This window comes from Thiomicrorhabdus immobilis, from assembly GCF_021654855.1.
Taxonomy (GTDB): Bacteria; Pseudomonadota; Gammaproteobacteria; order Thiomicrospirales; family Thiomicrospiraceae; genus Thiomicrorhabdus; species Thiomicrorhabdus immobilis.
In genome coordinates, this window is record NZ_AP024202.1 from 2,306,853 (window position 1) to 2,364,523 (window position 57,671).

At 42.8% G+C, this 57,671-nt stretch carries 47 protein-coding genes (2 of these 47 cut by a window edge); 23 read left to right on the forward strand and 24 right to left on the reverse strand.

Annotated features, from left to right (window positions below; translation table 11 throughout):
- On the reverse strand, positions 1–556 hold the 5' end (the start) of the coding sequence (locus tag L6421_RS10410) for a TonB-dependent receptor (protein WP_237261726.1). The gene continues 1,631 nt to the left of window position 1, outside the view; 556 of the gene's 2,187 nt are visible here — the first part of the coding sequence; it begins with the start codon at positions 554–556; the stop codon falls past the left edge of the window.
- An 86-nt stretch (positions 557–642) separates the two neighbouring features.
- The gene (locus tag L6421_RS10415) at positions 643–954 is read right to left on the reverse strand and encodes a hypothetical protein (protein WP_237261727.1); all 312 of its coding nucleotides are present in this window, start codon (positions 952–954) and stop codon (positions 643–645) included.
- Positions 955–1,256: 302 nt separating this feature from the next.
- On the opposite strand from L6421_RS10415, the gene pgm reads away from it, so the two are divergent.
- From pgm to L6421_RS10440, 5 genes are all read left to right on the forward strand, one after another.
- Positions 1,257–2,897: a phosphoglucomutase (alpha-D-glucose-1,6-bisphosphate-dependent) gene (gene pgm / locus L6421_RS10420; protein ID WP_237261728.1), complete on the forward strand. Its 1,641-nt coding sequence runs from the start codon at positions 1,257–1,259 to the stop codon at positions 2,895–2,897.
- 27 nt (positions 2,898–2,924) lie between these two features.
- On the forward strand, positions 2,925–3,836 hold the full coding sequence (locus tag L6421_RS10425) for a patatin-like phospholipase family protein (RefSeq protein WP_237261729.1): 912 nt from the start codon (positions 2,925–2,927) through the stop codon (positions 3,834–3,836).
- A 131-nt stretch (positions 3,837–3,967) separates the two neighbouring features.
- Positions 3,968–4,531 (forward strand): elongation factor P-like protein EfpL, encoded by a 564-nt coding sequence (gene efpL / locus L6421_RS10430; RefSeq protein WP_237261730.1) that lies wholly within the window; start codon positions 3,968–3,970, stop codon positions 4,529–4,531.
- Positions 4,532–4,753: 222 nt separating this feature from the next.
- Entirely contained in the window at positions 4,754–8,032 is a 3,279-nt protein-coding gene (locus tag L6421_RS10435) for a sensor domain-containing protein (RefSeq protein WP_237261731.1), read from the forward strand.
- A gap of 219 nt (positions 8,033–8,251) precedes the next feature.
- Positions 8,252–9,604 (forward strand): cation:proton antiporter domain-containing protein, encoded by a 1,353-nt coding sequence (locus L6421_RS10440; protein ID WP_237261732.1) that lies wholly within the window; start codon positions 8,252–8,254, stop codon positions 9,602–9,604.
- Positions 9,605–9,708: 104 nt separating this feature from the next.
- On the opposite strand, the gene L6421_RS10445 is transcribed toward L6421_RS10440, so the two are convergent.
- Positions 9,709–11,175, reverse strand: a complete 1,467-nt coding sequence (locus tag L6421_RS10445) for a RimK family ATP-grasp domain-containing protein (protein WP_237261733.1) — start codon at positions 11,173–11,175, stop codon at positions 9,709–9,711.
- A gap of 143 nt (positions 11,176–11,318) precedes the next feature.
- Between L6421_RS10445 and L6421_RS10450 the strand changes: the two genes are divergently transcribed.
- The 3 genes from L6421_RS10450 (at position 11,319) to L6421_RS10460 (ending at position 14,971) form a co-directional block, all read left to right on the forward strand.
- Positions 11,319–12,431, forward strand: a complete 1,113-nt coding sequence (locus L6421_RS10450; protein WP_237261734.1) for a DUF2817 domain-containing protein — start codon at positions 11,319–11,321, stop codon at positions 12,429–12,431.
- A complete protein-coding gene (locus L6421_RS10455; protein ID WP_237261735.1) occupies positions 12,428–13,561 on the forward strand; it encodes a GNAT family N-acetyltransferase/peptidase C39 family protein in 1,134 nt (377 codons plus the stop codon). Before L6421_RS10450 ends, L6421_RS10455 begins: the two co-directional genes overlap by 4 nt.
- Before the next feature lie 108 nt (positions 13,562–13,669).
- Positions 13,670–14,971, forward strand: coding sequence for a diguanylate cyclase domain-containing protein (locus tag L6421_RS10460; RefSeq protein WP_237261736.1), 1,302 nt, complete (start codon positions 13,670–13,672; stop codon positions 14,969–14,971).
- Between the two features lie 60 nt (positions 14,972–15,031).
- Here the strand turns inward: L6421_RS10460 and L6421_RS10465 are convergent, their stop codons facing one another.
- Entirely contained in the window at positions 15,032–16,303 is a 1,272-nt protein-coding gene (locus L6421_RS10465) for a TlpA disulfide reductase family protein (protein WP_237261737.1), read from the reverse strand.
- Positions 16,304–16,430: 127 nt separating this feature from the next.
- Positions 16,431–17,537 (reverse strand): cache domain-containing protein, encoded by a 1,107-nt coding sequence (locus tag L6421_RS10470; protein ID WP_237261738.1) that lies wholly within the window; start codon positions 17,535–17,537, stop codon positions 16,431–16,433.
- Between the two features lie 351 nt (positions 17,538–17,888).
- Here L6421_RS10470 and olsF point away from each other — a divergent pair, with 351 nt between their 5' ends.
- Positions 17,889–19,625: a bifunctional ornithine lipid synthase OlsF gene (gene olsF / locus L6421_RS10475; RefSeq protein ID WP_237261739.1), complete on the forward strand. Its 1,737-nt coding sequence runs from the start codon at positions 17,889–17,891 to the stop codon at positions 19,623–19,625.
- Positions 19,626–19,662: 37 nt separating this feature from the next.
- Here the strand turns inward: olsF and L6421_RS10480 are convergent, their stop codons facing one another.
- The 6 genes from L6421_RS10480 to uvrD all read right to left on the reverse strand — a co-directional run bounded on the left by L6421_RS10480 (position 19,663) and on the right by uvrD (position 26,774).
- A complete protein-coding gene (locus L6421_RS10480) occupies positions 19,663–20,547 on the reverse strand; it encodes a hypothetical protein (RefSeq protein WP_237261740.1) in 885 nt (294 codons plus the stop codon).
- A 334-nt stretch (positions 20,548–20,881) separates the two neighbouring features.
- Complete coding sequence (locus tag L6421_RS10485) at positions 20,882–21,877, reverse strand: J domain-containing protein (protein WP_237261741.1); 996 nt, start codon at positions 21,875–21,877, stop codon at positions 20,882–20,884.
- A gap of 637 nt (positions 21,878–22,514) precedes the next feature.
- Positions 22,515–22,967 carry a rhodanese-like domain-containing protein gene (locus tag L6421_RS10490; protein ID WP_237261742.1) on the reverse strand — a complete coding sequence of 151 codons (453 nt, stop codon included), beginning with the start codon at positions 22,965–22,967 and terminating at the stop codon, positions 22,515–22,517.
- 74 nt (positions 22,968–23,041) lie between these two features.
- On the reverse strand, positions 23,042–23,836 hold the full coding sequence (locus L6421_RS10495) for an ABC transporter permease (protein ID WP_237261743.1): 795 nt from the start codon (positions 23,834–23,836) through the stop codon (positions 23,042–23,044).
- A complete protein-coding gene (locus L6421_RS10500; protein ID WP_237261744.1) occupies positions 23,833–24,483 on the reverse strand; it encodes an ABC transporter ATP-binding protein in 651 nt (216 codons plus the stop codon). The genes L6421_RS10495 and L6421_RS10500 overlap by 4 nt, the downstream gene beginning before the upstream one ends.
- A gap of 17 nt (positions 24,484–24,500) precedes the next feature.
- Positions 24,501–26,774, reverse strand: a complete 2,274-nt coding sequence (uvrD, locus tag L6421_RS10505) for a DNA helicase II (protein ID WP_237261745.1) — start codon at positions 26,772–26,774, stop codon at positions 24,501–24,503.
- A gap of 479 nt (positions 26,775–27,253) precedes the next feature.
- On the opposite strand from uvrD, the gene trxA reads away from it, so the two are divergent.
- The 5 genes from trxA to hemE all read left to right on the forward strand — a co-directional run bounded on the left by trxA (position 27,254) and on the right by hemE (position 31,597).
- A complete protein-coding gene (gene trxA, locus L6421_RS10510) occupies positions 27,254–27,568 on the forward strand; it encodes a thioredoxin TrxA (RefSeq protein ID WP_237261746.1) in 315 nt (104 codons plus the stop codon).
- Between the two features lie 150 nt (positions 27,569–27,718).
- Positions 27,719–28,975, forward strand: a complete 1,257-nt coding sequence (gene rho, locus L6421_RS10515; RefSeq protein WP_237261747.1) for a transcription termination factor Rho — start codon at positions 27,719–27,721, stop codon at positions 28,973–28,975.
- A 164-nt stretch (positions 28,976–29,139) separates the two neighbouring features.
- Positions 29,140–29,388, forward strand: a complete 249-nt coding sequence (locus L6421_RS10520; protein ID WP_237261748.1) for a type B 50S ribosomal protein L31 — start codon at positions 29,140–29,142, stop codon at positions 29,386–29,388.
- A 207-nt stretch (positions 29,389–29,595) separates the two neighbouring features.
- Positions 29,596–30,411, forward strand: coding sequence for a thermonuclease family protein (locus tag L6421_RS10525; RefSeq protein ID WP_237261749.1), 816 nt, complete (start codon positions 29,596–29,598; stop codon positions 30,409–30,411).
- Positions 30,412–30,532: 121 nt separating this feature from the next.
- Positions 30,533–31,597 carry a uroporphyrinogen decarboxylase gene (gene hemE / locus L6421_RS10530; RefSeq protein WP_237261750.1) on the forward strand — a complete coding sequence of 355 codons (1,065 nt, stop codon included), beginning with the start codon at positions 30,533–30,535 and terminating at the stop codon, positions 31,595–31,597.
- A gap of 99 nt (positions 31,598–31,696) precedes the next feature.
- Here the strand turns inward: hemE and L6421_RS10535 are convergent, their stop codons facing one another.
- From L6421_RS10535 to mutY, 3 genes are all read right to left on the reverse strand, one after another.
- A complete protein-coding gene (locus L6421_RS10535) occupies positions 31,697–32,902 on the reverse strand; it encodes an EAL and HDOD domain-containing protein (RefSeq protein ID WP_237261751.1) in 1,206 nt (401 codons plus the stop codon).
- A gap of 72 nt (positions 32,903–32,974) precedes the next feature.
- A complete protein-coding gene (locus L6421_RS10540) occupies positions 32,975–33,244 on the reverse strand; it encodes an oxidative damage protection protein (RefSeq protein ID WP_237261752.1) in 270 nt (89 codons plus the stop codon).
- A 115-nt stretch (positions 33,245–33,359) separates the two neighbouring features.
- The gene (gene mutY, locus L6421_RS10545; protein WP_237261753.1) at positions 33,360–34,487 is read right to left on the reverse strand and encodes an A/G-specific adenine glycosylase; all 1,128 of its coding nucleotides are present in this window, start codon (positions 34,485–34,487) and stop codon (positions 33,360–33,362) included.
- A 167-nt stretch (positions 34,488–34,654) separates the two neighbouring features.
- On the opposite strand from mutY, the gene trmB reads away from it, so the two are divergent.
- Positions 34,655–35,401 (forward strand): tRNA (guanosine(46)-N7)-methyltransferase TrmB, encoded by a 747-nt coding sequence (trmB, locus tag L6421_RS10550; protein ID WP_237261754.1) that lies wholly within the window; start codon positions 34,655–34,657, stop codon positions 35,399–35,401.
- Between the two features lie 22 nt (positions 35,402–35,423).
- Here trmB and L6421_RS10555 read toward each other — a convergent pair whose 3' ends face one another.
- Together L6421_RS10555 and hemW are read right to left on the reverse strand one after the other, a co-directional pair.
- Entirely contained in the window at positions 35,424–37,610 is a 2,187-nt protein-coding gene (locus L6421_RS10555; protein WP_237261755.1) for an AsmA family protein, read from the reverse strand.
- A gap of 148 nt (positions 37,611–37,758) precedes the next feature.
- Positions 37,759–38,925, reverse strand: coding sequence for a radical SAM family heme chaperone HemW (gene hemW, locus L6421_RS10560; RefSeq protein ID WP_237261756.1), 1,167 nt, complete (start codon positions 38,923–38,925; stop codon positions 37,759–37,761).
- Positions 38,926–39,156: 231 nt separating this feature from the next.
- Here hemW and L6421_RS10565 point away from each other — a divergent pair, with 231 nt between their 5' ends.
- Together L6421_RS10565 and L6421_RS10570 are read left to right on the forward strand one after the other, a co-directional pair.
- Positions 39,157–39,555: a hypothetical protein gene (locus L6421_RS10565; RefSeq protein ID WP_237261757.1), complete on the forward strand. Its 399-nt coding sequence runs from the start codon at positions 39,157–39,159 to the stop codon at positions 39,553–39,555.
- A gap of 169 nt (positions 39,556–39,724) precedes the next feature.
- Positions 39,725–41,122, forward strand: coding sequence for an MBL fold metallo-hydrolase RNA specificity domain-containing protein (locus L6421_RS10570; protein ID WP_237261758.1), 1,398 nt, complete (start codon positions 39,725–39,727; stop codon positions 41,120–41,122).
- Positions 41,123–41,214: 92 nt separating this feature from the next.
- On the opposite strand, the gene rdgB is transcribed toward L6421_RS10570, so the two are convergent.
- Positions 41,215–41,826: an RdgB/HAM1 family non-canonical purine NTP pyrophosphatase gene (gene rdgB / locus L6421_RS10575; RefSeq protein WP_237261759.1), complete on the reverse strand. Its 612-nt coding sequence runs from the start codon at positions 41,824–41,826 to the stop codon at positions 41,215–41,217.
- 95 nt (positions 41,827–41,921) lie between these two features.
- Between rdgB and L6421_RS10580 the strand changes: the two genes are divergently transcribed.
- The 5 genes from L6421_RS10580 (at position 41,922) to adk (ending at position 47,674) form a co-directional block, all read left to right on the forward strand.
- Positions 41,922–42,854 carry a YicC/YloC family endoribonuclease gene (locus L6421_RS10580; protein ID WP_237261760.1) on the forward strand — a complete coding sequence of 311 codons (933 nt, stop codon included), beginning with the start codon at positions 41,922–41,924 and terminating at the stop codon, positions 42,852–42,854.
- A 180-nt stretch (positions 42,855–43,034) separates the two neighbouring features.
- Positions 43,035–43,244, forward strand: a complete 210-nt coding sequence (locus tag L6421_RS10585; protein ID WP_237261761.1) for a hypothetical protein — start codon at positions 43,035–43,037, stop codon at positions 43,242–43,244.
- Positions 43,245–43,548: 304 nt separating this feature from the next.
- The gene (locus L6421_RS10590) at positions 43,549–45,996 is read left to right on the forward strand and encodes a penicillin-binding protein 1A (RefSeq protein WP_237261762.1); all 2,448 of its coding nucleotides are present in this window, start codon (positions 43,549–43,551) and stop codon (positions 45,994–45,996) included.
- A gap of 20 nt (positions 45,997–46,016) precedes the next feature.
- Entirely contained in the window at positions 46,017–46,907 is an 891-nt protein-coding gene (locus L6421_RS10595; protein WP_237261763.1) for a fructosamine kinase family protein, read from the forward strand.
- Positions 46,908–47,026: 119 nt separating this feature from the next.
- Positions 47,027–47,674 (forward strand): adenylate kinase, encoded by a 648-nt coding sequence (gene adk / locus L6421_RS10600; protein ID WP_237261764.1) that lies wholly within the window; start codon positions 47,027–47,029, stop codon positions 47,672–47,674.
- Between the two features lie 88 nt (positions 47,675–47,762).
- On the opposite strand, the gene L6421_RS10605 is transcribed toward adk, so the two are convergent.
- The gene (locus L6421_RS10605; protein ID WP_237261765.1) at positions 47,763–48,983 is read right to left on the reverse strand and encodes a multidrug effflux MFS transporter; all 1,221 of its coding nucleotides are present in this window, start codon (positions 48,981–48,983) and stop codon (positions 47,763–47,765) included.
- Between the two features lie 191 nt (positions 48,984–49,174).
- Here L6421_RS10605 and L6421_RS10610 point away from each other — a divergent pair, with 191 nt between their 5' ends.
- Positions 49,175–49,978, forward strand: a complete 804-nt coding sequence (locus L6421_RS10610) for a fatty acid desaturase family protein (protein WP_255695485.1) — start codon at positions 49,175–49,177, stop codon at positions 49,976–49,978.
- Positions 49,979–50,084: 106 nt separating this feature from the next.
- Here L6421_RS10610 and L6421_RS10615 read toward each other — a convergent pair whose 3' ends face one another.
- The 6 genes in view from L6421_RS10615 to L6421_RS10640 are tightly spaced (at most 23 nt apart) and all read right to left on the reverse strand, a layout consistent with a single transcriptional unit that may run on beyond the window.
- Positions 50,085–50,801, reverse strand: coding sequence for a prepilin-type N-terminal cleavage/methylation domain-containing protein (locus L6421_RS10615; protein WP_237261767.1), 717 nt, complete (start codon positions 50,799–50,801; stop codon positions 50,085–50,087).
- A gap of 23 nt (positions 50,802–50,824) precedes the next feature.
- Positions 50,825–52,051 (reverse strand): type II secretion system protein, encoded by a 1,227-nt coding sequence (locus L6421_RS10620; protein ID WP_237261768.1) that lies wholly within the window; start codon positions 52,049–52,051, stop codon positions 50,825–50,827.
- A gap of 2 nt (positions 52,052–52,053) precedes the next feature.
- On the reverse strand, positions 52,054–53,229 hold the full coding sequence (locus L6421_RS10625; RefSeq protein ID WP_237261769.1) for a type II secretion system protein: 1,176 nt from the start codon (positions 53,227–53,229) through the stop codon (positions 52,054–52,056).
- Positions 53,226–55,466 (reverse strand): hypothetical protein, encoded by a 2,241-nt coding sequence (locus tag L6421_RS10630; protein WP_237261770.1) that lies wholly within the window; start codon positions 55,464–55,466, stop codon positions 53,226–53,228. The genes L6421_RS10625 and L6421_RS10630 overlap by 4 nt, the downstream gene beginning before the upstream one ends.
- 22 nt (positions 55,467–55,488) lie before the next feature.
- Complete coding sequence (locus L6421_RS10635; RefSeq protein ID WP_237261771.1) at positions 55,489–56,727, reverse strand: type II secretion system F family protein; 1,239 nt, start codon at positions 56,725–56,727, stop codon at positions 55,489–55,491.
- On the reverse strand, positions 56,724–57,671 hold the 3' portion of the coding sequence (locus L6421_RS10640; protein ID WP_237261772.1) for a GspE/PulE family protein. 735 nt of this gene lie beyond the right edge of the window; only the last 948 of its 1,683 coding nucleotides appear in the window; its start codon lies beyond the right edge, outside the window — the gene reads right to left on this strand; it ends in the stop codon at positions 56,724–56,726. Before L6421_RS10640 ends, L6421_RS10635 begins: the two co-directional genes overlap by 4 nt.

Below are 57,671 nucleotides of genomic sequence, written 5' to 3' on the forward strand. Positions count from 1 at the left end.
TGCTGTTAAATTCTGTGGCTAATTCACCCGCGGTTTTTTGGCCATAAGGCAAATCAGACTGAATCACATTGACAATCCCTCCCATCGCTTCCGCACCGTACAACACACTTTGCGGACCACGAATCACTTCGATCCGTTCCGCTAGATAAGGGTCGGTATTGGCTAGGTGGCGTGTGCCATAGGCTTGATAGTCGGTTGACTGTCCGTTGGATAATACCTTGACGCGATTACCCGTCATTCCACGGATAACTGGCTTGCCGGATTGCGTGCCGGCCGACATATTATTGACCCCGGGAATGCTTTCCAGCATCTGCCCTAAAGAACCACTCTCGGCGGCCATCTTATCAACACCTGCAACACTATCGATTTGCGAAGGCACTTCAAAAACCTCATGTTCATGAACGGGCGATGCGGAAACCGTAACCTCCTGCAGAAGGGTTTGCCCGCTGTCATCTTGTGATGCGTTAATATCGTTTGCTTGTTGTGCGTAGATTTCTTGAGACACCAATACGCCGCTAGCCACCAACATGGCAAGCGTAATACGATTTAATTTCATATTTTTTTCCTAATTATCATGTACGGTTTAAGAGCACAAATCCTCTTAAACCCTAAAAACAGTTTGTTGTTTACTTAGTTGTTTACTTAATAATCAGAAGCAGGCGGAGCCCGCCCAAAGACATGCGGTTGATAGACGGCTTCAAATACAGAGCGTAATTGAATACCGGAAGGAATAAAGGGCGCTGGCTTTTCGACTGCCGTACTAAAAGCGATCGGCTGGTCGAGAGGTTGCGCTAAGTTTTCAAAGACATCACAGCTCGCTTCATGCTGATGAAACGGATGAATTTCAGCGTGCAGCAATCCCGCCATTTGCGATAACACAAACAGCAAAACCAACACCCCCATTCCATGTCGAAAAGACCAAACAGCGTGTTTTGATTGCAGTGCTTTATTCATAAATCGGCTAGGTCGCATCAAAATAACAGTGAAAACTTCAATAAGTGAAAAAAGGTTATTATAGAGCATTCAATTACAATTAAAACCTTAATTAAAGCCCTGATTCAAGCTGGTTAACCGCGCGATGGGCAAAGCCAGAAGGCCTGGTTACATGTGATTTACAGGCCTGGTGGTTTTCGGATAATCTCGCTCAACCGTTAGATTAATCTCAATCAATTTTTTATGTAAATTCGGCTACATCCATGTATAAAAACACGTAATATAAAGCTCACAAACTTTCAAATCATTAAAGTGAGAATAGCATGGCCAACTCTCCATACGCTGGTAAAAAAGCCCCTTATAGTCTTTTGGAAAACATCCCCCTGCTAATGGCGGACTATTACAATTTAAAGCCCGACGCCAGCAATCCTGACCAGGCAGTCAGTTTTGGAACCAGTGGACACCGAGGTTGTTCAAGCAAGACCACTTTTAATGAAGACCACATTGCCGCCATTTGCCAAGCGATTGTGGAGTATCGTCGTTTACAAAACACCGTAGGGCCAATGTTTATCGGCATGGACACCCATGCGTTATCCGAAGCCGCGCACGCCACAGCCATTGAAGTGTTTGCCGCGAATAATATCAATGTCATCATTCAGTCCAATGGCCGCTATACACCAACGCCGGTCGTATCCAACGCCATTTTGCAATACAACGAAGGACGCCAAGGCGGTCTGGCTGACGGCGTGATCATCACCCCATCACACAACCCTCCGCAAGATGGAGGGTTCAAATACAACCCGCCGACAGGTGGCCCTGCCGATACCGAAGCGACCTCTTGGATTCAAGACCGCGCCAATGCCATGATCATTGGCGGCATGAATGAGGTAAAACGTATCCCCCTCAAAGAAGCCCTGGCCTCGGAATTTGTCACCCCAACCGATTTGATTACCCCTTATGTAGAAAATCTCGACAAAGTGGTCAATATGCAAGCCATTAAAGAGGCGGGGTTAAAATTGGCGATTGATCCAATGGGCGGTGCTGCGGTGGATTTTTGGAAACCGATCGCCGAACATTACGGACTGAACCTAGACATTGTTAACCCACAGGTGGATGCCACCTTCTCGTTCATGCATGTCGATAAAGATGGCAAGATTCGTATGGATTGCTCATCACCCTACGCCATGGCGGGGTTGATTGGCCTAAAAGACAACTACGACTTGGCGTTTGGCAATGACCCCGATGTCGACCGCCACGGTATTGTCACTAAATCCGTGGGATTGATGAACCCAAACCACTATTTAGCCGTGGCGATTCAATACCTATTCAGTCACCGACCAAACTGGCCACAAAATGCCGCTGTGGGTAAAACCTTGGTATCCAGCTCGATGATCGATCGTGTCTCCAATGCGATGAACCTTAACTTGAGTGAAGTTCCGGTAGGTTTCAAATGGTTTGTAGACGGTCTGCAAACCGGAGAGTTCGGTTTTGGCGGTGAAGAATCGGCCGGAGCCTCATTCTTGCGTTTTGATGGCGGCCCATGGAGCACCGATAAAGATGGCATCATCTTAAATCTACTTGCGGCCGAAATCACGGCCGTCATGGGCAAGGATCCCGGTGAACTTTACCAAGAACTCACCGAGAAGTTCGGCAATCCGATTTACACCCGTATCGATGCGCCAGCCAATCGTGAAGAGAAAGCGATTTTAAGCAACCTTTCGCCAGAGATGGTCAAAGCCGACACCCTTGCCGGTGAAGCGATTACCGCTAAATTGACCCATGCTCCAGGCAATGGTGCGGCGATTGGCGGTCTAAAAATCACCACCGAGAACGGCTGGTTTGCGGCACGTCCGTCTGGAACCGAAGACATCTATAAAATCTATGCCGAAAGTTTTAAAGGTCAGGCACACCTGGATGCGATTTTAGAAGAAGCCAAGGCGATTGTCGCCGACGCTTTGAAATAGATATTACAAGCGACCAGGCCTGCTCGAATGACCAACCCCACAACAACTCAACCCAAAAACATCTCCTTGGTTTTAGGAAGTGGAGGCGCAAGAGGCTTGGCGCATATCGGCATTATCCGCTGGCTGGAAGAACATGATTATCAAATCCAATCCATCTCCGGCAGTTCCATCGGCGCGTTAATTGGAGGGTTATACGCCTGCGGGAAACTCGATGAGTTTGAACACTGGCTTAAAAAGCTTTCCAAATCCGACATCCTTGCCCTATTCGACATTGCCTGGGACCGCAGTGGATTGATTAGAGGTGAAAAGCTTCATGCCGTGCTAACCAAGCTGATCGGCACCCCTAGAATTGAAGAGTTGCGTATCCCTTATACCGCGGTGGCCACCGACATCAACAATGAAAAAGAGGTTTGGTTGCAAAGCGGTGATTTGCTCCAAGCGATGCGTGCCTCCTACTCTCTACCGATGATTTTCACCCCGGTGAAATACAAAGGCTTAACCTTGATTGACGGTGGTGTAATCAACCCGGTGCCTATCGCTCCGACTTTTGGCCAAGGTAGCGACTTGACCATTGCGGTTAATCTTGGCGCAAAGCCTAAACCCCCCACCTTTGAACAAAACGCTGAAACAAAGGATGAATCTGATTGGCTTGACTTTGATGAACTGATCGCCAATATCAAAGAATTTTTCACCATAGAAAAAAAGGCGTTAAAACAATCATTTGACTGGGATGTTTACGACATCAGCAACAAGGCGTTTGACAGTATGCAAAGCAGCATTGCCCGCCAACAGCTTGCCGCCTACCCACCAGACATCACCATTGACATCCCTCGTAACGCCTGTGGCATGTTGGAATTCACCCAGGTGGAGAAGATGGTCAAACTAGGTTACGACACCGCCCAACAAACCCTTGCTGAAGATTCCGTCAATCCGGAGTAGACACCGACTTTGAGATGATGCACCAACGGTTTACCATCACGTTAAAAGCGCTTGCATTCCCATTTAAAACTCTCGAAAATAGCGCAAAAAATATCCATCCTATTATTACCTTATTATTTAAAGGAATTCTCATGCCTAAAATCAATGAACTTAAAAAAGGCAGTGTTGTTGAAATCAACGGCGTACCGCACATTGTGAAAACTTACGATGTACGCAACCCGTCTTCTCGTGGCGCCTCTACCATGTATAAAGTACGTTTCAACAATTTAAAAACCGGGCAAAAAGTGGACGAAACCTTTAAAGGTGAAGACATGATCAAAGAAGTGGAAACCACCAAGGTTTCGGTCATGTTTTCTTATATCGATGGCGACAGCTACGTGTTTATGAATAATGAGGATTACAGCCAGTACCTTTTGGCGGCAGACGAACTCGAGGATGAAAAGAAATACATCACTGAAGGCTTAAGCGGCATTACCGCCCTACTTTACGAAGACCAGATTTTAGCGATTGAACTCCCGACCAATGTTGACCTGGAAGTGATTGAAACCAACCCTGGCACCAAAGCGACTGGGGCTGGCCGAACTAAACCTGCGGTGTTGTCTACCGGTTATGAGATTCAGGTTCCTGAATTCATCGAACCTCATGAAATCGTCAAAGTCAGCACCTTAACAGGTAAATTCCTTTCAAGAGCGTAAAGCTAAATCGACGGTAAAACCCATCAAAACCCACTTTTCAACCAACTCAAAATCCATTCTTATCAAAGCTACCAGGCCTGGTGGCTTTGATAATTTAGAAAAATTCTCCCTCGCACTTATACCCCATTTAAAAACTTATCTATTAATCAACGAATTTTTCTTTATTACCGCAAAGAAGCACTATAGGATTAACCCTATAAAAATTCAGGAAGTACCTTTAGGATGTCGCATCAAAACCCATTAAAAAATGAACTCTATCAATACCTGCAATCCAGTACGGAAGGCTTTGATCAATTTGCAGATCAAGTTTTTGATGGCGTATGGATATGGAACTTAGAAAACCCTGAAGAGCACTGGATGAGCCCAAAGTTTTGGGAATTTTTAGGCTATGCGCCAAATGAAACCAATGATTCAATCGATTTCTGGAAAAAATCGATTCACCCGGAAGACCAGCAGTTAATTGAAACTTGCCTAAACAAGCATGTCGAAGGTATCGAAACAGACATTGACCAAGCCATCCGTTATCTGCATAAAGATGGTTCAACCGTTTATATCCGTTACCGCGGATTCAGCATTAAAAACGAAGATGGTAAACCCTATCGCATGATAGGTATCCATTCAAACCTGACTGAGTTCATTGACCTAAAAAATTCCTTAAATAACGATTACATCCATATCAAGGAACGTTTAAACCTGGCTTTAGACGGCAGTCAAGATGGTGTTTGGGATTGGAACCTGGAAACCAATGAGGTTTTTTATTCACCGCGATGGAAATCCATTTTAGGCTACAAAGATCACGAATTGAGCAATGCGTTTTCAACCTGGGAAAAACTACTCCATCCTGACGATCTTGAAACCACCAAAGAATATGTACAAAAATTTCTGGAAAGCGGTGAAATAAGTTTTGAAACACGTTTTAGAATGCAACATAAAGATGGGCATTATGTGCCCCTTCTATCGCGTGCGAGAAAAGCGCTCATCCCAAATCAAAAATCCAACTTACAATTTACCCATTTAATCGGTACCCATGTCGACTTAAGCGATATTATTGAAGTCCAAGAGCAACTCAATCAACAAATTGAAATCACCAACACCTACCTCAACACGACTTCCGCCTTGATGATTGCATTAGATACCGATGCCAATATCACCATGCTCAATAAAAAAGCTGAAGAGGTATTAGGGGTCAGTGAAGCATCATTGCAGGGTAAATCCTGGTTCAAACAAAAATTTTTACCCGAAGAAATCCACAGCAAATTTAAAGCGGTCCACCGAGATTTCATCAACCAAAAAATTGATTTAAGTAAACCGGTCGACCATGAACTTATCACTCATAATGGTGAGCGCAGGATGTTTACCTGGAGCAATACGCTGCTAAAAGATAAAAAAGGCCAGGTCATTGGCTCTTTAAGCTCTGCCATTGACATCACCGAACGCAATCAGATTCAACAGAAGCTGGAAAAGAGTGAGTCTTTGCTCATAGAAGCGCAAAAGCTAGCGCAACTTGGTCATTACACACTCGATATCGCACAAAATCACTGGGGTTGTTCAACTGAACTCGACATCATGTTTGGCATTGATGATAATTACCCTAAGACCATCCAGAGTTGGTTGGAGATTATTCACCCCGAACACCGCCAAATGATGGAAGATTACTTTCAAAAAGAGGTGATTACAGAGAGAAAGCCGTTTGATAAAGAGTACAAGGTCATCAACCAAGATAGTCAAGAAAGCCTGTGGGTTCATGGCAAGGGTACATTAAAATTTGATGAACTCGATAACCCTATTGAAATGTTTGGAACCATACAAAACATTTCCAAACAAAAACAGATTCAAGACAAGCTCACCTTAGCATCTAATGTCTATAAAAGTGCCAATGAAGGCATTATGGTTACAGACAACCAAGGTAACATTGTTGATGTGAACAGTGCTTTTACCAAAATCACGGGCTATAGCAAGCTAGAAGTTTATGGCAAAAAACCGAGTATTCTGAACTCAGGAATCCACCCCCAAGAATTTTATCAAGAGTTATGGCAGACTTTACTTAAAACGGGTAGTTGGAAAGGAGAGGTATGGAACCGTAGAAAAAACGGTGAAGTTTATCCTGAGATGATAACCATCAGCACAATCAAAGATGAAAATAACCAAATCCAGAACTATTTGGCACTTTTTTCAGATATTACCCTGCAAAAAGGCAATGAGTCAAAGCTCAAGAAACTGGCTCATTTCGACAGTCTTACCGGCCTGCCTAATCGTAGTATGTTTACTGAAAAATTAAACCAAGCCATTATCCAAGCGGATATTGAAAATAAATTTATCTCACTGGCTTTCTTAGACTTGGATGGCTTTAAACAAATCAATGATAGCCTTGGGCATGAAATAGGTGACCAACTGTTAAAAATCATCGGTAGCCGATATAGTCAAGAAGCCCGGGAAACCGATATTGTCGCTCGTTTAGGTGGTGATGAATTTGTCATCTTACTGAATAAGATTGATAACGTCGAACAGTCGCTGACCATTTATGACCGGTTTTTAGAAGCGACCCGTAAACCGATTGTGATTGATGGCAACAAACTCGAAGTCAGCTGCAGTATCGGTATCGCTTATTATCCTCAGGCTCTGCCTGTCGACTCAGACCAACTAATCCGTCAAGCCGACAATGCCATGTATCAGGCAAAGATTTCCGGGAAAAATAGCTACCATATTTTCGACGATGAACAAGATCAGGTGGTGCGTAAACTCCATCAAAAAATTATCGCTATCAACCAAGCCATTTCAAACAATGAGTTTGTGCTTTTCTATCAACCTAAAATTGATATGCGTAATAAAAAAATAATCGGGGTGGAGGCGCTTATCCGATGGCAACATCCGCAAGAAGGCTTATTACCCCCTGCTGATTTTTTACCTGCCATTGAAAAGAACACCACTTCCATCCTGCTGGATAAATGGGTCATTGAACAAGCCTTTATGCAAAGTAAAAAATGGGTTGTTGAGGGCATTAACATTCCAATCAGTGTCAACTTAGGCGCACAGATTTTACAAAACTTTAGACTCATAGAGTTTTTAGAGGAGATGATGTACCGACACCCTGAAGTTTCCCCTGATTTGATTGAGCTAGAGGTGCTTGAAAGCAGTGCATTGAAAGACATGAAACACGCCTCCTTACTGATGAAAACCTGTGAAGAGTTGGGTTTTAGGGTTTCCATTGATGACTTTGGTACGGGCTATTCATCCCTTGAATATCTAAAAACGCTACCGGTAACTTATCTAAAGATTGACCAATCATTTGTACGCGATATGCTAGTTGATACCGGTGATTTGGCCATTCTAAAAGCCGTAATCGGCCTGGCAGAAGCTTTTGGTATGCAGACCATCGCTGAGGGGGTTGAAACCGATAAGCACTGTGAACAACTGATTGAGTTGGGCTGCCATATTGGACAAGGCTACGGCATTGCGAAACCGATGCCGACCGAAGCGTTTGAGGCGTGGTTGAAACATTAGTTTACCCAAGCCTGAACAGGCCTGGGTAAACTTAAAAGACATGGCTCGATAAAAGTCCATCTCACCCCCCTTTTTCAATCCACAACTTTACAACAATCTTGTAACATGGCTAGTCAAGCTGAGCTAAACCAATCTAAAAATCATAAACCACACAAGACTCCCCGATTTCACTATAATCCTTTAAAAAGTAACTTTTGAGACGTTAAAGGACTCATAAACATGCTAGAAGCAGGCCTGATGATTATTGCCTTAATGGTAACGGCGTTAATTGTTCAAGAAAAAATCAAAATCCCTTTACCCATCAGTTTGATTGGTATCGTTCTATTGTTATCACACTTTCATATCCACCCGATTGATATCAATGCCGAGCGTTTTGACCAATTATTATTGCTCTTGCTGCCTTTGATGTTGATTGGCGATGTGATGCAACTGGAAACCGATGACCTAAGAAAAAACTGGTTAAGTGTGTTGGGTACCGCTGGTGTAGCGGTCGTATTATCGATTTTAGCGGGCGTGTTATTGCAAGATGTGATGTTACCGAACTACGCCATTGGCTTGCCCGCCATGGTTGCATTGATGGCCATGGTGGTGGCAACCGACCCGGTTACCGTCGGTTCGGTGTTCAGCACCACCAAAATCCCGCATAAACTGAAGTTTCTAGCGGAATCCGAATCCTTGTTCAATGATGCCACCGCCTTTGCCATTTTCAGTATCGCCATTACCTTGATGCATCAACCATTAGGGCTCCCTGAAATTGCCTGGAGTTTCACCTTATCCGCTGGCGGCGCTTTGATTACCGGTGCGGTCATCGGTTTGGCGGGGCTTTACCTGCTCAAACTGTCCGACAACCCCATCACCGAAACCGGTATTTTGCTGATGATTGCCTACAGTGCCTTTTTGATTTCCGAACACTATCATTTTGCCGGTATCTTTGCGATTGTGGTCTCAATGGTGTTGGCGAATGCATTAATCACCTCACGCGACAGACTGTCTGAAAACCCTCTCTCTGAAGATGCACATACCTCGCAATTTGAACAGCGTCATAACCAACAACTCAAGCAGCAACAACTCAAACAAGCAAAGCCAAATAAACTGCATGCGGTTAAAACCTATCTCAACCTGGGGCATTTGACAGCCACCCATCAGAATCGTCAGGAGATTATCGGTTTCATCAGCTTTACCGCCCTATTCGCCAATGTGATTTTATTCGTCTCGATTTCAGAAATCATTAACCTGAGTTTATTACAAACCTATTGGAAAGAGATTGTTTCGGTGTTTGTGGTCAGCACCTTGATTCGTGCTTTGGTGTTAGGTCAATTTGCTTGGGTTTCCAATCGCTCACTCAAGATGCAGGACATCTCACTGGATTGGTGGGCCATTTTGATTTTTGCCGGAGTGAAAGGTGGCTTGTCCATCTTAATGGTGCACATGATTCCCAATAGCTTTGAATATAAAGCACTGTTTGAGGCGATTGTGGTGGGTAACATCATGTTATCGATTTTTATCTATGCACCGGCGATGATGCTGATTATCAAGCTACGTCAGCGTCAGTTAAGCCAACAGTGTGAATAACCAGGCCTGGTCAAATCAAATAAAACCACTCAAGTTGCTTTTCGGAAAATCGTGAGTGGTTTAAAAGAGAGACTTATTCAGTTTTAATCAACGCTTAATAAGACTTAACGCCCTAAAGATTCCATACGCAGTAAAAAGTCTTTCATAATCTCGTGATACAACTCCTCACCTAAATATTTGTCTTCCACACCCGAATCGATGCTTGGGTTATCGTTCACTTCGATAATCACCACTCGATCACCCGACTGTTTGATATCCACCCCGTAAAAGCCATTACCAATCAACTTAGCCGCCTTTAGAGCGATATCGATCACCGCTTTTGGCGCTTCAAAAGTGGGTAGGGTTTCAAAGCCGCCCGATTGCGTGTCTTGCGATTCATGTTTATAAATCTGCCAGTGGTCATCCACCATGTAATAACGGCAGGCAAACAACGGCTTGTTGTTTAAAATACCAATACGCCAATCATACTGGGTGTACATATACTCTTGCGCCAATAACATCACCGACTGCTTCAATAAAATCTTGGCCTGTTCGGTCAGCTCCTCGGCGTTTTCAACCTTAACCACTCCGCGTGAGAAAGAGCCATCCGGAATCTTCAACACCATCGGAAAACCGATCTCGTTCTCTAGTTTCAACAAGGCCTGCTCGGAAGGTTGATTGATAATCACCGTTTTAGGTGTAGGAATCTTGTGGGTATTGAGCAAATCCGCCAGATAAATCTTATTGGTACAACGTAATATCGACAAAGCATCATCAATCACCATCAAGCCTTCCGCTTCCGCCTTTTTAGCAAACTGATAGGTATGGTCTTCCACCGAAGTGGTTTCACGGATAAACAACCCATCAAATTCCGCCAAACGCATGTAATCTTTGCGGGTAATGAACTCAGTGGCAATGCCCAACTGATTGGCGGCCTTCTTAAACTGCTTTAGGGCGGCATCATCACTGGGTGGCAATGGGTCGTCCGGGTTGACCAAAATGGCCAAATCATAACGATAGGCTTTACGGGTTTTGCTCTTACGCCACATCTGTAAACTGAACTTTTCAAAGGTTTCAGCAAACGCCTCCTGTTCCGCTGGATCCACCAACGCTTTTAACGACACGCCCTTAACCTGCTTGACCTGCCAATGCTGTTTGAATTGCAAGGTGATTTCCAGTAACGGAGTGGGAAATTTCTCAAATAATTTCGCCGCTAGCTTGGCCAATGCCGGGTTCAAGGTCTTACCAAACCAACATCTAAACGTCAGTTGTTCACCTTCATTTCCCAACGGCAATCTATTGACTAATTGACTGGTGTCGGTCAACTGAATCGACGACAGGGATTTACGCCCTAAATCATTGATGGTCATTAAAGAGGGCAATACATGATGGCCTCTGGCCTCGGCTAATAACGAGCAGTAATAACCGGTTTTCAAATAGCGATAATCGCGGCATAAATTAATCACACGAATACGCTTTTTAGAGCGGTCATTAACCCGCTCTAAATAATCGTCAAAGGTAATAACGTCCTGACTGGAATAGTAAGGTTTCCAGTCTGTTAAGCTATCCACAACGACATAAAAATGACTCATTTTTTGGCTCCAAATAAACCTGATTTTGAAACTTCCTTTTACAGGATAATTATTCAATTCACAATCAATATTTTTACTGTTAGCCAACAAAAATTAAGAGTATGATTCAATTTTCTTAGCGCAAATTTCACAGGAAAAAAATTGTGTTAAATCTTCAGTCTAAAATGGACTTAAATTGTTTTAAACAAACCTATCAAGATGCCCGTTTGGCCTTTAAACATGCCTTAAAATTGATTGACCCAGAGCTGATTTTTGAAAGCCAAAGTTTTCAGCATCCCTTAACCGATTCCGACGCCAAAAATCTATTTTGCGATGCAGTGTTCTTAAGCCAATCGGCCAAGCCCAAACACGTTTTGGTGTTGATTTGCGGCACGCACGGAATTGAAGGGTTTACCGGCTCGGCGGTACAAATTGATACCCTGCCCTTATTGGCCGATCTGCTCAAACAACAAGCTGATTTAGGGGTTGTTTTGATTCATGCGTTAAATCCGTGGGGCTTTGCCTGGTTACGCCGTTCTGACCACCAAGGCATTGATTTAAACCGCAACTTCATCGATTTTAGCCAACCATTACCCAGCAATCCGGATTACCAAACCCTGCACACGCAACTGCAAGGTTTAACAGCCGATTCGGACTTAACCTGCCTATGGGAAAACACCGATTTCAATACCTTTGTCGCCAAAATAACCCAAGGGCAATATCAGCAGGCCGATGGCCTATTTTATGGCGGCACACAAGCCTCCTGGTCACAACAACAACTCAATAAAATTGCACAACATGCGTTTATTCAAAATGCCGAGCAACTTTCCGTGATTGATGTACACACTGGTTTGGGGCCTTATGGCTATGGTGAAATCATCAATGACCACACCCCCAACACCGCTGGTTTTGCCTGGGCAGAAACGCTTTATGGAAACAACGCCTGTTCCGCTTTATTGGGTGAGTCTTGTTCTGCGCCAAAACTCGGTTTATTGGATTATTTTTGGCATGATTTAATGGGTGGCCGCGGCTGTTTCATTACCTTGGAATACGGTACTTTTGCGGTACAACATCTGATTTTAGAGCTGCTTAAAGAACAACTTTATCAAAACCAACTCAAAGCCGATCAACAGCGCGATTTACAGGCAAAGCCAGTGGTCGATTTAAAGAACTTCTTTTACCCGTTTGAACCAAGCTGGCAACAGCAAGTGCTGTTTAGAGCCAGACAAACCATTGCGATGGCGTTAACCGGCATGCTTAAGGGGCTTTCACAATGAGTCACACCGTTAGCCATTCACAACACAGCACCATCCGTTGCGCTCAAAAAGCGGATATCCATGCGTTATTAAGTGTTGAAAACACCTGTTTCACTACAGACAAACTCTCAAAACGCAGCTTTCAGCACTTTATTAAAACCGGTTCGCATGATTTATGGGTGATTGAACAAAACACACCCGACCAGCCTGCCGAAATCATCGGTTATGCCTTGGTGCTGTACCGTACCGGTACCAATTTGGCGCGTCTATACTCCATTGCCCTCTTGCCCAATCAACAAGGCAAAGGCTATGCCCAACAGCTGCTGAATCACGTGCAACAGCAAGTCAGTCAAAAGTACTGCGTTTATATGCGGCTGGAGGTCAATGTCGCCAATCAAGCCGCTCTTAAACTCTACCAAAAGAACGGCTACAAGGTCATTTCGCAAATCGAAGACTATTATGAAGATGGTTCGGCCGCTTTACGTATGGAAAAAAGATTGCATGCCAGCGCTTCCAAAACCTCTAAACCCAAGCCTTATTATCAACAAACCACCGACTTTACATGCGGCCCGGCCTCTTTAATGATGGCGATAAAAACCCTGCAAAACGATTATGAATTCAGCCGCCATGAAGAGTTGCAGATTTGGCGTGAAGCCACCACCATTTTCATGACCTCCGGCCACGGAGGATGTTCACCACACGGTTTGGCGTTGAGTGCCTGGCGCAGAGGACGCAAAGTGCAACTTTACCTAAACCGTGATGACGTGCCTTTTATAGACGGGGTACGTGATGAGGAGAAAAAGGCGGTCATCGAATTGGTACATCAGGAGTTTTTAAACCAAATCGCACACACCGATATCGAACTGAAAATCCATAACCTGGAAACCGAGGAATTGAATGCCATCTTACAAACCGAATCACCGGTATTGGCGTTGATCAGCACCTGGCGTTTAAATCGCAATAAGGCACCACACTGGATCTATGTGGCCGAGTCGGATGAAAACTTTGTCTATATCAATGACCCCGAACCCATCGAAAGCGAACACCTCAACCAAACCGACTTTGAACAAATACCGATCAGCAAACAAGCGTTTGCCCAGATGGCACGTTTTGGACAAAAGAAATTGAGGGCTTTGCTGGTGATTTCGTAAATCCGATGCAATAGGATTGCTCAAGCCAGCATTTTAAAAGTCCTCCTATTAATGGTATTCTGTAAGTCTAATGTTTATTAATTCATCTTGTTACCCGCGGACGACTAAATGTATAGCAATTCTGAGTTTAGAATCAATAAAAAACCGCTCTATTGGCTGGCTACGGCTTTATTGTTTTCCTACCTAATTATTACGGCCTCCATCTATCAACAAGTCAAAAATACCATTATTGAAAATAAACTGAATGAGCTGAATCAACATATTCTTTATCAGACATCACTGCGCCAATACATCAATAGCCAACTTAAACCGATTATCTATAATTTACAGAAAGAGCATATTCTTTCCTACGATTTTTTTGACCCCCATCTTTTATCCAGCACCTTTATTTCCAGAAAGGTATATCAAATTTTTGATAAAAAATTAGACGCCAAGGATTTGAATAGTTGGAAATACCGACTGGCAGCTAAAAATCCACGAAACCCTGTCAATCAGGCAACACCTGAAGAAATTGAACTCTTAGAAAAGTTCAATAGCGATCGAAACTTGAAGCAAATTCACCGTGTAGAAATGATTAATAGCCAGGAAACACTCTATTATGCCGCCCCATTTAACGCAAACGAGGCCAACTGTTTAATGTGCCATGGCGACCCAAAAACAGCACCCAAAGGTCTGATTGAAAAATACGGTTCAGAGCATGGATTTAATGAAAAATTAGGTGATATACGTGCTTTTGTTTCATATCGATTGAATATTACTGAAAGCATGCTCAACGCAAATAAAACATTTTTGATAATCAGTCTGATTATTTTTGCTTTCATGGCTGCCTTTTTTGCTTTGGCTAGTTGGAGCTATCTTATCGAACAGAGACGCAAAGGATTAATCATTCAACAACAACAAGAGCTTGAATACGTTGCACACCATGATTTCTTAACCAACTTGACCAATCGACATGGCTTGAACCGTGACTTACCCGTGCAATTAGCCAAGCTAAATAATGAACCCGTTCACCTTTCAAACCTTTGGGTTATCATGCTCGATATCGATTTTTTCAAATCCATAAACGATGATTTTGGTCATGATATTGGAGATTTGACTCTGCAAAAACTCGGCGAGATACTGAAAACGGAAAAGAATAATCTGGAACACGCCGAAGCCTATCGTCTAGGTGGTGAAGAGTTTTTAATTGTTATCCGCAATACCGATACTAAAATCATAAAGGCTCTATACAAAGACATTTGCACTTCATTAGCCGCAATAAAAATAGCTGGCTTAAACAGAATTATAAAAATCTCGGCTGGGGCAACAGAAGCGCAACCCAATGAACATCAATATGAGCTGTTAAAACGTGTAGACCAGGCATTATATCAAGCCAAAGAGCAAGGTCGTGCACGCTTGATCATCATTTGATTTTTAAAGCGACCAGGCCTGGTCTTTTTGCAGGATGATTCCTCAGGATTTTGCTTACCTTTATTCCGCTAAAAGTGCATCGATTTTCTGTATATGAGCGATGTCATCCCACTCTGTCGCACCAAACAAAGCAAAACGGATTTGGCCTGGTTTGTCGATAAGATAACTACTTGGGTAGGCGAATACCTTCCAAGCTTTCACCGCGCTGGCATCGTCATCCAATAAAACCGGAAAGTTTACAGGGTGTTCGGTTAAGAATGACTCGACCTGTGTCTTTTCCTCTCCCAAGTTGACCGCTAAAATCTCTACATCTTGTCCCGCGTAATGCGTTTTCAAACGGGCCATCGACGGCATCTCATGCACACAAGGCGGGCACCAACTCGCCCAAAAATTCACCAAGACCACCTGGCCTGCATAATCCTTCAAATCAAAATAATTGCCGTCAAGTCCCTGAGCTTTTAACGGCAGGTTTTGCTGCCCCTTATAAAGGTTCAACTGTACACTTTTTGTCTCTTTCTTAGGCTTAGCACTTGTTGATTTGAGTGCCTTTACCGTGCGTGGTTTCGCCAGATACACCAACTGCAAACGCATGGCTTGCTGTATGTATTTGGCTAACTGTTTGGCTTGCCGGTTTTCAACGGCCAAAGCGTCTAGCCTAAAATAAAATCGGTCTCTTACTTTAGGAATGACTTGAGTAAAGACATCACTTCCTGCTTGGTTTAACTGCTGATTAAGTTCATTCAAGCGCCATTTCCACGGTGACAATTCCGCTTGAATCAGCGTAATAGGTAAATCGACATTGGCACTTTGCGGCCAATAGTCGGCTACCTGGCCTGGTTGAGGTGTTTGTAGATAAAGGTTGGGGTTAATCAAAATCAAGCCTAAATTTTGGGTTGCGGTTTGCTGTATGGATTGCAGTCCTCTCACCGCAATCTGTGCGGCTTTATTTGGTGCCACAATCCAAACGGGAAGCGTTTTATCCGCACGAGCCAGCTCAATGAGTTCAGCTGTCCATAGCGGGTCAATCTCGTCAACGGCACTGGAAGTGGGTGATAAGAACATCGCTTCATAAAAGTCCACAAACCAAGACTCAATGCCTTTTTTGGCTAACTGTTCGGCAATGGCCCTTTCTTGCGGCAAAACGCCATATTCGGAAGGTAACCAAAGCACCCTTGCCATAGGCGGAAGGCTTTTATCATTTGCGGTGGCTTGAATCATTTGAATGCTAAAAGAGACACCATCCATATCGACTAAACGTTCTTGAGCAAGAACCGCATTAGAAAAAAACAGTGAAAACAATAGCGAAAGCCACAAGGCAAAAATTCGAGGCATAGATTCTGTATATCCAATAAATACTGCTTAAAAACGGATTCAACTTTATATCGGTGATATCAACCTAGTCGAATTACACCCTATTTTAACGCGTTTAACGCTCTTCTTGTTCGGCAAACTTAACGGCTCAATCCTTTGCCATACGCACTCTGGCCCAAAACAATGACCCGATGAATAGCATAGCCAGTAGTCCAAACAAACCCATGTAAACCGACTGTTGAGCCGAATAAACGGATGCATTGATCTCTTTGGTGGGAATATGATAGATAAGCTTCCAAAAATATGGGGGATATTGCGGTGAACTAGAAAGATCCTTATCTAACTCTGGAAGATCACTTACGACGATATTTTCCATTTTAGCTAAGTTTACTAGAGCCGCTTCCCGCAGAGGTCGAATCGTATCAAACGCCCATACCCCGTCTTGATCGCTGAACACGCCCTGTTCGTGGGTGAGAATCTTATACCAAGCTTCCGGGTATCTTGTTTTGATGGTTAAATCGGGCTTATTAAACATAAAACCCCATTCATCTTTTGGGGTTGAACCAATCAACCAATAACCGGCTTCATTAGCTAACCAAAGGTGATGATTTATCTCTGGTTTATGCTTTTTGATCTCTTTCAGCAAATCATCGCCCAAATAATTTAAAACAAGCACACCATGGCTCTCTCCTTGAGCATCCAGAACAGGTTTGGATAGGCGAATCATCGGCTTACGTGGAAATTCAATCTCACCATGCTCTTTATTTAAATCAAAGGGTGAAAAATAAAACTGGTTAGGTTGTAAAGCGATGGATTTAGAAAAATAATAGCGGTCGCTTTTATCTTGTAAATCTTGATCGGCGACACGCTGAGGGCCATTTTGGGTTTGGTTAATACGTAAACGTTCCTTACCATCAGGGCCTATCCAGCGAATTTGGTCATAGACCTGGTAAGTTGACATCAAGACCTTCCAGTCTTGGGCTATCGCGCTCAAGTCTGAATTGAAATCCGGATTATTCAAAACGTTATGTATAAGCCCACTTTCCGAAAGATAGAGGACATCCCTAATGATTAAATGCAATTTTGCACTTGCCGATGCTTTGCCAACCAATACTTGCTCATGGACTTCTGCCGTTAATTGATTGATTTTATCGTTTTTAACATTATGCAACCCCCAATAGCCACCAGCAACCATAAGCACGGCCAACGGCAGGAAATAACGTAATACATATTTTAAAAAAACAATCGACGGCATAATTTAACTACTTAATAATTTAACTACTTAATAATTTAACTACTTAATAAATCAACTACTTGTTATTTAACATTTTTTATTAATGGTTTTTTATCATACCCTTAGTAAAAAACAGTAACAAGAAAACCCTAGTTAATCTTAACTGTTTATTTTTATACCGAAAACAGTTTATTTTATTTTCAAGCTATAAAACAATGATCTAGCAGGGCTTTCTAGCTAGATTTTGCCCCTTATTCAAAATGGAATGCTTTAAAAAAGCATCATTTTTCTGTCATCAATTCGTCATTTTCAGCACCCTCATGCAAGTAATAATGTTATGTGCAAATTTACAATATTGAGACCTCCCATAAAATGCTAAACATTGAAGCCGTCATTGCTGAAAAGTTCCCTGAATTACCTAATAAAAAAACCGGCAAACTTGCAATCAACTTAATTAAAAGCCTTGCTCATGAAAAAGAGATTAATGCCTTTATTGAAACCCACCAACACCTAAAAGGCTTTGCTTTTTTAGATGAGGTACTCAACTACTTTAATTTTAGTTATACCGTGAATTCTCAAGCTTTAGCCCGCATTCCGGCTAAAGGTAAAGTGATTATGGTGGCCAACCATCCTATCGGCTCTTTGGATGGTTTGGCTTTACTGAAAATGGTACGCACCATTCGCCCGGATGTTCGCATTGTGGCCAGCGATTTACTCAACAATATTGAACCTCTAAAATCATTGTTTTTAGGGGTAGATAATCTGACCGGTAAAACCGCGCATAAAACCCAATTCAAACAGATTTTAGATGCGTTGAACAACGAGGAAGCGGTGATTATGTTCCCTGCCGGAGAAGTTTCCAGAATTCGCCCGAATGGCGTACGGGATGGCAAGTGGAAAGCCGGATTTCTAAAACTCGCACAAAAAGCCAAAGCTCCTATACAACCCATCTATGTCGATGCACGCAACTCATCGCTGTTTTACGCGTTATCTACCTTGTATAAACCTCTAGGTACCATGATGCTTGTGAAAGAGATGTTCAATAAAAAACATCAGCAAATCCAATTTTTTATTGGTAAACAAATTCCTTGGAAAAACTTGGCTGAAATAGAGATGCCAGGCAAACAGCTCGCTAACCAATTTCGCAAATACCTCTATAAACTCGATAAAGAAGCCAAGAACCTAAAGAAAGGCAAAGCCCCCATATTTAAAACCGAAGAGACCATCGCCCCTCCGGTTGACCGTCAAGCTTTGAAAAAAGCACTGAAAAAATCGCAACTGTTGGGGCAAACCCAAGACGGTAAAAAAATCTATCTATACGATTTTGAAGCCGATTCACCGGTTATGCATGAGATCGGCCGTTTGCGTGAGTTGACCTTTAGAACCGTAGAGGAAGGCACTGGCACAGCAATGGACTTGGATGCTTACGATAACCAATATCGCCACCTGGTGTTATGGGATGAAGAGGATTTAGAGATTGTTGGAGCTTACCGTCTAGGAGAGTGTGCCAATTTGGTAAAAGACAAAAGCATCAAAAACCTCTACACCAGCACTTTATTTAATCTGAAGCCTGAAATTGAATCCTACCTACCCAATGCGATTGAATTGGGTCGCAGTTTTGTGCAACCTAAATATTGGGGTAAACGTAGTTTGGATTATCTCTGGTACGGCATTGGCGCTTATGTGGCGCAACACCCCGAGATCAAATACCTATTTGGCCCTGTGTCTTTAAGTGATGCTTACCCGCAAAACTCTAAAGAGTTGATTGTGGGCTTTTACCAACAGCAATTCGGTTCCAATAAAGACTTGGCGGAAGGGATTCGCCCGGTGGAATTAAGCAAAAACAACCAACAAATTGCTCAGGAGATTTTTAGTGGCGATTATAAGGAGAGTTATAAAAAGCTCAATGCTCTGCTGGATTTGGATGGCGTTAAAGTCCCCACTTTGTTCAAACAATACACTGAAGTGGCGGATGACAAAGGCTGCCGATTTATCGACTTTAGTATTGACCCAGAGTTTAACGACTGTATCGATGCGTTGATTTTAGTTGAGCTTGATAAACTCAAACCCAAAAAACGTGAACGTTATCTCAACCCGATTAAAGCTTGAATAACTCAAAATTGGACAACACCAGGCTAAAGCTAAATTAATAAGTCTGTATTCCAAAGTCTAATAATAATCTCGGCAAATGGTCATCAAGGTTTTGAACTTCTTTTTCTGTAAGCTCAATTAGATTAAAACCATATTTTGCATATATTTCTTGCTTGGCTTTTTTACGAGCTAAGTAACGGGGTTCATTCTCATAACCCCAGTACTCAATATAGACCTTTCCGGTAGGAATATAGAAATCAGAGTAAACTTCTTCCTCGATTGGTAATCGTCGTTCATAGGCATGAGGAATTTCCATCATGTATAAAAAGTTATCAATTAGCATTTCAGCTTTAGAGCGAACATAATGACCATCTGTTGTACGATGTTTGGCCTCAAACTTTTCCCTAAATCCGATGTCATCAACTTGCTTTTCTTCTGGATTGGTATCTTCTGAGTTGCCTAGAAATGAGCTTACTGTACTTTTCAAGATAGGGGACTCAAGGATTGATTCAGGCCATTTTGTGAAAGGTACGCCAGATTGGTATGACTTATTATTGACAGCACCGTGCTTAAGTCCTTGGTCGGTTGCAATCCAACCCTTAACACCTTTCTTGATCCAGCCTAATTCAGATAAAATTGAATTGACTTTATTGGCTGAAAAACCAAAATGCTTTCCAATAGCCGTACTATTCAGAAGGTTGTCATCAGCACTTTCTTTAGATTCATTATTAGAAAATTGGCTTAAGTCAAAATCATCTGGCCAAGCGATATACTGTCCGTACCGTCCATTAGAAACTACTGCGCCAAGCTCACTTCCTTTGTTTGTTAAAGCCCATGAGTCATTTTCTTTTGTAATGAGCCCTTGGGATTCAAGTATCGCAAAAACCTGTTTTGGCTGAAGCAGATTATTTTTTGCTAGGATCGTCGTTGAAATACCCATTATGGGAACTCCTTCAATAAGTTTTTAATCTTAGTGAAAACCTACTTGAAATGCATATAAATAAGTAAAGACACTACTTACAAGTATATTTTAACTAAGAAAGGTTGCAAGCTTATTTTATGCAATAAAATTTCTATGAAAATAATCTATTCGGATAAGGATGGAAATGGTGAAATTCGTTGTTTACTGTGTATAGTCACGAAGTGACTCGATACCTTCTTATTTATTAATAATTAACAAGGATATAACTTGGTCTAAAGCTTACTAAAAACCCTAATTTAAATATAAATAAATCAACTAGTTATAGTTTTGTTAAATATTTTATGTAAAATCATTATTCGAATTCATTTTGACTGATTCTAGATGATCTAAGATTTCCATTAACTCTGTTTTGTAGAGTTACTTGGTGCCCTCTAATTCGATTTCCAGACTTATAGAAGCTGAAGGCTGTTAATGACTTTGACAGAACGGTTCTTCTTCCAAACAGTAATTTATTTCCATACCAAGTGTTACCTGAAGCATAAACTTGCGTGTAAGTTCCCAAAGGAACTTTAGTTTTTACTGTTTCACCAGCTCTTATAAAGATTGAAACAATATCATTTCCAGTAATAGAGTCTTTTAGCTTAACCAAATGGTTTTGTGTTGAACTGGCTGTAATTGAAAATGGTGCAATTAAAGGTTCTATTGTACTTACAGAAAGTACTCCTGATTGAGGTAAGAGAGATTCTTGATATGTTGGAAGCTCTTTGGGTATTGCTGGTTGTTTGGTAGAAGTTGAGTTATATGAGAATACAAAAAAAGAAATTAAAGTAAGGATAAAAATAATAAGAAAGACTGATCTTGAAGAGTTATTAACTGTAGCAGAGTTGATAATTGGCTTATCTTCTACAAACGTATTTCCTCCTATCTTCATGGACTTAATTTTACTTTTCCAGATAGCCTGATTTAATTCTTGTTCAGATACGTTATATTTTTTTAAATAAGCCTGAAAAAATACGGTTTCACTCTCTGAAATGTCGCTTTTATTGTCTGTTTGGTAATGTTGATATGAACTTGTTTTGCTTTTCAGTGTTCGAGGTTTATTTTGGGAAGATTCATTTAGTTTTTGCTTGATCCAATTGTCATAGCTCTGTCGGGACTCAGGGTTTGAAAGTACAGAATAAGAGTTGTTGAGAATAGCAATAATTCGCTGAGACTCTTCGCTATTATTGTTACGATCTGGATGATATTTTTGAATGAGGCTTCTATATGCGGCTTTTATGACTTCGGGAGGAGCGTCTCTAGATACTTTTAGGTTATCGTAATGCGTTTTAAAATTATTATTACTCATTTTTCGACTCTCATTACCATAAAAGCATATCTTAAGATATTGATTTTTAAAATAAAGTGCAAGTATTTTTTATAAAAAAACGTATTTTGAAAGAGCGGTAATAAAAGGTATTAAATAGAGTGAAAATAAATAAGACTTGCTGTAACTTGTTGAATTTACTATAAACAGAGACTAATTACCCGGCAATAGAAAACTAAAAAAGCCAATAATATCTATAGATTACACCTCCTACTATGCCCAAAAACCTTAAATACCTAACAAGTTAGCGGCGGTTCAAACAATTATATTTAAGTTAGATATATGACAACTCTGTATATTGAAAAGACTGTAAAACCTATGAAATCATTGGCAATCATGACATAGATTGAAGTGGTATCACTGCTAATTTACCTTTAAAATTCAACAAGATATAATGAAAACAAAAATTTACTTATTCCCCGAATTTTTAAACAGCCAAACCACCACAAAATGCAGTACAAAACTCAGTGCCAACGAACCGCCAGCCACTAACCACAAATTATCCAAAGCCCAAGCCGACCAACCCATATTTTCTCCTTTTGAAATACTAAACAGGCCTGGTAGAAATATAATCTACCAGGCCTGGTTATTTTTATTTTGTCGATTTTAATTTAATAAACTAACAGACATTACCTTCTTGAAACCCTGGGTTCCAAGGGTGGTCTAAACGGATTAAACCGTTATCAACCGGAGGCACGGTAATATCGCCGTTGCATTGTTTCCAGGCATTGAAGCCGCCGGCCAGGTTGACCACATTGGTGTAACCCATTTTCAGCATGGTATCCACGGCTAAAGCGCCACGCCCGCCGGATAGGCAGAATACGACCCAACCTTGGTCCAAGTCGGCTAATTCACCCATATGACCTTCATAACACTTATCGCACATCGGCTCTAACATGCCACGCGGCACATGCACCGACATCGGAATCGTACCGTCTAGATATTCGGCAGGTTCACGCACATCAAGCGGTTTGTAACCACCGCATTTAAACAGGTCTTTAGCTTCTGAAGTGGACACCTCTTTAATATTGGCCTTGGCTTCCGCCACGATATCTTTTAAACGCATTGCCATAACACACTCCTTGAAAGAGAGAAACTTTTAGTAATCAATCACATAGAAATAGTAGCACACTATTCAGCACGGTTTTATTTCACTTTGATCAAAACCGAGGTTTTTAATCTTTGTCTAGCATCAAATAACTGCTTGCCGGCATAGTTCACCGCAATTAAGGTTCCGAAACCTGTTGAGGTGGCAATCAACAACATAATCATGATTTGATACTTCACCGCTTCCATAGGGTCTGCACCCGCTAAAATCTGCCCGGTCATCATCCCCGGTAACGAGATGATGCCTGCGGCAACCAACATATTCATCACAGGAATCATGGCGGCATGCAAACTCTGTTGTTTAATGAAATCCAACGATTGCTTGGCGGTTTTCCCTAAGGCCAACTGGGCTTCTATTTTCGCTTTCATCTGCACGGCGTTGCGTGTCAGTGAATCTAAACCTAAACCTATCGCGGTCATACTATTACCTAACAACATGCCCAATAACGGGATGGCATATTGCGGCTGATACCAAGGTTCAGGTTGAATCACCAGGGTCAACACCCCAATCAACAACAATAAAGCGGTAAACGACAGCGATAAAAAGCCAATCATCAAACCGTGTAAACGTTTAAAGCGGTATTGCTGGCGTTTGGTAATTTCATAGCCTGCCGCCGAGAGCATGACAATTCCCACCAGCGCAATCCAAAGTGGATTTTCTGAATAGAATACCCAACTTAACCAGACCCCCATAAACAGCAATTGCACAACCATTCTAGTGGTTGCCCACCATAGATGCTTTACCTGGCTAAACCCGTTCAACCACAAGAAAAGCCCTAATAAAAACACCAAAAAAGAGAGGGTGGCCAAATCCCAATAACTAATCAAAATCATGATCGCCCCTCCTCTTTAGCGACAAATACCAGTTGGCAGTTTTCACAACTCAATCGCTGTTGTTGCTCTTCATCATGGCTGATCCATAAAGCACAGGTTTGATTTGTGTTGATATAGTCGACGACAAGCCGCTCAACCAACTGGGCGCTTTTAGGGTCTAAATTTGCGGTGATTTCATCAAGCAAAAGCACTTTAGGTCGATACTGTAAACCACGCAATAACGCCAATCGCTGCTTTTCTCCAGAGGATAAGTCATCCGGATTCTTTTCAAGGATGGACGGCTTTAAACCCACCGAGTTTAAAATTTCCGTGTCAGGCTGGGTATCGAAATGCTCAGCAACATGGTCTCGCCACCAGGCGGTTTCCGCCGAAAAATACATCACTTGTGAGCGCCATTTTTCAGGACACATTTGATTTTGCTCTTGGCCATACAGTTCAACCAGCCCGGAGTGTTCAATTAAGTCGGCCAAGGCTTTTAAAAATTGCGATTTGCCGGTTCCTGAGGCACCAGAAACCATCCAAATCTGCTGACGGTTCAAACTCAAATCAACCGCGTTAGGCATACCCCAAGCCTGCAACGACTTTATCTGCAAAACAAGTGGGTTCTGGTTGTCCCGGTTTTGTTGGGGTTCAGAGGAAAATGACATGATTGTTCAATTCGTCCTTAAGCTCTTTTCTCTAAATTGGCATAAGCCATCACCAACCACTTAGAGCCGGCATGGGTGAAATTGACTTGAATGCGGGCGTGTTCACCACTACCTTCCGTGCTCAAAACGATACCATCGCCGAACTTTTGATGGAACACCCGTTCACCCACGTTATAGCCGGTTTCATTCACCTTGCTCGACAAGCCAAATGCCGGCTGTTGTGAATATCCGCCAAAAGATGGCGCCACAGAGCCCGATAAACGTACCGCTTCGATACAATCTTGAGGAATCTCTTTAATGAATCGGGAGGGCGTTGGAAACAGCTCTTTACCATGCAATCTGCGACGAGTGGCATAGGTAATCATCAGTTGTTTTTCGGCACGGGTGACGCCCACATAAGCTAGTCGACGCTCCTCTTCCAAACGAGAAGCATCTTCATAAGATTGCTGTGATGGGAACAAGCCCTCTTCGACACCAATCATAAACACCAATGGAAACTCCAGTCCTTTGGCGGCATGCAACGTCATCAGCTGTACCGAAGATTCCCATTCATCCGCTTGGCGTTCTCCCGCTTCTAACGCCGCCTGGGCTAAAAATTCAGATAAAGGATTATCGAATACCGGATTGAGCAATAAAGTATTGCCATCTTCGTCAACCCCATCAAACTCATTTTGACCGGCAAACGCTTGTGCTTCACTCTCAATGCCGTCGGCATTTTGCTGGGCACTGGCCTGTTTGAATTGACTGGCGGCATTGATTAACTCATCGATGTTTTCCAGGCGACCTTGACCTTGTTCTGACCGATCTTTCTCAAAATGCGCCTGCAAGCCCGATTGCGAAACCACTTTTAACATTTGATCTTCTAGATTAAGTTCACGGGTTACATCATCCAGGTTATCGATCAGCTCTAAAAACCCAGCAACCGAAGATTTGGCTTTAGGCGTTAAACCACTCTCCACCAACTTCTCAGCCGCTTGCCACAGTGAGATTTGTTGCTGCTTGGCCATTTCACGAATGCTGTCTGCGGTTTTTTGGCCGATGCCTCGTGGCGGATGGTTATAGGCTCGTTCAAATGCAGCGTCATCCTCACGGCTAACCAGTAAACGTAGGTAACTTAAGACATCTTTAATCTCGGCACGGTCATAGAAACGCAAACCGCCATAAACACGATACGGAATCTGCGCCTGCATCAAAGCCTGTTCTAAAATACGCGATTGCGCATTGGAGCGGTATAAAATGGCCACCTCATTACGCGCACCACCATTCTCACACCACTGTTCGATTTGATTACAGACATAACGCGCTTCGTCCATCTCATTAAAGGCTTCGTAGACTTTAATTAAATCACCCGCTTCACCCGCACTCCACAACTGCTTACCCATACGAGAAGTATTATTGGCGATTAAGCCGTTAGCGGCTTTTAGAATGGTTTCGGTAGAACGATAGTTCTGCTCAAGACGCACCATTTTGACATTGGCAAAATCTTCATCAAACTGACGGATATTCTCTACTTTGGCGCCACGCCAACCGTAAATGGATTGGTCATCATCCCCAACCACAAACAATTTACCCGAGCCACCGGCCAACACCCTCAACCAAGCGTATTGCAAACTGTTGGTATCTTGGAACTCGTCCACCAGAATGTGTTTGAAACGGGCTTGATAATGCGCCAGTACCATCGGATGTTTCAACCAAAGCTCATGCGCCCTCAATAACAGTTCGGCAAAATCCACCAGGCCTGATCTCTGACATTGCTCTTCATAGGCTTTATAAACTTGAACCATCTTGGCCACGAACGGGTTATGACCGATATCGATGTGATGCGGGCGACGCCCTTCCTCTTTTTCGCCATTGATAAACGCTTGAATCTGTTTATGCGGCCACTGCGCTTCATCCAGTTCCATCGCTTTTAAAAGACGTTTGATGACACGTTTCTGGTCATCGGAATCTAAAATCTGGAAATCTTTTGGCAGGCCGGCTTCTTGATGATGTTGACGTAAAATACGGTAGGCAATACCGTGAAACGTGCCCATGGTTAAGCCATTGGCTTGCTGACCAATCAGGCTTTCTATGCGGCCACGCATCTCATTAGAGGCTTTATTGGTAAAGGTAACCGCCAAAACATTATAAGGGGAGTGCCCCATCACCTGGGTCAACCAGGCGATACGATGCACTAAAACACGGGTCTTGCCACTACCCGCACCGGCCAAAATCAAAGCATGCGTTTCATCAGCGGTCACCGCTTCACGCTGTGCGTCATTTAAATCATTTAATATAAAAGAGATATCCATTCATTTTTTCCATATCCCATGCCGTTTGAATTTTGGTTAACGACAAGGGGTTCAACACAAGATAATTATTGGCTAATATCGTACGATAAATGCTTCCTGATTTGGCGAAATTAACCATGCAATCATCAGTAATGCATTAACTTAAAGGGATTGTTGGAACGCCTTAATTGAAAGACTTCTAAAAACAGGACTCGACAGAAGCCCTCCCTCGCCCCAAAAAACAGTAATCTTTAATATTTATTTTCTAAATTCACTTGATATTTAAAAATTGTTAAGGTAATGTTAGCCAAATACCAAAAAAATGATTACAGAATCAATGCAAGAAGTGTTATTTAAAACGAATTAAAAACACCTTTTGGCATCACATCAAATAGATTTAAATCCATACAGTTCCTACAAGATTCTTAAACGTTCTAATTAAACGGATTCGTTCATTCGAAATAGGGTTTGCTGTATGTTAAATAGAGTTAGGAGAAAACATGATTTCAACAAGCGATTCAAACTTTGATGCAGAAGTTTTACAATCAGACATTCCAGTATTAGTCGATTTTTGGGCTGAATGGTGTGGACCTTGTAAAATGATTGCACCAATTCTTGATGATATTACCGCTGAATATGAAGGCCGTGTAAAAGTAGCTAAGTTAAACATCGATGAGAACCCAGCAACTCCACCAAAATATGGTGTTCGTGGTATTCCAACATTGATGTTGTTCAAAAATGGTGAAGTAGATGCAACCCAAGTAGGCGCTCTATCTAAATCACAATTAACGGCTTTCTTAGACGGAAACCTTTAATACCACTCTCCCGAGTTATCAAAGATCGCTCGGGAGTAGCACGACCCCATCCAGACAAGTCACCTGAACTTCATTGAAACCAACCCATTAAAATTAAGTCACATTAATTTCAACCTCTCAAGATAACCATCAAATAAAAAACTAAAAATTATGCATTTACTCGATTTAAAAAAACAATCTGCCGCTAAATTACTCGACCTTGCCGCAAGCATGGGATTGGACAACTTAGCTCGTTTACGTAAACAAGATATTATCTTCGCTATTTTGAAAGCTCATTCTAAAAAAGGTGAGGATATTTTTGGCGAAGGCGTTTTAGAAATACTACCTGATGGTTTTGGTTTCTTACGTTCTGGTGACGGTTCTTACCTAGCCGGGCCAGATGACCTTTATGTTTCTCCTAGCCAAATTCGCCGTTTTGGATTACGTAAAGGGGATACCATTCAAGGGAAAATCCGTCCACCAAAAGAAGGTGAGCGTTATTTTGCCCTGTTAAAAGTTGAACAAATCAACTACGAAGACCCAGATGTCGCTCGTAAGAAAATCGCTTTTGAAAACTTAACCCCATTGCACGCTCAAGAGCGTCTGAAGATGGAGATTGGTAACGGCAGCACCGAAGACATCACCCCTCGTATTATCGACATTGCCGCGCCATTTGGTAAAGGACAACGTGGATTGATTGTGGCTCCGCCAAAATCGGGTAAAACGGTTATTCTTCAACAAATGGCACAATCTATCGCTGAAAACTATCCAGATGCCCATCTGATTGTCCTACTGATTGATGAACGTCCAGAAGAAGTAACGGAAATGGAACGTACTGTTCGCGGTGAAGTGATTTCATCCACTTTCGATGAACCGGCAACCCGTCACGTACAAGTTGCTGAAATGGTTATTGAAAAAGCCAAACGTTTAACCGAGCATAAGAAAGACGTTATTATCCTATTAGACTCGATTACCCGTTTAGCGCGTGCCTACAACACGGTGGTTCCGGCTTCTGGGAAAATCTTGACCGGTGGTGTGGATGCTAATGCATTACACCGCCCTAAACGTTTCTTTGGTGCGGCGCGTAACATTGAAGAAGGTGGTTCTTTAACCATCATCGCCACCGCTTTAGTGGATACAGGGTCTAAGATGGATGAGGTTATCTTTGAAGAATTCAAAGGGACCGGTAACATGGAACTTCATCTTTCTCGCAGCATTGCTGAAAAACGTATTTTCCCTGCAATCAATCTAACGAAATCCGGTACACGTAAAGAAGAACTTCTGACCACTCCGGAAGAGTTGCAAAACATTTGGATTTTACGTCGTTTCCTACAATCGATGAACGAAATTGAAGCGATTGAAACCCTGATTGATCAAATGAAAGTATCGAAAACCAACGATGCTCTATTTGATGCAATGAAAGGCTAATTGCAGAAAAAACAACCAGCTTCCGTAAATTTGTTTACGGAACTAAAACCATGTATTTCTTGATAAAAAGATGCATCCATCTGAAAAAAGATTGTTGCATTTCTTATTTTTATCAATATAATGCTCTTTTTTTATAGAATTAACTAATTAATTGGACCGTCATCATGAAAGCAGACATTCATCCAGAGTACAAAGACGTAGTTTTCCAGGATATCTCAACTGGCGAAACTTTCATTACTCGCTCAACAATTGAAAAGACTTCTGGCGACACTATTACTCTAGACGGTAAAGACTACCCGCTAGTACGTGTTGAAGTTTCTAGCGCATCTCACCCTTTCTACACTGGTAAGCAAACACTTGTGGATACAGAAGGTCGTGTTGAGAAGTTCAAGCAGAAATACGCTCGTCGTTAATCAAATCTTTTTGGTTACACGAAAAAGCGCTATTGGCTCCAAGCCTCTAGCGCTTTTTTTATAGCTACGGTTTGATACCCGCCAATTACGACAACGTCTCAAGCCTGCTGAAAACAAAATGACCAGGCCTGGTAATGATTCACGATATTTTTCAATGGCTCAGCAATTGCTTTGTATTTATCCATTAAAATCATTACAATCAATGCCATGACTAAATTAATCCCAGCTCTTATCTTTCTTCTCGGTCTTACGAATTCTATTGCCGCATTTTCTGCTGACGAAGAAACCTGCCAAATTGACACCAACAAGCTGCTTTGGACCAAAGCGGAATACGCCATTACCGGGGATACGATTGTGATCAACAATCAACGTGTCCGATTGGCGGGAATTTACGCGCCACAAATTGAGAAAAAGCAGAAATGGCACACTCCAGGCGAACCTTTGGCAAAAGAATCGCAAACCTTTTTGAATAAACTATTGGCCAATAACGATTTAGAGGTGGGTGTGGAATTTGATAAAACCCGCCTTGATAACCGCAACCGTCAACTTGCACACTTGTTTTTCAAAGATGGCACCAGTATCCAACAAAAAATGCTGGAAAGCGGTTATGCAATCGGCCGCACCACCTATGGCAACCTGAAACATGCAAAATGCTACTACCAAGCGGAACAAAAAGCCCGTGATGGAGGTTATCAATTATGGGATTTTTTGGCAAAAAATCCCGACAGGCATTTTCCTTTAGCCGAAAGCACCACCCTCACTTCAGAGGATGAAGGCTATCGAATCATTAGGGGGAAAGTGGTCAAAGTCGATAAATCATCGAGCAACTATATTATCAATATGGATACCACCGGAATCCGGGTGCAGAAAAAGTATTGGGATAACTTTGATTACAACAAACTTGAGGCTCTCGATGGACAAACCATTGAAGTCAGGGGCTACGCCTACCTCTATAAAGGGGCGATGTATATGCTGATTGAAAACCCTTACGCCATCAACCTCTTCAATCCGCTTAACCAGTAGCAACCCTGCCTAAAGACGCTTACACCACTTCTATCTGCCTAAACCTTGCTTTAGTGGCGCATTTCGCTAAAATAACCCCCTTATTTTTAGCTTTAATATATTTAATATAAAGGGCCTTGTTATGGCAGAGTTACAAAACGATCGTTTTTTACGAGCACTTCTCAAAGAACCCGTTGACCGCACTCCGGTTTGGATGATGCGTCAAGCAGGTCGTTATCTGCCTGAATACCGCGCAACACGCGCTAAAGCAGGGTCGTTCATGGATCTGTGTAAAAACGCCGAGCTCGCCTGTGAAGTGACCATTCAGCCTTTAGACCGCTACCCTCTTGATGCGGCTATTCTATTTTCGGATATCTTGACGATTCCGGATGCCATGGGGCTTGAGCTTCGTTTTGCGGAAGGTGAAGGCCCAATTTTCGATAAGCCGATCAAAACCCAAGCCGATGTTGACCGTCTTTTTGTGCCGGACATGGGTTCAGATTTAGGTTATGTTATGAATGCGGTAAGCACCATCCGTAAAGAACTCAATGGTCGAGTACCGCTGATTGGTTTCTCAGGAAGCCCGTGGACCTTAGCCACTTATATGGTTGAAGGCGGTTCAAGCAAGCAGTTTGGTAAAGTCAAAGGCATGATGTTCGAACAGCCTAAAATGATGCACCAAATCTTAGACGTTTTGGCAGATTCGGTAACCGCTTACCTAAACGCACAAATTGAAGCAGGCGCGCAAGCGGTGCAAATCTTTGACACTTGGGGTGGCCTGTTGACACCTCGTGACTACAAAGCGTTTTCATTAGACTATATGGCTAAAATCGTTGATGGTTTAATCAAAGAGAAAGATGGCCGTAAAGTGCCTTGTATTTTATATACCAAAGGTGGCGGCCAGTGGTTAAACGCTATGGCGGATGCCGGTGCGGACTGTTTAGGGATTGACTGGACAATGGACATGGCCGATGCACGTGCGCAAGTAGGTGACCGTGTTGCTCTGCAAGGGAACATGGATCCAACCGTACTTTACGCATCTCCAGAGCGTGTCCGTCAAGAAGTCAAAAGCGTTCTCGACAGCTATGGCAAAGGGACTGGGCATGTATTCAACTTGGGGCATGGCATTCACCCAGGCATTGACCCGGAAACGGTGGATGCTTTCATCAATGCCGTGGTGGACTACAGCCCTGAATACCACAAGTAAAGCTACTTTACTGAGCAATAAAAAACCCGCGATTGATGCGGGTTTTTTATTGCCTGGCTTTTATGCCTGGTTTTTAAATGTGTCTGTACAAACTTAACTTCAGCCTAAATCAATCGCTTCAGCAAACCTCATCGCTTCTAGGTACAGAGCCGATAACTCCGACGCACTCATATTGTCAGGTAAAACAAAATCCGTTTGCCCCTGCTCCAAGCCTTTAACCACTTTCAATACCAAGCCCAAATCACCCGTTTGTTCAAGTAAGGCATCATGTATCGCATTATCCAGCCCAAGCTTGTCCAATAACACGGATAATTCCGTATCCATAACGGCATCTAAACATGAAAACAGACCTACCGTGAAATAACTGTCCTTAGAGTATCGGCCAAGCCTACCGCCCACCAACTCACAAAACTTAGCTCTGGTTAACGCCGTTGTAAACAATTCCACAGGCTTGTCATCCACTCCGGACAACACCAACATGCTTGCCCAGCTTTTAAGGCGATTTAACCCAAAACGTAATACGGCATCATGGATCGAGGAAATCTGCACACCTACGCCACTGCTTTCAGCGACAAACTTCAATAGTTTTTGACTTAAAGAGACATCTTTACCAATGATGTCTGACAGCTGATGCATATCAATATCAGGATTATAGACATTCGCCAGAAGCTCAAGCATGGTCATTTTATTATTAGGTAAACGTCTACCTTGTATAATTTTCGGTCTAGCAAAAAAGTAACCTTGAAAATAATCAAAACCCAGCTTGGCACAGAACTCGAATTGCTCACGCGTTTCGACCTTTTCAGCCAATAACTTAATATCTTTCGCTTTTAGACGCTGTGAATGTTCAATCAACTGCTTGGGTCCAACCGCTTGGATTTCAACTTTTACGATATCGGCAAAGCGTTCAAGGGGTAGCAGTTCCGGGTTGAAAATATAGTCATCCAACGCGATGGTAAATCCCTGCTCTTTAAGCCTGCTTAATGAATCAATCAATTGCGGCGTGACCGCAACATCCTCAAGCACCTCGATCACCACGGTTTTTTTAGGGAAAAAGGGCTGATACTCACGTAACAGCAATCCCTCTGTGAAGTTGATGTAGCCTTTATGATTACCCAGCACTTCATCCAGACCCATTTCACCGAATACATTCATCATCACTTGAGCAGAAGCGGCATCACCACCGATAATCATCGCATGGTTGTCCTGAGTATTGCCCCTAAACAGCAATTCATAGGCAACCACTTCCATATTTCGGTTAAAAATAGGCTGACGACCGATAAAGATATCGATGAACTCTCCCATCTTGGAAGTTCCTTTTTCTTGACTGCTAACCAACTGCTAACCTCGCCACATTAAAAATCAGACCAACCTAACTTAAATTGACTTGAACTCTTCTGGCATATCGATGTCTTGATCATCAAATAGAAACTTTTGCATCTCTTCCAATAAAAAAGTACGTGCTTTCGGGTCTAAGCTGGAAAGACGGTATTCATTAATCAAAATCGTTTGCTGACTCAACCATTGTTTCCAAGCTTCTTTAGATACATTGTCGTAAACTTTTTGACCCAACTCTCCCGGAAAAGGTAAAAAATCCAATCCCTCTAGTTTTTCACCCATCTTTACGCAATCAACCAATCTACTCATTTTACTCTCCGTAACCCGTTTATTTTTTATGAGACCTTCGAACAGTGTCTCTTTATTTAATCTGCTTCATTCACATTTTATTACGATGCAACACTTAACACCATATTATCAAGAATTATGGCGTTACTAATTTTTCCAGTAATTTCGTCACTGGTGCCGGTACACCAAGTTGGCCATCAACAATGGCCTGGAGTTTATGCCATGCTGCAGACGCTCGCTGCTCGGTGGTGCCTACCGCATAATCTTCCGGTCTTTCATTAACCCCTAAGAAACAAGATTCCTCAAGCAAAAGAGGATGGATCTCGAGATGATAGTGCGAAAAGGTATGCCTGAATGAATCCCATTCTAACAAACTCTGTGGATGACTTCTTTGGGTTTGTCCAACATCTTCAGCATTCACTTGCTGTTGCAGAAAATCCAAACAGGCCTGGTGACTTTCAAACTCAGGAAAACTCCACAAGCCACCCCAAATGCCTTTTTGCGGACGCTGTTCTAACCATATTTCATCTTGAGCGTTTTTGCGAATCAGCAACCAGGCCTGTTTGGTTGGCTTGTCTTTCTTAGGCTTTTTAAATGGAAACACATCCACCTGGCTTTGTTTGAAAGCCAAACAGCCTTTATTTACTGGACAAACATCACAATTAGGTTTGCTCCGGGTGCACAAGGTGGCGCCCAAATCCATAATCGCTTGGGTGTAATCATTAAAACGTGTTTTGGGAGTCAGCGTATCCGCAAGTTGCCAAAGCTGGTTTTCAACCGCCTTTTCACCAGGCCACCCCTCAATCGCAAAATAACGGCTTAACACCCGTTTCACATTACCATCCAGGATGGCGAAACGTTGCTGTAACGCGATGGATAAAATCGCCCCCGCCGTTGAACGTCCTATGCCTGGCAAAGCGACAATCGAATCAAACTCGTTCGGAAACTGTCCACCATGGTCATCCACTATCATCTGTGCGGCCTGATGCAAATTACGTCCACGTGCGTAATATCCGAGCCCCGCCCAATGCGACAAGACCTCCTCCTGGGAAGCGGCGGCCAAATCCGTTACGCTAGGGAAACTTTGCATAAATCGCTCGTAATAAGGAATGACGGTTTTCACTTGCGTTTGTTGCAACATGATTTCGGAAACCCAAACACGGTAGGGGTTAATCGCTTGCTGCCAGGGCAAATCATGGCGACCACAGGTATCAAACCAGTTTAACAAGGATTGTGAGAACTCAGGTAATGAAAACTGTGACATGAACAGGGAACACTCTTTTGTCGACTTTTAAATAGATTAAACAAACGTAAACGGGCTTATAAAAGCACTTAAGTTATTGAAAATTTTATGTACTATCAGATTGTAATTTTAGATTTAGGCTATACTATACGCATTCAAAATTAACACAACAAATTCTAGAATTTATTATGACTGAATCAACAAACTCCCCAAGCCACTCCAGCACAACTGAAGAAAATACCGCTACTAGCACATCAGGCAATATCACCCGCCGGATTAAAAGTTTTGTTTTACGCCAAGGCCGCTTATCTGCCGCCCAACAAAATGCGATTGACAGCCAATGGCCAAAATTTGGTTTAACGGTCACCGATGAACTGCTTGATTTAAAGAAACTATTTGGCCGTGACGCGCCAACCATTGTCGAAATCGGTTTTGGCATGGGTAAAAGCCTTGCTGAGATGGCTGAAGCCAATCCACAGCAGAACTATATCGGCATTGAAGTTCATCGTCCCGGTGTTGGCGCTTTGTTGAAGCTTGTCGAAGAAAAAGGCCTAACGAATATTCGTGTCTATAATCACGATGCGATTGAAGTGCTTGAGAAATGCATCCCTAAAGACTCGTTGGCAGGTGTGTATCTTTTCTTTCCGGACCCTTGGCATAAAAAACGTCATAACAAACGCCGCATTGTTCAGCCTGGATTTGTCCAAACGATTGCCTCACACTTAAAACCGGGTGGGCAATTCCATATGGCTACCGATTGGGAAGATTACGCGACTCACATGATGGAAGTGATGAATGAAGCGCCCAACTATAGAAATATCAGCGGACAAGGCCAATATACACCTCGCCCGGACTATCGACCATTAACCAAGTTTGAAGCGCGTGGCCATAGCCTAGGACACGGGGTTTGGGATCTGATTTTTGAGAGAATCTAGCCTTTGACCAGGCCTGGTGAGTTTATTGCAGTAAATGGGTTATCGCACTTAAACTGGCCGAATTTTGCGCCATCTTTGGATTTAACTCAGCCACATTAATCGACCAATTTGGCTGAGCCAGCCCTCCTTCTAGTTTTACAGGCAAACTCAACCCCCTTAAGCCTGCCAAGACTTCCGTAGATTCCGCAACCGTTAGCAATAAATCTCCCTCTATTTGCTGGGTTCTTAAATCAAGCGTTCCATGCCCCGTACCTTTGAAGCGTTCACTTTGCAACAACAACCGTTTGGGGGTAAAGATACCATCGCTAATCTGCCCCATCACCTCAATGTGTTTGAAATGGGTAAAAGCATTATTGTTATCCGTTAGCTCCAAAGAGCCGCTTAATATCTGATTTATATCCAAACCTGAAAGCTTGATTTGTTTGAAATCGGCATTTACCGAACCTTGCAGATGAGCCAACCACTGCTGCGGATTAACCCCCGAAGTCTTTAACAAGAAATGACTGTCCAGTACTCCCTGCGGTTGCTGAGCACCGTTACTGCCGGAATTCACTATACCGCCTAAAGCCAAATCTTTGGTACGCCCTTTCCAGACATAGTCGGAACGATTACTCGCTAATTCGGCCATCAATTTAGACTGTAATTGACCTTGAGCAAATTGGATGTCTAGAGGCGCGATTTCCCAATTCCCGGAATTCGCGAGCAACTGCATATCCACGGTCGGTAGCTTTAAACCCTGAAAGGTTAAAGAGTTAAACTGTAACTTTCCACTGGCATTCAGCTCCTGTAAAACCGCCATCGGAATCGGATATAAATGGGTTTCTTGGGTGTTTTGTGTGTTGTGAGTCAAATCACCCGGCCTGATTGCCGGCAAATCGACCTTGACCATAAAATCGTCCATATTGAGGTTATTCACCACTAAATCAAATTCTGCCGCTTGACGATTGAAAGGCCAACTCAAACTACCCAAGATTTGAGTATCATCCACTTTGGCATCAAGTTTTTTTATACTGAGAACCTTACCGTTCCAATGCCAATTGAACTTGCCTGATGCGTTGGTCAAGGCCTCCGTTTTAACCATTTCCGGCGCAGGCAATCCTAAATGTTCAATCCATTTCTTGAGATTGATTTTTTCCGCTTCAAACACTCCGTCATAAACCGGGTTCACCCCAAACTCACCCTGAAAACTCGCCAGAACTTGAGCCTCTAATCCCTCTAGCTTGGTATTTTTGACATAAAGTTGCTGATACTTGAAGTCGACCATCAAGTTCTCACCTTCGGTGGTTAAACGGATATCCGGCTTGTTCAACACTTCTGGTAAACGCAACCTGAATACGCCATGCCAATTTGATAAATGGAGCTGAGTGTAATGATTCGCCAGCAGAATATTGCCGTTAATCTGGAAGTCGAATGTGCGTGGCGACTGACTGTGCTGGTAGACAAAATCACTGTTCATTTTAAATGGCTTGTTTGGCAACACATCAAATGCTAACAGGTTAGCTTTTTTAAGGCTCACGCTAAAGCCTTGTAAAGAATTGCTATAGATAATTTCTGCGTTCTTAACCACCAAACTCTCTAAAGACCAGTCGGGCTGTTTCTGTTCTAGCGGCGCCTTTTCACTCACACTTGATTGAGAAGATTGCACTGACGTTTTCAGCAAAGCGGGCTCATTACCCATCGCCACTTTCTGGAAACCGCCAACACTTTCCCCGACAGCTATCTTAGAAACCTTAACAGGAACCGTTATTTGGCTCACTTGCTGGACGAGCCGTTGTGGCATGCCATCAACAAAACTCAACAGTGGCATATCTGACCAGTTATTTCTATCCGCCAATTCAATAAAATGAAACTTTGGCTCGATTAACTCTAGGCTGGTGACTTTAAGTTTTTTGTCTAGAAAAAGGGTTTTTAAAGAGAGCTCGATTTGCGCCTCTTTCATGGTGAATAAATTTTCTTCTTCAAAACCAGGCTGGTTTTTCAGCGTCATTTTGCCTAAATGGAACATAAAAGGTAAAACCGAAACCTTCACTTCACCTTCGATTTTAAAATCGCGCTTGGTAAGCTTAGCCACCTCTTGTTCTATTTGCGGCTTATACTGATTGAAATCAATCAGACTAACCGCTCCGGCAAATCCTAAAAATAACAAAATCGGGATAATTGCCAGAATCAAAGCGGCTCGTTTGGTCCATTTTAATGTTGCTTGGGTCACGCTGGAATGCTCTTAATTTATAGTTTTAAAACATGCAATCTTTGCTCAAGATGATAAACCGGCAAAGAACTTAATGATATGAAAATTCATTATAAAGGGTTTAGTATCCCACTGAGAACTCATCTAAAAAACCGTTTTTTCAACACGGTTATTCAGCTAGAAATGCACTGACCACATCATTTAGATACTGCTGCCCTTTGGCGGTCAACTTCAACCAATCGGTATCGTTCTGCGGTAGGATTTCAATCAATTTTTGCTCAATTAGACTTTCTAAAACCGGCGTAATCTCGGTTAACGACAAGCCGGTTCTCAGTTCAAACAACCCCAAATCAAAGCCTTGTTGTAAACGCAGTGCATTGAGCATGAATTCAAAAATCGCATCCTCTTTTTCCAACCAGTGGGTACGGCCGGCATCATATTGTTTCATGGCTTCAATATAGCCGCCTGGTGAAGCGGGCATCTGTGTCCTGAAAATCCGACCTTCCGGAGCCATGGTGATTTTGCCGTGAGCGCCCGCTCCTAAACCGATGTAATCACCAAATTGCCAATAATTTAGGTTATGCACACTTTGACGCCCTTTTTGAGCATAAGCAGAGACCTCATAATGTTGATAGCCGGCATTGCCAATAATCTGCTGGCAGGCCTGTTGAAACTCCCAGGCCTGGTCATCATTAGGCAATACCGGTGGATTCTTATAAAAAGGCGTATTCGGCTCTAAAGTCAGTTGATAGTGTGAAAGATGGGGCGGCTGATAACCAATGGCTTGCTCAACATCGGCAATCGCTTGCTCTAAACTTTGGTTAGGCAGGGCGAACATCAAATCCAGATTAAAATTGGTGAACCCTGCTGACTTGGCGGCTTGAATCGCCTTATGTGCCTCATCGGAAGAGTGTATCCGACCGAGTGCGACTAATTTTTCATCGTCAAAACTTTGGATTCCCATCGATAATCGATTAATCCCTGCCTGGTAGAAACCGGCAAACTTTTCAAAATCCACCGTTCCCGGATTCGCTTCCAAAGTGATTTCGATATTGGGACCAAAGCCCAATAACGCACGCGCTTGCGACAGAAAACGATTTAAGCCCTCTTCAGAAATCAAGCTCGGGGTTCCACCACCAAAAAATATCGACTGAATCTGGCGGCCCCAAATTTGAGGCAGAATGCGTTCCAGCTGAGTGATTAGAGCATTAATATAGGCCGCTTCATCAATCTCTTTTTTGAGCGTATGGGAGTTAAAGTCACAGTAAGGGCACTTTTGCACACACCAGGGATAATGCACGTACAAGCTAAGCGGTAACGGTTGAGTAAAGTTCACAGATTCTTCCAAAATTAACGGTGTTGACCACTTAAAGGTTTAGGCTTTACCGCCTTGTCATTCAAAGACTTGGCAGGCCTGTTATTTTAACTCTTTTTAGCCATTAAATAACGGCAATTCTAAGGCTTCATAACTTTCGCTGATATCTGCACAACAATTTTAAATTATTGTTTTTATTGCAAATGAATACGCATTAAGACATGCTAATATCTCTTCAAGGAGGGAATGATTATGTTTAGTATGAACAAACCTACCGTGAAACTGATTGCCATCAGTTTATTTGGAATAGCACTCTCAAGCCATGCCGCAGAGCAAGTTACTCGAGCCATTTTGCTCAATTCCATTCAAGGCCCAATCTCTCAAACATCATCGACACCCGTAAAACTGCTGATTACCCAAGGCAATGCCAAAGGCTGCGTAGCGCAAGGCGTGGCTTTTCTCAACCCAAAACGGCTACGCTATGAGTTCAATTTAGAGCCGGTCAACTGTGTCAAAAACGGTCATAAAATCCCGGTAGGCACGGTAGTGCGTGGACAACACAATATCAAAGGCACCATGGCAAACAGCGGTATGGGCAGAAAATATTTAATCTCAAACAAAGGTGTTACGGTAACCTTAGCAGAGAACTAAGCGCACTAATCACAGAGCTGATCAATGAGCCGTCCATTTCCTAATAATCCTTCACGTTATTCAGAAATAGTTGATGCCGCACATGTTCGTTGCGGTACAACTATGCTATTTTGTGTTCTTAACCACAGCTCAACAATCTCAACGATGCGATATCCTTAAAGGAGCTCATATGACCCCTATTCAATCTTTTGGTGCTGCAGAAACGGTGACAGGTTCATGTCATTTTTTACAGCTTAAGTCAGGCCCTAAAATCCTTATCGACTGCGGCATGTTTCAAGGTCATACCGACCATGACTCGGCCGATCCTTTTGGCTTCAACCCTCAAGATGTCGATATCCTACTGATTACACACGCCCATTTAGATCATGTTGGCCGTATTCCCAAACTGGTTAAAGAGGGTTTTAATGGTCGAATCATCGCCACGAGAGCTACCATGGATTTGGCTGAGGTGGTTTTATTGGATAGTGCAAAAATCGCCCAAGAAGATTACAAAACGTCACTCAAAAAAGCCAAACGTCGTGGTGAAGAAAACGAGGTTGCAGAGCCAATCTATACAATCGATGATGCCAAAGCGGTGTTTGATATGAACATTCAATACGCCGACTACAACAACACCATTCAACTTGATAAAGGCGTGAGTGCAACCTTTAGAAATGCTGGCCATATCTTAGGTTCATCCACCATCCAAATTGACTTTGAAGAAGAGGGTCAGCACAAAACCGTGGTCTTTTCTGGTGATTTAGGGGGTTGCATTGACACAGTCATGCGCTCTCCTGAAACGGTTCCGCACGCAAACGCACTTTATATTGAATCGACCTATGGTGACCGCAACCACCGTTCCCTAGAAGACAGTGTGGATGAATTCAAAACCGCAGTGGTGCAAACTCTTAAAAATGAAGGTAATGTCCTTATTCCTTCTTTTGCCATCGAACGAACTCAGGAGATTTTAATATTACTCAAACAGATGTATTACGACAATGAACTACCTGAATGTAAGATATTTGTGGATTCTCCAATGGCCACCAAAGCCACCATCATTTACAACCAAAACCACAAAAGCTTGAATAAAGCGGCACAAGACTTGTTCAACAAGGATGGTTCCGTGTTCGACTTTCCCTATTTGGAATACACGTTAAGCGGTGCGGACTCCATGCAAATTAACGAAGTCGACTCTGGTGCGATTATCATTGCCGGAAGCGGAATGTGTAATGGAGGCCGTATTCTCCATCACTTCAAGCATCGCTTATGGAATGAAAAAAACACCCTGATTTTTGTAGGCTATCAAGTGGAAGGAACCTTAGGAAGATATTTGGTCGATGGTGCCGAATTCATTCACGTCTATGGCGAAAAAATTAAAGTTCGTGCTAATCGGATGATGATTAACGGCTTCTCAGCCCATGCCGACCAAAGCGACATGCTCAAATGGATGGGTGGGTTTGAAACGCTGGATAAAGTCTTCTTAATTCACGGGGAGCGTGATAAACAAGAAATATTTAAAAAAGCCATTGAAGAGAAACTTAATAAAACGGTGCATATTGTGGAATATGCGGAAGAGGTTTGGATTTAATTTTTTTAGGCTATGAGCGGTTTGAAGTCAACGGAACCAATATGAAATCAATACCATACCGCTGACTACAAACTGCCCGCTACCAGCTAAATTCAAGCACCGCGTCGTAACTGCATCACCAAAGCATTCAATGCCTGCGCACGATGGCTCACCTGGTTCTTTTGTGTTTTTGGAAGTTCGGCGGCGGTTTTGCCAAACTCTTCAACCCAAAAAATCGGATCATAACCAAACCCGCCATCACCGCGTTTTTTGGTCAGAATCTCACCATACCAGCGTCCTAAACCAATAATCGGCGTAGGGTCATTTTCATGTTCAACATAGACCATGGCGCAGTAATAGCTCGCTTGTCTTTGCTCTGCTGGAAGCCCCGCCAACTCATCTAATAACTTTTGTAAATTGGTTTCATCATTCGCCGCCTCACCATGAATATCTTGTGAATAGCGTGCCGAATAGATTCCGGGACGTCCGTGCAAAGCGGAAACTTCAATTCCTGAATCATCCGCAATAGCTGGCAACCCGGTTTTTTTCGATGCGTGACGTGCTTTTAAAATCGCATTTTCAATAAACGTTAAACCGGTTTCCTCTGCTTCACCATTAAAAAACTCAGATTGCGCTTTCACATCCCAACCGTGGGGTTGCAAAATATCCGCCATCTCTGTTAATTTGCCCGCATTACCGGTAGCCAGTACAACCGTTTGAGTCATATTGTTTCCTTTTTAGATGAACCTTGTTAAATTAACGCCATTATAAACGATGGCCTCCATTCCAGACATCGCAATCAAATTGCCGGGGATATTCCATGCACAGCTCAACCCAAATGCTCTCAACCTACTCCGCCAAAAGCATGACCGCTTTTGCAAGGGTTCAAGAAAATACCGAATCTGGTCGTTACAGTTGGGAAATTCGCTCGGTCAACCAGCGCTACCTTGAAATAAACCCTCGCTTGCCGGATGCGTTTCGACATTTGGAACCCATTATACGTGAACGGTTAAAAAAACAGGTCGCACGTGGCAAAATCGACATCAGTTTAAGTTATGAAAACCCACTGCAAAATGATTCGATGCAAATCAACCAAGCCATCTTGCAACCGCTTAGCGAAGCGATTAACCAAGTTCAACAATCTTTAATCGAGGCAACCCACGTTAATCCACTCGAAATCTTAAAATGGCCTGGGGTTTTGCAAGAATCGACTAACCAGCAAAACAGTGAACAAATTGATAACGCACTTTTAACGTCCTTACAAACCACGATTCTCTCTTTTAATGAAAGTCGATTACGTGAAGGCCAGGCGCTGGCTGAACTGATTAATCATCGCTGCATGAGTATTGACCAACAAATTCAAAGATTGGAACCCCAACTTCCTGAGATATTAAACAGACACGTAACCAAACTAAAAGAACGCATTCAGACCCTGACAGAACAAGTAGATGACAATCGATTTCACCAAGAAGTGGCGGTACTGGCACAAAAAATGGATATCAGCGAAGAGATCGATCGCTTAAAGACCCATCTAATTGAGGTCAAACATATTCTATTTGCCAAAAACTCATCACAAAACGGACCGACGCAAATAACGCCAATCGGCCGAAGATTAGACTTTTTGATGCAGGAGTTAAATCGTGAAGCCAATACCTTAGGCTCAAAAGCCATCGACACCCTAATTGCGCAAACCAGTGTGGAGTTGAAAGTGTTAATCGAACAAATGCGTGAACAGGTGCAGAACATCGAATAATCTAGAAACACCCAAAACCATAGATTATACAAATACCCGCATAAACTTTACTTACTCAACTTACCTTGAAAAACTTGATGCAAATCAACCTTGTCCCTGTAAATTTATTGAATTTTACAGGCAATCTAAGTATAGTTCGTGATGTTATAAAATAAAAACTTCTAGCTGAGGCATTAAATCATGAATAACTTCGTAAAAATGTTACTTGTTATCGTTGCAAGTGTAGTGATTCCACTTGCGGTATTATTAGGTATTTGGGCAGATATTCTGCCTCAATCGGTTCAAGTTGCAATTGGACTAGCTGGTGTAGCTTTAGCTGCCGTGTTCATTATTGGTGGTAACCTGTTCCTAATGTGGGGCGACATCAAGTCAGGACGTTATAGCAAATAATCTGCTGATTACAGATTGTTTTCTAAATGAAACCCAGCCTATGCTGGGTTTTTTATTGCTTGGATTTTCGCACGCTTTTTTGAAAACCCGTGGTGCCTTTTTCAATCTGCCTTCAAATCTATTTTTATTCAACTCACCCTTGAAGTTTTTTTCTAAAAACCGGGCAATTCACTTATCTATTTACTACGCAATAACGCTATAATATCCAACAATTTTCTAGAAATAACATGTTATCCATTTTCACTCTAAATTGAATTGGTTTCATCATTCAATCTGGAGCGGGATACATAGACAGAGTCAATTCATGAGTGAAATAGAAGTTAAAGTTAAAAACGATGCTGCAAAAGAAGTAAACGATCCGCAGCCTTCTCAACAAAATTTACCGCCTAAAAAGAAAAGACGCTGGTTTTTATGGTTATTTGCCTTTAACTTTATTTCATTCACCGTTTTAGCGATTGCCGCAGCCACTTTTTACTACATAACGGTTTACCCTACCCTGCCCGATACTGCTGAATTGAAAGAGGTCAGCTATCAAGTACCGTTACGCATTGTGACGCAAGACGATAAATTAATCAGCGAAATTGGCACTAAAAAACGCCTACCTTTGGAATATTCCGAAATTCCGGAACGTATGACTCAGGCCATTATCTCTTCAGAAGACGAAAGTTTTTTTGAGCATGGCGGGGTCGACTATAAAGGTCTAGCGCGTGCGGTTGTGGAATTGATCACAACCGGTCAAAAGAAATCCGGTGGTTCAACCATCACCATGCAGGTGGCACGTAACTTTTTCTTGAGCAAAGAGAAAACCTATCTACGAAAGCTCAATGAGATCATCCTCTCTTACAAAATTGAAAACGACTTAAGCAAACAAGAAATCCTTGCCCTCTACCTCAATAAAATCTTTTTGGGTTACCGTTCTTACGGTGTGGCCGCTGCGGCTCAAACCTATTATGGCCGTAGCATCAATGAACTGACTTTAGATGAATACGCGATGATTGCAGGGCTTCCTAAAGCCCCTTCCGCTTATAACCCCATCGCCAATCCAAGTCGCGCCAAACTACGACGTAACTATGTGTTGCGTCGCATGCATGATCTTAATTTCATCACTGAAGAAGAGATGCTTGCCGCCCAGGCGGTAGAGGTTCACGCCGATAAACATGCTGCCATCATTGATGTCGAAGCCGATTATGTTGCAGAGATGGCTCGAGCCTTTGCCTTAGAAAAGTTTGGTGAAGAAGCTTTGCAAAATGGTTTAACCATTGTGACATCGATCGACAGTAAGTTACAGGCACAAGCGAATTTGGCGGTACGGGATGGTTTGCAACATTATGAACGCCGTCATGGTTATCGAGGCCCTATCACCAATCTTGATTTAACCACTTTTGACGATGAAGACAAACTTCTGGAAGAGTTAAAAGACACCAGCAACTATGGCGACCTTCAAGTCGCGGTGGTAACTGGCTTTGAAAAAACCAACACTCAAGTTTTAATGGAAAATGGCGAAAAAATCACCTTACCATTCGAGAAAATGACTTGGGCGGCTGAATACAAAGGTGTCAACCATAAAGGCAAAGACCCTAAAAAACCACAAGATGTTCTAAAACAAGGCGATGTGATTTATCTACAGTGGTTTGAAGATCAATGGCAACTAGCACAAGACCCCAAGACGGAATCGGCACTAATCTCTTTGGACTCTAAGGACGGTCGTATTCTAGCATTGGTTGGCGGTTATGACTTCTTTAGAAGCAAATTCAACCGCGTGACGCAAGGTCGCCGTCAAGTGGGTTCGAACATCAAACCTTTCCTGTATTCTGCGGGGCTTGAAAACGGCATGACCGCGGCCACCACAATTAACGATGCACCGGTGGTGTTCCATGACCGCAACTTGGAAGATGTTTGGCGACCTGAAAACTACTCCGGGCGTTTTTATGGGCCAACTCGCCTAAGAAATGCACTGGCGTTTTCCCGCAACCTAGTTTCAATCCGTCTATTACAAAAACTAGGCATCGATACCGCATCCGACTATATCCAACGTTTTGGTTTCCCAGAAGAAGAGATTAACAAACACCGTGATTTATCACTCTCTCTAGGGAGTGTGCAATTCACACCTTGGGAAGTGGCGCGTGCTTACGCCGCTTTCTCAAACACTGGTTATCTGATTGAACCTTATTACATTTCTGAGGTGCGCGCTTTTGATGGTGAAGTGCTTTATAAGGCCGAACCAAAAATCGCCTGCACCAACAATCAATGTATTCCCGGTGATGAACGTAATGCACCGCGAATTATCGAGGAGCGTAATGTCTATATTATGGATACCATCATGCAAGATGTTATCCGCATCGGTTCGGCCAAAAAAGCCCGCGAACTCAAGCGTGAAGACATTGCGGGTAAAACAGGAACCACCAACGACCAAAAGGATGCTTGGTTCTCCGGTTTCAACTCCAATATTGTGACCACGGTTTGGGTAGGCTTTGATAGCCCGACCACATTGGGGCGCAGTGAAGTGGGTGGCCGCGCCTCTTTACCGATTTGGATGGAATACATGCAACTTGCGCTGCAACCCTACCCGAATGTACCGTTTACCCAGCCTGAAGGTTTAGTGAATATACCGATTGATCGTGAGACAGGTCAAGCGGTTCCAAGAAACACGCCTGGCGCTTTAATGGAGATTTTCCGAGAAGAGAATGCACCTGAGATTCCAAGTGTCTCCCAAAAACAGATTGAAGCGATTACCGAAGACTTGTTCGACTAATTAAGGGAAAAGGACTCATTATGGACTGGTTAAATCTTTCTCAAACCCTAAGCGAGCAACTCAACCAGTCCATACAAATCGCAACCGCTCATCCTGTAAGTGGTGGTGATATTCACCAGGCTTTCCAACTGCACACCAATCAAGGCAACTTGTTCTTAAAGCTTAACCAAGCCCCACTTTTACCACTATTTGAAACCGAAGCCCACAACCTCAATGCCATTCAACAATCCTTTAGCATACGTTGTCCAAAGGTTTTAGGTTATGGCCTGTTTGAAAGCGACCAGGCCTGGTTACTGTTGGAGCATCTTGATTTAACCTCTCAAGGCGATGATTACCAACGTGGTAAAGATTTGGCGCTGATGCACCATCAAATCCATAAAGCGCCACAAGCGTTTGGTTGGTTTGAAGACAACTATATCGGCCATACATCACAACGCAACCAATGGAGCTCTAGCTGGATAGCGTTTTATGGCCAACAACGCCTCAAACCGCAACTTGAACTGGCGCAACTCAGAGGAGCCGGTTCTGCGCTTTTTGAACAAGGCCATAAACTGATTGAAGCCCTGCCTTTTTGGTTCAATCACTATCAACCCGAAGCCTCTTTATTGCATGGCGATTTATGGGGCGGTAACAGCTCTTTTACCGAAGATGGCGATGCGGTTGTCTTTGACCCGGCCTGTTATTACGGTGACCGTGAAACGGATATCGCCATGACAGAGTTATTTGGCGGCTTCAGCTCATCATTTTATTCCGGCTACAATGAGGTCTTTCCACTCGACGAAGGCTATCAACAACGCAAACCGCTATATAACCTCTACCATATCATCAACCACTTCAACCTGTTTGGAGGCCATTATGAACAGCAAGCATTACAGGTCATTACCGCGCTATTAAAGCAAGCCCAAGCTTAAATAAAAGCGACCAGGCCTGGTAATCGACAAAGACTATTCGGTTAAACTTTTATGACATGCTGAAACACCGTATAATACCGCAAATTCATTTTTTAACATTCACAAGCTAGGATTTTCTGATGAAATTCATTCTATTAGGTGCACCAGGTGCCGGTAAAGGAACTCAAGCGCAGTTCTTGACTAAGCAATTCAACATTCCACAAATATCAACTGGCGACATGCTGCGTGCGGCCATCAAAGCGGGAACAGAATTAGGTAAACAGGCTAAGGCGGCGATTGATGCGGGTCAGCTAGTAACGGATGAAATCATCATCGGCATGGTTAAAGAACGCATTGCTGAACCGGATTGTGCCAACGGTTTTTTATTGGATGGTTTCCCACGTACCGTTCCACAAGCGGATGCCGTTGCTGAAGCCGGCGTTGAGATTGATGCGGTGATTGAAATCGATGTGCCTGACGAAGAGATTGTCAACCGAATGTCTGGACGTCGTGCCCACTTAGCTTCTGGCCGTACTTACCATGTTGTGTATAACCCGCCAAAAGTGGAAGGCAAGGATGACGAAACCGGTGAAGACCTAGTACAGCGTGATGATGATAAACCTGAAGTGGTTAAAGATCGTTTGAATGTTTACCATGCTCAAACCGCTCCGTTAATCAACTACTACACAGAAGTAGCGGCTAAAAACCCGGCGTTGAAATACATCAAAGTCGACGGTACCCAGCCAATTGATGCGGTTGAAAAAGCGATTATGGATAACCTTAAATAATCTCATTTAAAGTTCATTCCAGAGAGAAAGCCCGTAATGCCATTGCCGCTTACGGGCTTTTTTAATGGTTCAAATCTGCAATTGAAAACTAATCTTCCAGCTTGTTAGAGACTGTTACCCACAACAACACGGCAATTAACCACAAAACAAACATCGCCAACGCCATTTCAACCAACGACTCATGCACCAACGGCACCACCACAATCGCAATCACGGCGGCCATGCCCATTTGCATCAAACTCTGCAAAGAAGCGGCCATGCCTCGCTTGTGGGGCAGGCAATCCAAGGCCAATATCGACAACACCGGCAAACTCATCGCCATCGCAAAGGCATACAGGCTAATAAACGGGATGATACTCAACACTTGCGGCTCCAATAACACACTACTGACCAAGCCCATTGACGCAGCCAGCCCAGTGACCAAATAGGAGAAGAGGACTATGTGGTTCGGAGCATAACGCCCAGTCATTCTATGCACCACCATTGAGCCTAAAATCATTCCGCCCACCATGGGCACAAACTGCATCCAAAAGTCCTGTGGCCCGAGTTTTAAATGGTCAAACATCAAACTTGCCGATCCGGCGATATAGACAAACATCCCGGCAAACAACAATGCCTGTGCCAATACCACCTTGATGAACAGCGGATGTTTGATCGTCTGCCAATAAGATCGCATCAACGGTTTTGGTGCGATGGACTGTACGTGCTCAGGATGTTGAGTTTCCACGATAAAAAACAGCAAAATCGCTATGGTCAGCAATGCGTAGCCACTTAAAAACCAAAAGATGCTTTCCCAGTCGAATTGCGCCTGCAAATAGCCGCCGACAATCGGCGCTATCGCCGGTGCGATGGCAAACACCATCATCACCAATGCCATGGTTTTTTGCGCCTCTTGCGGAGGGAAGTAATCTCTCACCATCGCCCTGGCCGAAATAATCACCCCTCCGGCCAACACCCCTTGAAACACCCTGAAAATCATAAAGCCGTCGAAACTTGGCGCCAATGCACACCCCATCGAAGCCAATAAAAACCCCAGCAATGAGACTAAAGCGATGTATTTACGTCCAAAGCGATCCGCCAAAGGCCCCCACACCAAAGTGGTAATCGCAAAAGCGGCTAAGTAAGCCCCCATGGAGGTACTCAAAAGCTCTCTAGAAACCCCATAATAGCTTTCAATGGCAGGAAACGATGGAATATAGGTATCAATCGAAAACGGAGCCACCATGCTGGCAAGAGACGCAAAGAATATCAGCCAAAACTTGGACATTTTGCGCTTATCAATCTCAATCGAAGTCTCTTTTACAGCCATCTTAGCAAACCTTTCTTATAAACCATTACTTAGTTACACCTTGTAATCGCATTGAGCCGATTCTACCCCTTTACACCCACAATAGAAACCACCGCCCATACACCCAAACCGATATGACTAATTGATGGATTCAATACTATTGATAGTTTCAATCGGTTAAGATACGCCCTTTTTGAAATTTTGGACTTCCTGTGTTTAAGCATGCCGCTGACCGCCTTCCCGTTATTCTTATATTATTCATATCGTTAATCGATTTTATTTTATTTTTCCAACTGCAGAACCTTTGGATCCTTGTCGCTTACTGGCTGTTGATGGTCATTCCGAAAGGTGTCATTTCGGCATGGAACCATCACCATCAACATAGTCACGTTTTCAAACACTCCGCCCTAAATCGGATTTTAGAGTTCTTCTATGCGTTGCATACCGGCGTGACCACCAATTTATGGGTGCTGCATCATAATCTCGGGCATCACCGAAACTTCATGGACCAAGAAAAAGATGAGAGTCGCTGGAAACGCAAAGACGGTAAAAAGATGGGAATGTTGGAATATACGATAAATGTCACTTTAAGCGCTTACCCAAGAGGGTATCAAGTCGGCAAACACTATCCAAAATTGCAACGCCAGTTTGTGGTGTTTAGCCTCATCACCTTGATGTTGCTCGGTGTCTTGACTTATCTGAATCCGCTCAATGCTCTGTTTCTGTTCATTCTACCGATGATAGGCAGTCTAACTTACACCTCTTGGGCGACCTATGGCCACCACACCGGTTTAGAAAGTGATGACCAGTTCGCCAGCTCACACAACATTACCGATAAATGGTTTAACAGTTTGACAGGCAATCTAGGCTACCATACGGCACACCACTTCAAACAAGGTGTTCATTGGTCAAAACTGCCAGAACTCCATGAGCAGATTAAACACAAGATTCCCACAGAGTGTTTTAGACCCTCGTTTTTTGAGAATATTGGACGTTATCTTCCAATCGGGAAATAACCTAGAAAAATCATAGAGTTCAAAAAGTAAAACCCACCAGGCCTGGTAACTTAATGAAGAATTTGGATAAATATTCAGATTTTAGAGCGTCTCATACAAGATTAAATCAATTATTCATCATGAAATAAGCCGTGACAACGGCGACTTGTGATTCATCTTGATTGGTATTGGACGTTGTACCGTATGCTCTACGATTGTCTATAGACCAATCAGTTGATGCTGTCCCGGTATTGCTTGCAAGAGTACTTTCTCTAAACAATCCAAAACGGGCATCGACTTTACCGTCTACCTGCGAGTCTAAAAAGCGGGCTAAATCCGGGGTCAATGATTTAAGCACCATTACATTTCGTTTTCTCACAACATAACCCGATGTGGCACCAGGTAAGCTCCAGTTAACATTTTGAAAACAAACGGTTGTCTCTTGAGGGTTTCCATTGCTATCTAAATAGACAAACTTATCCTCATTTCCTTCTGAACGTCCTGCTGGCATTCGAATACCCGCTGCATCCATGAAGCCCTGTAAACTCGTGGTACAGATTTCACCAGGTGTGGCATTAGCACCATCAACCTTTAACGTTGGCGCACTTGCCGAATCGCCAATCACAATACCCGTTTTATTGAAGTAATTTTGGTATGCTTGACTCCAAGACTGCATGAAGTTAGAGCTTATTTGCTGATAAACCGCATTTCGCTGTAAATCTGAACCAATCGAAACCGCACCGACAATCAAACCAATCACCACCAGAACCACAGACATCTCTACCAATGTAAAACCTAATTGTTTCACTTGGCTTGCAATGTTTCTATTTTTAAATGATTTCATTAGGATTTCTCTTCATTTTTTGATTATTGTTGATAAACGCCTTTTGCGTCAGCTTGTACTGCATTACTGTAAATAGAAGCATTCAACGTATTTATTTCAGTTAGTTTTGCACTGACTTGATTCACAAGATCATCAGCACCAATTTTATTTGCAGCAGCCATACCTGTAACAATACTTGCCGTAACAACACTCGCCGCAGCGGCGGCCACCGCTGCGACAGATAGCGCGGCTGTCGGTGCAGCTGCACCTGCTGTATTAATAGATTCAGAGGTTGCAATCGGAATCGTTGCTGCTGCTGCTGCTGTACCACTAGCACCGCTTAATATTGCCGCAGCAGCTGCGGCAATATCCGCAGAAGCGACATCTGCAGCTAATTCAGCCTGAACCTTATAATCCGCTAACGCTTGATTCATTATTGCTGAAGCGGTGGCTACATTAGGATGACCATGTCCAACCGCCGATGTTACTGAAACACAACCTAAATCATCCCATAACTGACTAAAAGACTTAACATAAACTCTATCGTCATTATTTAAAGATGCAATATCAGTCGGTTGGTTAAATTGTAGATCTGTTGCTGTAACAGTATTAGATCCATCAAACAAACCATTCAAATTATCTGCATCTTGTAATCCCAAATCATGGATAAGATAGGCAACATGCTTAAAATTAGCCCCTGTTCCAGTATGTAACTTAGTTGTATCATTACTTGTTTTCGTTCCATTTAGCAGAGCATGACACATATCTAGTCCATTTGGATTACCAACATTCAATATGGTTTTTTGTGCTACTGGTCTGATATTGACGGAGTTATCATCTGTAGCTATAAATGCCTCATATCGATCTTTTAATTCTGTAAGCGCTATGTCAGATGACCCGGTTAATGATTTATCAAACACGGCGTAACGTAATGCAATTCCTGCCTGGTTTCTAATTGGCGTCGCTAAACCTAATGTACGATAAGGCAACTCTCCTTTTTCTAAAGTACAGTTTTCAACACCTGTCATATTACTAGCTGGGCAAGGTAAACGCCCTGTAGCAAAGACAAAACCTAGAATGGTTTGTTCCAAGCGTTCTGATTGATTTAGAGATACTTGTTTGGCTGAGCTATCAGATATCTTAGGATAGAGTTCAGCTATAATCGTCACAACAAAACCAATAATCATGACTGCAACAGAAAGTTCAATTAAGCTATAACCCGTTTGTGTTGCTACACCCAATTTATCCATTGATTTTGATTGCATAAACATGATTAAAACCATCCTTTAGCATCAATCGCTTTGGCTTTAGCCAATTTTGCTGCATACAAAGCGTCAATATCTACTTTTTGAGCATCCGCTTCCGTTTTTTGTGCCGCTGCCACATCTCTTGCATCTTTGGCATCAGACAATCCATTTGCCGCATCAATCAATCCTTTTGCGGTTAAAGCACCCGCCGCAACGGCAGGAATAGCAATGGCTGCCACAGCAACACCAAAACTTTCTGCTCCTGCGGCTATGGCAATAACTGTCTGCGCTGCATATATAGCAGCATCAGCTGTCGCTAAAGCCATATTAAATTCGGCCTGGTCTACATTTCCTTCGTGTACATCAAGAGCCAGGGCCCTAAAACTCACGTTATAATCATTAATTCGGGTAATGTCATACATAGCAAAACTGGTTCTAGCCGAACCATTAGCACGCCCAATCAAAGCGGCACACTTTAACTCACCTGCTAACTCGCTAAAGCCTTTGCTTCTAACCGTATCATCATAATTCGCATCAATCACTTTATCAGGCAATTCAAAACCTATATTTCCTATTTGATTGATACCATCAAAAACTGTTCCAGCCTCGTTGGCATTTAAACTCCCTGGCGAGGCCAGAATATATGCTTGGTTGATAGGGCTTGAGCTTGAGCCAACATAAGAAAAAGTATTACTATTCGCGACTTTTATAGCTGTTTTTAACGCCCAACAAAAATCTAATCCATTTGAAATCGTACTACTCTCAGAATTTGGTAATAAAGGACGATAACGATCTTTAAGACTTGCTAAATCCGCATCTAAATTTGCTGTACCATTGGCATTACGATAAACACTGTATGCAATCTTTTGACCAAAGATATTCATTACTGGAGAAGATAGTTTTAGCGTACGATAAGGCAGTGTTCCTGAGTGCACGGTAGAAGTACAATTTTCATTACCATCATTATCAGAATCTGGACAAGGTAGACGATTTTGTGCAATTAAAAACCCCTTAATTGCACCTTCAGCATCGTCTAAAACCTGTTTGTCATTTTCTGAAGTAAACACTTGCTGTAATACAGGAGTTATAGCTGGAATAGCTAAAGACAGCACTCCAATAATTACCAATACTATCGACAATTCTATTAAGCTAAATCCATGATTATTATGATGCCCTAACTTTCGAACTCGAGTATTCTTCATCGTAATACCCCATGTCTATCAGCATCTTTTAGAATGTTTTCACCGCCTTGTAAAAGAGTGATTCCTGAACTTGTTCCTGTAGATGGAGTGGTTGAACAAACAAGAGTTGTCCCATCCCAATAATTACCATCTTGCATACACTGCATACTGTCAATATTATTTTGTAAATCCGTTAAGTTACTTTCTTTTTCAGTTGCGTAATTATCAGCGCTATCTGCCAACGATTGTTTAATCAAAATCGCATCTATATATGATCCCGATATTACTGTAAAAGTATCATTTTCATCCGCCGGAACAAACGCATGGTAATCAATAACATTCCCAGCTGCTGACAGCAAGTCTGGAGTGAAATCACAACCTGGATAATCTTCGCAACGAACCGTTGTTGCTGCAGAAACCAAGTTTCCATCAGTATCTTTAACCTCAGGAATATACACAGGATGATCTAAAGCAGCTTGATATGCCGCACTGTATGCATTATTAGTTGCTGTTTTGGCAGCTTGGTAAAGCAAATTTGCATCATCTGCAGTCGTTTGAGCTGTAGCATAATCCTGACAAGCCGTTGACGACTGATCAGGAGTTCCTCCTGCCGGACAAGAGGGAGGTGGGTCATCTGGAGCCAATCCATCAAAGGCAGATTGAGGAATAACGCATGATGTATTATTACAATCCTCTTCTAAACCCGCTGCTATAGCGGCCTTGTCTCGATAGTCTTGCAATTTTGCATATTCATCATTAACCGCTGTTTTAAAAGCGTTAGACTTGGTTTCTAAGTTATTGACAGCGTCGGTATAATCCTGCTCTGTAGCATAGGTGTTAGGCAAAGCTCCACCATTTCTAGCACTTACCACACTTGCTTCATAATACATATCGGTAAAACGTTGATTAGCTGTATTTAAAGCCGTTGATGCCGCGCTCAGTTTGGTATTTGCATCACTCCTTGCGGCAGACGCTTCATTGATTGCTACCGTTTTTTCTGCATTCAAAGCCGTTATGGTTGCGGAATAGTCAGGATTAGACGTGGTACTTACAACATCATCAGGTACAGCCGCATTGGCTCTAACAGCAATATCAATATATAGACCCGTTGCCACCGCTTGAGAAATACCTGCTGCAGCCCCGGCACCAACCGCTACACCAGCAAGACCAACCCCAATACCAGCCGCTACAACACTTGCCGTATAAACAGGAATGAATGCACAACCAACTAACACAACACAGGACGCAACAGCACCAGATAACAAGCCAGAAGCCACCCCTAAAGTTGCACTTGCATTAGCCAAATCAACTGCCGCTAAAACCACACTATAGGCAATAACCGCGACATTAATACCTGCCATAATGGCGCCTTCAACCGCTGCATCAGCCATATCTTCAGCCTGGTCTTTGACTTCTTTCTCCATTAAGACAGAGTTGGCAACCATATTAAGAGACTGCATCACAACATCACACTGCAATTTTTCTTGTAGCTCTGAAAAAGATCGGTTAATGACGTAATCATCATAAACACTAGATAAGAATGTGCCAGAGCTGTTGAAGGCCGTTGTGGAGCTCGCATTTAGACCATCGTTTAAATCGCCATCATTATCACCATCATATCGCCCACCCATTGAAAGAGCATAAGCTACATTTTTTTGTGAACCAGAAGGCGTTTGTACATATAAACGTGTGTTCGAAAATGCGCTTGTTTCCGCAGCTTTTAAAGCTTGACAAAAATCTAAGCTATTCTGATTGGCGGCATCGGTAAAATTGAATGAGTACCCTCCCGCCATCGTTGGCTGATAACGGTTTTTAAGTGTTGCTAAGTCTGCATCATTTGATAGCAAGCTTATAGCATTGGCATCAGAGGTTGCCACACGATCAATACCACCGTTCTTAACCGCAGTATTATTAGCGTTACGATAAACACCGTATTTGATTGGAGCATCGCCAGCACTAAATCCTGCGCTTGTCATCCCTAATGTTAAATAAGGCAAAGCACCTTTAACGCTGTTTGCAGAGCAATCTTCAACACCATCACCAGTCGTATCTACACAAGGCAATCGACCATTTATGGTAATAAAATCTTGCAGTAATTTATCTGCTTTTTTTAGGGCAAGTTCATTACTTTTGGTTGGAGTTTGCGGAGCAAGAGGTTTAAGCATATAACTGGCTAAACCACCAATTATCATCAACAAAATAGCGACGTGCAATAACCCAAAACCTGTTTGTTTCTTTATGGCTGCTAATCGCTTCATCTCACTACCCTCTCAACCATCTTTACCCATGTACCTGGCTAACTAATTGATAAATTGGCAAGAACAGAGCAACGATAAGAAGTAGGAACAAGCCACCTGCAACCAGCATCACAACGGGTTTAATGATTTCACTGATTGACGCTACGATATGGTCAAATCGTTGACGATATTCTTCGGCGAGATAACCTAACTGTTCATCAACACGCCCAGTTTCTTCTCCTACGCTAATCATTCTGACCACAAATCTTGGATACATCTTTATCTGACGCATTTCAGAACTCAATGAGTTACCGCGGATAACTCCTTCACGCATGGTTTGTATGCTCTTACGATAAACTTCGTTTTCAGTAGAGCGCTCTAAAATATCTAAGCTTTCTACCATACTTAGACCCGAGGAAATCAACAGACTTAAATACTCTGTGATAAACGCTAGGGCAGACGAGTTGACCAGTACTCTACTCACGGGTAACGCCATTAATAATCGATGGAACTGGTAACGCACTCGATAACTATGACGAATAGAGTAGACCGTAACGAAGAGTAGCAGGACTAAAATAACAAACGTCAGTAATAAATTTTGGCCAATATTCTCAGACATCGTCAAAACCATTTTAGTCACCGCTGGCAGTTCTACTCTCATCTGTTTAAACAGGTCACTAATACTCGGGATGACATAACTAATCCAAAATACGGCGGATGCTAAAATCGTGAAGAATACAAAAGTCGGGTAGATCATGGCTCGCTTGCTATCTCGAACAATTTTATCCACTCGTTTAAGGTGCTCTGCGGCATCCATCAATGTTCGATCTAAATTACCTGAACTCTCACCAATTCGGATTAAATGTATGACCGTTTGAGGCACAATATCGGAGTGACGTTCAACCCCTTCACTAAATGACGCGCCTGTTTTCAAACTCTCTAAAATATCTTTTGATACTCTTTGCACAGGAAGCGATGAATCGTCCGAAGCCATATCTTCAATGGCGGTAAACATAGGGATACCACTTCTCAACATCACTGCGATATTTCTAAAGAAATCGGCCACTTCTTCACGTTTTAGTTGTGGTCTGAAAATACGCATAATGAAGTCATACGGCCAATTCAACCAAGACGGAAGCATGATTAATTTAACAATAACCGCATCACCCCAACGCTGCTCTAAATAAAACTGCGCTGATGTTTCATTAGTAAAAGCCAGTTTCTCAACGCCAGTGGCTATCTGCCCTGTGTCTAACAATCTTTGGAAGTAAAAATATCTCATGGCGCAATTCGCTCTAAGCTATTCCCTAATAAACGGGTCACCTCTTCCAAAGTGGTATTACCCTGTAAAACCTGTTGAAGAGCCATTGTTTCAATGGTTTTAAAGTTAGAAGACTCTAACTTTCTCATTAACTCGGTGCGACTGGCATTTGAAGCGATCATCTCTTGCAATTCAGCATCAACATATAAGATTTCATAAAGAGGAATACGGCCAAAATACCCTGTGCCTTTACAGTGTGAACAGCCCTCTCCGCTATAGAGCGTAATTTCTTTAGACTCTTGCGGAAAATAGATTAACTCTTCGTCGCTGGGTTGGTATGTCGTCTTGCAATGTGAACATATTTGACGGGCCAAACGTTGATTGACAACACCGACTAATGAATCTGCAATCATTTGCACAGGGACATCTAGCGCCTGTAAACGAGAAATCACCCCCAATACACTATTGACGTGCAATGTGGATAAAACTAAGTGTCCTGTTTCAGCTGCAGTGATGGCAGCGTGTGCTGTTTCAGCGTCACGAATCTCACCAACCAACATAACATCAGGGTCATGTCTTAAAAATTGGCGTATGGCGTGTGAAAAATCATAACCCGCTTTTCGGTTAACCTGTGTTTGACAGATAGTCGGTAACTTATACTCAATAGGATCTTCCACTGTGAGGATATTTTTACCAACCATACCTTTAGATCGTAGGCCTGCATGTAATGTCGTACTTTTACCCGACCCCGTCGGTCCAGTCATTAGCAAGATGCCATGCGGGTGAACAAACATATTATTCAAAGTAGCTAAATCTTCTTCAAAGAAACCAAGTTCATTTAACCCTTTAACGTGCATTCCACTTGGTAACAGACGCATCACGATGTTTTCACCGTATTCAGAGATTAACGAGGAAACACGTATATCAAAAGGCATGGAAAGAATATTGGTTGAGAAACTTCCATC

What these genes read in the sequence shown, in the direction of transcription:
- olsF (WP_237261739.1), top strand. Translation starts at nt 17,889, where the DNA reads ATGCTAAACATTGAAGCCGTCATTGCTGAAAAGTTCCCTGAATTACCT.
- mutY (WP_237261753.1), bottom strand. Translation starts at nt 34,487, where the DNA reads ATGTCACAGTTTTCATTACCTGAGTTCTCACAATCCTTGTTAAACTGG.
- L6421_RS10415 (WP_237261727.1), bottom strand. Translation starts at nt 954, where the DNA reads ATGAATAAAGCACTGCAATCAAAACACGCTGTTTGGTCTTTTCGACAT.
- L6421_RS10620 (WP_237261768.1), bottom strand. Translation starts at nt 52,051, where the DNA reads ATGTTTATGCAATCAAAATCAATGGATAAATTGGGTGTAGCAACACAA.
- L6421_RS10520 (WP_237261748.1), top strand. Translation starts at nt 29,140, where the DNA reads ATGAAAGCAGACATTCATCCAGAGTACAAAGACGTAGTTTTCCAGGAT.
- L6421_RS10535 (WP_237261751.1), bottom strand. Translation starts at nt 32,902, where the DNA reads ATGGGAGAGTTCATCGATATCTTTATCGGTCGTCAGCCTATTTTTAAC.
- L6421_RS10585 (WP_237261761.1), top strand. Translation starts at nt 43,035, where the DNA reads ATGAATAACTTCGTAAAAATGTTACTTGTTATCGTTGCAAGTGTAGTG.
- L6421_RS10485 (WP_237261741.1), bottom strand. Translation starts at nt 21,877, where the DNA reads ATGAGTAATAATAATTTTAAAACGCATTACGATAACCTAAAAGTATCT.
- L6421_RS10630 (WP_237261770.1), bottom strand. Translation starts at nt 55,466, where the DNA reads ATGAAGCGATTAGCAGCCATAAAGAAACAAACAGGTTTTGGGTTATTG.
- rho (WP_237261747.1), top strand. Translation starts at nt 27,719, where the DNA reads ATGCATTTACTCGATTTAAAAAAACAATCTGCCGCTAAATTACTCGAC.
- L6421_RS10500 (WP_237261744.1), bottom strand. Translation starts at nt 24,483, where the DNA reads ATGTCATTTTCCTCTGAACCCCAACAAAACCGGGACAACCAGAACCCA.
- L6421_RS10465 (WP_237261737.1), bottom strand. Translation starts at nt 16,303, where the DNA reads ATGCCTCGAATTTTTGCCTTGTGGCTTTCGCTATTGTTTTCACTGTTT.
- L6421_RS10455 (WP_237261735.1), top strand. Translation starts at nt 12,428, where the DNA reads ATGAGTCACACCGTTAGCCATTCACAACACAGCACCATCCGTTGCGCT.
- L6421_RS10570 (WP_237261758.1), top strand. Translation starts at nt 39,725, where the DNA reads ATGACCCCTATTCAATCTTTTGGTGCTGCAGAAACGGTGACAGGTTCA.
- L6421_RS10615 (WP_237261767.1), bottom strand. Translation starts at nt 50,801, where the DNA reads ATGAAATCATTTAAAAATAGAAACATTGCAAGCCAAGTGAAACAATTA.
- L6421_RS10435 (WP_237261731.1), top strand. Translation starts at nt 4,754, where the DNA reads ATGTCGCATCAAAACCCATTAAAAAATGAACTCTATCAATACCTGCAA.
- L6421_RS10445 (WP_237261733.1), bottom strand. Translation starts at nt 11,175, where the DNA reads ATGAGTCATTTTTATGTCGTTGTGGATAGCTTAACAGACTGGAAACCT.
- L6421_RS10590 (WP_237261762.1), top strand. Translation starts at nt 43,549, where the DNA reads ATGAGTGAAATAGAAGTTAAAGTTAAAAACGATGCTGCAAAAGAAGTA.
- L6421_RS10595 (WP_237261763.1), top strand. Translation starts at nt 46,017, where the DNA reads ATGGACTGGTTAAATCTTTCTCAAACCCTAAGCGAGCAACTCAACCAG.
- L6421_RS10540 (WP_237261752.1), bottom strand. Translation starts at nt 33,244, where the DNA reads ATGAGTAGATTGGTTGATTGCGTAAAGATGGGTGAAAAACTAGAGGGA.
- efpL (WP_237261730.1), top strand. Translation starts at nt 3,968, where the DNA reads ATGCCTAAAATCAATGAACTTAAAAAAGGCAGTGTTGTTGAAATCAAC.
- L6421_RS10625 (WP_237261769.1), bottom strand. Translation starts at nt 53,229, where the DNA reads ATGAAGAATACTCGAGTTCGAAAGTTAGGGCATCATAATAATCATGGA.
- trmB (WP_237261754.1), top strand. Translation starts at nt 34,655, where the DNA reads ATGACTGAATCAACAAACTCCCCAAGCCACTCCAGCACAACTGAAGAA.
- uvrD (WP_237261745.1), bottom strand. Translation starts at nt 26,774, where the DNA reads ATGGATATCTCTTTTATATTAAATGATTTAAATGACGCACAGCGTGAA.
- L6421_RS10580 (WP_237261760.1), top strand. Translation starts at nt 41,922, where the DNA reads ATGCACAGCTCAACCCAAATGCTCTCAACCTACTCCGCCAAAAGCATG.
- hemE (WP_237261750.1), top strand. Translation starts at nt 30,533, where the DNA reads ATGGCAGAGTTACAAAACGATCGTTTTTTACGAGCACTTCTCAAAGAA.
- L6421_RS10525 (WP_237261749.1), top strand. Translation starts at nt 29,596, where the DNA reads ATGACTAAATTAATCCCAGCTCTTATCTTTCTTCTCGGTCTTACGAAT.
- L6421_RS10635 (WP_237261771.1), bottom strand. Translation starts at nt 56,727, where the DNA reads ATGAGATATTTTTACTTCCAAAGATTGTTAGACACAGGGCAGATAGCC.
- adk (WP_237261764.1), top strand. Translation starts at nt 47,027, where the DNA reads ATGAAATTCATTCTATTAGGTGCACCAGGTGCCGGTAAAGGAACTCAA.
- trxA (WP_237261746.1), top strand. Translation starts at nt 27,254, where the DNA reads ATGATTTCAACAAGCGATTCAAACTTTGATGCAGAAGTTTTACAATCA.
- L6421_RS10425 (WP_237261729.1), top strand. Translation starts at nt 2,925, where the DNA reads ATGACCAACCCCACAACAACTCAACCCAAAAACATCTCCTTGGTTTTA.
- L6421_RS10605 (WP_237261765.1), bottom strand. Translation starts at nt 48,983, where the DNA reads ATGGCTGTAAAAGAGACTTCGATTGAGATTGATAAGCGCAAAATGTCC.
- pgm (WP_237261728.1), top strand. Translation starts at nt 1,257, where the DNA reads ATGGCCAACTCTCCATACGCTGGTAAAAAAGCCCCTTATAGTCTTTTG.
- L6421_RS10490 (WP_237261742.1), bottom strand. Translation starts at nt 22,967, where the DNA reads ATGGCAATGCGTTTAAAAGATATCGTGGCGGAAGCCAAGGCCAATATT.
- L6421_RS10495 (WP_237261743.1), bottom strand. Translation starts at nt 23,836, where the DNA reads ATGATTTTGATTAGTTATTGGGATTTGGCCACCCTCTCTTTTTTGGTG.
- L6421_RS10460 (WP_237261736.1), top strand. Translation starts at nt 13,670, where the DNA reads ATGTATAGCAATTCTGAGTTTAGAATCAATAAAAAACCGCTCTATTGG.
- rdgB (WP_237261759.1), bottom strand. Translation starts at nt 41,826, where the DNA reads ATGACTCAAACGGTTGTACTGGCTACCGGTAATGCGGGCAAATTAACA.
- L6421_RS10565 (WP_237261757.1), top strand. Translation starts at nt 39,157, where the DNA reads ATGTTTAGTATGAACAAACCTACCGTGAAACTGATTGCCATCAGTTTA.
- L6421_RS10470 (WP_237261738.1), bottom strand. Translation starts at nt 17,537, where the DNA reads ATGCCGTCGATTGTTTTTTTAAAATATGTATTACGTTATTTCCTGCCG.
- L6421_RS10480 (WP_237261740.1), bottom strand. Translation starts at nt 20,547, where the DNA reads ATGGGTATTTCAACGACGATCCTAGCAAAAAATAATCTGCTTCAGCCA.
- L6421_RS10440 (WP_237261732.1), top strand. Translation starts at nt 8,252, where the DNA reads ATGCTAGAAGCAGGCCTGATGATTATTGCCTTAATGGTAACGGCGTTA.